Source organism: Rhizobium esperanzae, assembly GCF_014197615.1.
Classification (GTDB): domain Bacteria; phylum Pseudomonadota; class Alphaproteobacteria; order Rhizobiales; family Rhizobiaceae; genus Rhizobium; species Rhizobium esperanzae_A.
In genome coordinates, this window is record NZ_JACIFY010000005.1 from 1 (window position 1) to 56,061 (window position 56,061).

The 56,061-nt window shown below is 62.9% G+C and carries 55 protein-coding genes (1 of these 55 only partly in view); 34 read left to right on the forward strand and 21 right to left on the reverse strand.

Going from position 1 to position 56,061, the window contains the following annotated elements; translation table 11 throughout:
* Nucleotides 1-216: 216 nt before the first annotated feature.
* The 8 genes from miaB (at nt 217) to trmB (ending at nt 8,769) form a co-directional block, all read left to right on the forward strand.
* Entirely contained in the window at nt 217-1,626 is a 1,410-nt protein-coding gene (miaB, locus tag GGD57_RS08230) for a tRNA (N6-isopentenyl adenosine(37)-C2)-methylthiotransferase MiaB (RefSeq protein ID WP_184468614.1), read from the forward strand.
* Nucleotides 1,627-1,644: 18 nt separating this feature from the next.
* Nucleotides 1,645-2,691 (forward strand): PhoH family protein, encoded by a 1,047-nt coding sequence (locus GGD57_RS08235; protein WP_184468616.1) that lies wholly within the window; start codon nt 1,645-1,647, stop codon nt 2,689-2,691.
* Nucleotides 2,691-3,206 (forward strand): rRNA maturation RNase YbeY, encoded by a 516-nt coding sequence (ybeY, locus tag GGD57_RS08240; RefSeq protein WP_085735843.1) that lies wholly within the window; start codon nt 2,691-2,693, stop codon nt 3,204-3,206. Before GGD57_RS08235 ends, ybeY begins: the two co-directional genes overlap by 1 nt.
* The gene (locus tag GGD57_RS08245) at nt 3,203-4,348 is read left to right on the forward strand and encodes a hemolysin family protein (protein ID WP_184468618.1); all 1,146 of its coding nucleotides are present in this window, start codon (nt 3,203-3,205) and stop codon (nt 4,346-4,348) included. The genes ybeY and GGD57_RS08245 overlap by 4 nt, the downstream gene beginning before the upstream one ends.
* A 121-nt stretch (nt 4,349-4,469) precedes the next feature.
* Nucleotides 4,470-6,074, forward strand: coding sequence for an apolipoprotein N-acyltransferase (gene lnt, locus GGD57_RS08250; RefSeq protein WP_184468620.1), 1,605 nt, complete (start codon nt 4,470-4,472; stop codon nt 6,072-6,074).
* A 150-nt stretch (nt 6,075-6,224) separates the two neighbouring features.
* A complete protein-coding gene (locus tag GGD57_RS08255) occupies nt 6,225-6,644 on the forward strand; it encodes a helix-turn-helix domain-containing protein (protein ID WP_097615058.1) in 420 nt (139 codons plus the stop codon).
* A 177-nt stretch (nt 6,645-6,821) separates the two neighbouring features.
* Nucleotides 6,822-8,060 (forward strand): methionine adenosyltransferase, encoded by a 1,239-nt coding sequence (gene metK, locus GGD57_RS08260; RefSeq protein ID WP_184468622.1) that lies wholly within the window; start codon nt 6,822-6,824, stop codon nt 8,058-8,060.
* Nucleotides 8,061-8,067: 7 nt separating this feature from the next.
* Nucleotides 8,068-8,769: a tRNA (guanine(46)-N(7))-methyltransferase TrmB gene (trmB, locus tag GGD57_RS08265; protein ID WP_184468624.1), complete on the forward strand. Its 702-nt coding sequence runs from the start codon at nt 8,068-8,070 to the stop codon at nt 8,767-8,769.
* Between the two features lie 20 nt (nt 8,770-8,789).
* On the opposite strand, the gene GGD57_RS08270 is transcribed toward trmB, so the two are convergent.
* The 4 genes from GGD57_RS08270 to GGD57_RS08285 form a co-directional block, all read right to left on the reverse strand.
* Nucleotides 8,790-10,073: a DUF2254 domain-containing protein gene (locus GGD57_RS08270; protein WP_184468626.1), complete on the reverse strand. Its 1,284-nt coding sequence runs from the start codon at nt 10,071-10,073 to the stop codon at nt 8,790-8,792.
* A gap of 163 nt (nt 10,074-10,236) precedes the next feature.
* Complete coding sequence (locus GGD57_RS08275; protein ID WP_184468628.1) at nt 10,237-10,494, reverse strand: hypothetical protein; 258 nt, start codon at nt 10,492-10,494, stop codon at nt 10,237-10,239.
* Between the two features lie 583 nt (nt 10,495-11,077).
* The gene (locus GGD57_RS08280) at nt 11,078-11,335 is read right to left on the reverse strand and encodes a DUF1150 family protein (RefSeq protein WP_003570822.1); all 258 of its coding nucleotides are present in this window, start codon (nt 11,333-11,335) and stop codon (nt 11,078-11,080) included.
* Between the two features lie 47 nt (nt 11,336-11,382).
* Nucleotides 11,383-11,808: an Hsp20 family protein gene (locus GGD57_RS08285; protein WP_003583826.1), complete on the reverse strand. Its 426-nt coding sequence runs from the start codon at nt 11,806-11,808 to the stop codon at nt 11,383-11,385.
* A gap of 310 nt (nt 11,809-12,118) precedes the next feature.
* On the opposite strand from GGD57_RS08285, the gene GGD57_RS08290 reads away from it, so the two are divergent.
* Nucleotides 12,119-13,063 (forward strand): nucleoside hydrolase, encoded by a 945-nt coding sequence (locus GGD57_RS08290; RefSeq protein ID WP_184468630.1) that lies wholly within the window; start codon nt 12,119-12,121, stop codon nt 13,061-13,063.
* Nucleotides 13,064-13,103: 40 nt separating this feature from the next.
* Here GGD57_RS08290 and grpE read toward each other — a convergent pair whose 3' ends face one another.
* On the reverse strand, nt 13,104-13,736 hold the full coding sequence (gene grpE, locus GGD57_RS08295) for a nucleotide exchange factor GrpE (protein ID WP_184468632.1): 633 nt from the start codon (nt 13,734-13,736) through the stop codon (nt 13,104-13,106).
* Between the two features lie 142 nt (nt 13,737-13,878).
* Entirely contained in the window at nt 13,879-14,967 is a 1,089-nt protein-coding gene (gene hrcA, locus GGD57_RS08300; RefSeq protein WP_097615053.1) for a heat-inducible transcriptional repressor HrcA, read from the reverse strand.
* A gap of 126 nt (nt 14,968-15,093) precedes the next feature.
* Between hrcA and rph the strand changes: the two genes are divergently transcribed.
* Genes rph through hemW form a run of 4 tightly spaced genes read left to right on the forward strand, consistent with a single transcriptional unit; the run spans nt 15,094 to nt 18,092 of the window.
* Nucleotides 15,094-15,813, forward strand: a complete 720-nt coding sequence (rph, locus tag GGD57_RS08305) for a ribonuclease PH (protein WP_085735827.1) — start codon at nt 15,094-15,096, stop codon at nt 15,811-15,813.
* Nucleotides 15,810-16,235: a VOC family protein gene (locus GGD57_RS08310; RefSeq protein WP_184468634.1), complete on the forward strand. Its 426-nt coding sequence runs from the start codon at nt 15,810-15,812 to the stop codon at nt 16,233-16,235. Before rph ends, GGD57_RS08310 begins: the two co-directional genes overlap by 4 nt.
* Complete coding sequence (gene rdgB, locus GGD57_RS08315; RefSeq protein WP_184468636.1) at nt 16,236-16,880, forward strand: RdgB/HAM1 family non-canonical purine NTP pyrophosphatase; 645 nt, start codon at nt 16,236-16,238, stop codon at nt 16,878-16,880.
* A 9-nt stretch (nt 16,881-16,889) separates the two neighbouring features.
* Complete coding sequence (gene hemW / locus GGD57_RS08320) at nt 16,890-18,092, forward strand: radical SAM family heme chaperone HemW (protein ID WP_184468638.1); 1,203 nt, start codon at nt 16,890-16,892, stop codon at nt 18,090-18,092.
* 67 nt (nt 18,093-18,159) lie between these two features.
* On the opposite strand, the gene GGD57_RS08325 is transcribed toward hemW, so the two are convergent.
* The 5 genes from GGD57_RS08325 to mutM form a co-directional block, all read right to left on the reverse strand.
* Nucleotides 18,160-19,242, reverse strand: a complete 1,083-nt coding sequence (locus tag GGD57_RS08325; RefSeq protein ID WP_184468640.1) for a saccharopine dehydrogenase family protein — start codon at nt 19,240-19,242, stop codon at nt 18,160-18,162.
* Between the two features lie 171 nt (nt 19,243-19,413).
* Complete coding sequence (gene dnaA, locus GGD57_RS08330; RefSeq protein WP_184469150.1) at nt 19,414-20,964, reverse strand: chromosomal replication initiator protein DnaA; 1,551 nt, start codon at nt 20,962-20,964, stop codon at nt 19,414-19,416.
* Nucleotides 20,965-21,819: 855 nt separating this feature from the next.
* Nucleotides 21,820-22,098 carry a 30S ribosomal protein S20 gene (rpsT, locus tag GGD57_RS08335; RefSeq protein ID WP_184468642.1) on the reverse strand — a complete coding sequence of 93 codons (279 nt, stop codon included), beginning with the start codon at nt 22,096-22,098 and terminating at the stop codon, nt 21,820-21,822.
* A 191-nt stretch (nt 22,099-22,289) separates the two neighbouring features.
* Nucleotides 22,290-23,063: an enoyl-CoA hydratase gene (locus GGD57_RS08340; protein WP_184468644.1), complete on the reverse strand. Its 774-nt coding sequence runs from the start codon at nt 23,061-23,063 to the stop codon at nt 22,290-22,292.
* Between the two features lie 22 nt (nt 23,064-23,085).
* A complete protein-coding gene (gene mutM / locus GGD57_RS08345; protein WP_184468646.1) occupies nt 23,086-23,976 on the reverse strand; it encodes a bifunctional DNA-formamidopyrimidine glycosylase/DNA-(apurinic or apyrimidinic site) lyase in 891 nt (296 codons plus the stop codon).
* 148 nt (nt 23,977-24,124) lie between these two features.
* On the opposite strand from mutM, the gene ubiE reads away from it, so the two are divergent.
* From ubiE to GGD57_RS08395, 10 genes are all read left to right on the forward strand, one after another.
* On the forward strand, nt 24,125-24,901 hold the full coding sequence (gene ubiE / locus GGD57_RS08350; protein WP_184468648.1) for a bifunctional demethylmenaquinone methyltransferase/2-methoxy-6-polyprenyl-1,4-benzoquinol methylase UbiE: 777 nt from the start codon (nt 24,125-24,127) through the stop codon (nt 24,899-24,901).
* A gap of 48 nt (nt 24,902-24,949) precedes the next feature.
* The gene (gene ubiB, locus GGD57_RS08355) at nt 24,950-26,524 is read left to right on the forward strand and encodes a 2-polyprenylphenol 6-hydroxylase (protein WP_184468650.1); all 1,575 of its coding nucleotides are present in this window, start codon (nt 24,950-24,952) and stop codon (nt 26,522-26,524) included.
* Nucleotides 26,525-26,662: 138 nt separating this feature from the next.
* Nucleotides 26,663-28,252 (forward strand): aromatic amino acid lyase, encoded by a 1,590-nt coding sequence (locus tag GGD57_RS08360; RefSeq protein ID WP_184468652.1) that lies wholly within the window; start codon nt 26,663-26,665, stop codon nt 28,250-28,252.
* 13 nt (nt 28,253-28,265) lie between these two features.
* The gene (locus GGD57_RS08365; RefSeq protein ID WP_184468654.1) at nt 28,266-29,645 is read left to right on the forward strand and encodes a dihydroorotase; all 1,380 of its coding nucleotides are present in this window, start codon (nt 28,266-28,268) and stop codon (nt 29,643-29,645) included.
* Nucleotides 29,642-30,922 (forward strand): Zn-dependent hydrolase, encoded by a 1,281-nt coding sequence (locus GGD57_RS08370; protein WP_184468656.1) that lies wholly within the window; start codon nt 29,642-29,644, stop codon nt 30,920-30,922. Before GGD57_RS08365 ends, GGD57_RS08370 begins: the two co-directional genes overlap by 4 nt.
* Nucleotides 30,903-32,000: a DUF917 domain-containing protein gene (locus tag GGD57_RS08375; RefSeq protein ID WP_184468658.1), complete on the forward strand. Its 1,098-nt coding sequence runs from the start codon at nt 30,903-30,905 to the stop codon at nt 31,998-32,000. Before GGD57_RS08370 ends, GGD57_RS08375 begins: the two co-directional genes overlap by 20 nt.
* A gap of 3 nt (nt 32,001-32,003) precedes the next feature.
* Nucleotides 32,004-32,333, forward strand: a complete 330-nt coding sequence (locus tag GGD57_RS08380; RefSeq protein ID WP_184468660.1) for a TfoX/Sxy family protein — start codon at nt 32,004-32,006, stop codon at nt 32,331-32,333.
* A 65-nt stretch (nt 32,334-32,398) separates the two neighbouring features.
* The gene (locus GGD57_RS08385) at nt 32,399-34,060 is read left to right on the forward strand and encodes a urocanate hydratase (RefSeq protein WP_184468662.1); all 1,662 of its coding nucleotides are present in this window, start codon (nt 32,399-32,401) and stop codon (nt 34,058-34,060) included.
* Between the two features lie 53 nt (nt 34,061-34,113).
* Nucleotides 34,114-34,356, forward strand: coding sequence for an antitoxin (locus GGD57_RS08390; RefSeq protein WP_184468664.1), 243 nt, complete (start codon nt 34,114-34,116; stop codon nt 34,354-34,356).
* Nucleotides 34,353-34,745 (forward strand): type II toxin-antitoxin system VapC family toxin, encoded by a 393-nt coding sequence (locus GGD57_RS08395; RefSeq protein WP_184468666.1) that lies wholly within the window; start codon nt 34,353-34,355, stop codon nt 34,743-34,745. The genes GGD57_RS08390 and GGD57_RS08395 overlap by 4 nt, the downstream gene beginning before the upstream one ends.
* A gap of 15 nt (nt 34,746-34,760) precedes the next feature.
* Here GGD57_RS08395 and GGD57_RS08400 read toward each other — a convergent pair whose 3' ends face one another.
* Both GGD57_RS08400 and GGD57_RS08405 read right to left on the reverse strand, forming a co-directional pair.
* Nucleotides 34,761-36,008 (reverse strand): MFS transporter, encoded by a 1,248-nt coding sequence (locus tag GGD57_RS08400; RefSeq protein ID WP_184469152.1) that lies wholly within the window; start codon nt 36,006-36,008, stop codon nt 34,761-34,763.
* 26 nt (nt 36,009-36,034) lie between these two features.
* A complete protein-coding gene (locus GGD57_RS08405; protein WP_184468668.1) occupies nt 36,035-36,940 on the reverse strand; it encodes a LysR family transcriptional regulator in 906 nt (301 codons plus the stop codon).
* A 126-nt stretch (nt 36,941-37,066) separates the two neighbouring features.
* Here GGD57_RS08405 and GGD57_RS08410 point away from each other — a divergent pair, with 126 nt between their 5' ends.
* Together GGD57_RS08410 and coaBC are read left to right on the forward strand one after the other, a co-directional pair.
* Nucleotides 37,067-37,831: an SDR family oxidoreductase gene (locus GGD57_RS08410; RefSeq protein ID WP_184468670.1), complete on the forward strand. Its 765-nt coding sequence runs from the start codon at nt 37,067-37,069 to the stop codon at nt 37,829-37,831.
* Between the two features lie 213 nt (nt 37,832-38,044).
* Nucleotides 38,045-39,256, forward strand: coding sequence for a bifunctional phosphopantothenoylcysteine decarboxylase/phosphopantothenate--cysteine ligase CoaBC (gene coaBC / locus GGD57_RS08415; protein ID WP_184468671.1), 1,212 nt, complete (start codon nt 38,045-38,047; stop codon nt 39,254-39,256).
* Here coaBC and GGD57_RS08420 read toward each other — a convergent pair.
* Nucleotides 39,243-40,052, reverse strand: coding sequence for a class II glutamine amidotransferase (locus GGD57_RS08420; protein ID WP_184468673.1), 810 nt, complete (start codon nt 40,050-40,052; stop codon nt 39,243-39,245). The genes coaBC and GGD57_RS08420 overlap by 14 nt on opposite strands.
* A 508-nt stretch (nt 40,053-40,560) precedes the next feature.
* Between GGD57_RS08420 and GGD57_RS08425 the strand changes: the two genes are divergently transcribed.
* The 4 genes from GGD57_RS08425 (at nt 40,561) to GGD57_RS08440 (ending at nt 44,569) form a co-directional block, all read left to right on the forward strand.
* Nucleotides 40,561-41,238 (forward strand): FadR/GntR family transcriptional regulator, encoded by a 678-nt coding sequence (locus GGD57_RS08425; protein ID WP_184468676.1) that lies wholly within the window; start codon nt 40,561-40,563, stop codon nt 41,236-41,238.
* Nucleotides 41,235-42,524, forward strand: coding sequence for a CynX/NimT family MFS transporter (locus GGD57_RS08430; protein ID WP_184468678.1), 1,290 nt, complete (start codon nt 41,235-41,237; stop codon nt 42,522-42,524). Before GGD57_RS08425 ends, GGD57_RS08430 begins: the two co-directional genes overlap by 4 nt.
* A gap of 102 nt (nt 42,525-42,626) precedes the next feature.
* Entirely contained in the window at nt 42,627-44,156 is a 1,530-nt protein-coding gene (locus GGD57_RS08435) for a S10 family peptidase (RefSeq protein WP_184468680.1), read from the forward strand.
* 11 nt (nt 44,157-44,167) lie between these two features.
* Complete coding sequence (locus tag GGD57_RS08440; protein ID WP_184468682.1) at nt 44,168-44,569, forward strand: GFA family protein; 402 nt, start codon at nt 44,168-44,170, stop codon at nt 44,567-44,569.
* Nucleotides 44,570-44,784: 215 nt separating this feature from the next.
* Here the strand turns inward: GGD57_RS08440 and GGD57_RS08445 are convergent, their stop codons facing one another.
* Entirely contained in the window at nt 44,785-46,368 is a 1,584-nt protein-coding gene (locus GGD57_RS08445) for a peptide chain release factor 3 (RefSeq protein WP_184468684.1), read from the reverse strand.
* Nucleotides 46,369-46,459: 91 nt separating this feature from the next.
* Between GGD57_RS08445 and dut the strand changes: the two genes are divergently transcribed.
* Nucleotides 46,460-46,930 carry a dUTP diphosphatase gene (gene dut / locus GGD57_RS08450; RefSeq protein ID WP_184468686.1) on the forward strand — a complete coding sequence of 157 codons (471 nt, stop codon included), beginning with the start codon at nt 46,460-46,462 and terminating at the stop codon, nt 46,928-46,930.
* A 90-nt stretch (nt 46,931-47,020) separates the two neighbouring features.
* Entirely contained in the window at nt 47,021-47,758 is a 738-nt protein-coding gene (locus GGD57_RS08455; protein WP_246713587.1) for a hypothetical protein, read from the forward strand.
* Nucleotides 47,759-47,841: 83 nt separating this feature from the next.
* Here the strand turns inward: GGD57_RS08455 and GGD57_RS08460 are convergent, their stop codons facing one another.
* The gene (locus tag GGD57_RS08460) at nt 47,842-48,306 is read right to left on the reverse strand and encodes an Lrp/AsnC family transcriptional regulator (protein ID WP_085735792.1); all 465 of its coding nucleotides are present in this window, start codon (nt 48,304-48,306) and stop codon (nt 47,842-47,844) included.
* A 112-nt stretch (nt 48,307-48,418) separates the two neighbouring features.
* Here GGD57_RS08460 and GGD57_RS08465 point away from each other — a divergent pair, with 112 nt between their 5' ends.
* On the forward strand, nt 48,419-49,321 hold the full coding sequence (locus GGD57_RS08465) for a DMT family transporter (protein ID WP_184468690.1): 903 nt from the start codon (nt 48,419-48,421) through the stop codon (nt 49,319-49,321).
* A gap of 58 nt (nt 49,322-49,379) precedes the next feature.
* Here the strand turns inward: GGD57_RS08465 and GGD57_RS08470 are convergent, their stop codons facing one another.
* The gene (locus tag GGD57_RS08470) at nt 49,380-49,898 is read right to left on the reverse strand and encodes a Dps family protein (protein ID WP_184468692.1); all 519 of its coding nucleotides are present in this window, start codon (nt 49,896-49,898) and stop codon (nt 49,380-49,382) included.
* A 232-nt stretch (nt 49,899-50,130) separates the two neighbouring features.
* Between GGD57_RS08470 and GGD57_RS08475 the strand changes: the two genes are divergently transcribed.
* Nucleotides 50,131-50,748 carry a LysE family translocator gene (locus tag GGD57_RS08475; RefSeq protein ID WP_184468693.1) on the forward strand — a complete coding sequence of 206 codons (618 nt, stop codon included), beginning with the start codon at nt 50,131-50,133 and terminating at the stop codon, nt 50,746-50,748.
* Between the two features lie 143 nt (nt 50,749-50,891).
* Nucleotides 50,892-51,854 (forward strand): cysteine synthase A, encoded by a 963-nt coding sequence (gene cysK / locus GGD57_RS08480; RefSeq protein WP_184468695.1) that lies wholly within the window; start codon nt 50,892-50,894, stop codon nt 51,852-51,854.
* Nucleotides 51,855-52,015: 161 nt separating this feature from the next.
* Here the strand turns inward: cysK and GGD57_RS08485 are convergent, their stop codons facing one another.
* The 4 genes from GGD57_RS08485 to GGD57_RS08500 all read right to left on the reverse strand — a co-directional run.
* The gene (locus GGD57_RS08485) at nt 52,016-53,548 is read right to left on the reverse strand and encodes a YifB family Mg chelatase-like AAA ATPase (protein WP_184468697.1); all 1,533 of its coding nucleotides are present in this window, start codon (nt 53,546-53,548) and stop codon (nt 52,016-52,018) included.
* 175 nt (nt 53,549-53,723) lie between these two features.
* Entirely contained in the window at nt 53,724-54,671 is a 948-nt protein-coding gene (gene gshB, locus GGD57_RS08490; protein ID WP_184468699.1) for a glutathione synthase, read from the reverse strand.
* Between the two features lie 97 nt (nt 54,672-54,768).
* Nucleotides 54,769-55,803 (reverse strand): ABC transporter permease subunit, encoded by a 1,035-nt coding sequence (locus GGD57_RS08495; RefSeq protein ID WP_184468701.1) that lies wholly within the window; start codon nt 55,801-55,803, stop codon nt 54,769-54,771.
* Nucleotides 55,787-56,061, reverse strand: partial view of a sugar ABC transporter ATP-binding protein gene (locus tag GGD57_RS08500; RefSeq protein ID WP_184468704.1) — the final stretch only. It continues 1,261 nt past the right edge of the window; only the last 275 of its 1,536 coding nucleotides appear in the window; its start codon lies beyond the right edge, outside the window; its stop codon occupies nt 55,787-55,789. The genes GGD57_RS08495 and GGD57_RS08500 overlap by 17 nt, the downstream gene beginning before the upstream one ends.

The window sequence follows — 56,061 nt, forward strand, 5'->3', positions numbered from 1 at the left end:
CTCGACGAGCGAGTGAATCACGGCGAAAGCCTCCAGGCCAGCTTCTTTTTCAACAGCCTGCTAGAGCATGTCGCGCAAAAGTGTGCAGCGGTTTTACGAGAACGACATGCGTAAAAACAAAGACCTAAAGCGCGAGGAGCGGATCTGAAAGATCGCGACGCGCTTTAGGCCGAGAGTCCCTTTTCTCGGACGGCAAAAACCACTAAATAGCGCGCCATGACACAGGACAGCGCCCTTCTCCAGCCCCCGGAACAGATGCTCCGCGACGGCTCCAATAGCCGCAAGGTCTTCATCAAGACCTATGGCTGCCAGATGAACGTCTACGATTCCACGCGGATGAGCGATGCGCTCGCCCGTGACGGTTACGAACCGACCGAAGATATGGAAGAGGCCGACCTGGTTCTGCTCAACACCTGCCACATCAGAGAGAAGGCGGCCGAGAAGGTCTATTCGGCGCTCGGGCGGCTGCGCGACATGAAAAAGAGGAAGGCGGCGGACGGTCGGGAGATGATGATCGGCGTTGCCGGCTGCGTCGCCCAGGCCGAAGGCGAGGAGATTCTCCGCCGCGCCCCCGCCGTCGACGTCGTCATCGGCCCGCAGACCTATCACCGGCTGCCGGAGGCGCTGCGCCGGGCCAAAGAGGGCCAGCGCGTCGTCGATACGGAATATGCGATCGAGGACAAGTTCGAGCATCTGCCGATCGCCGAAAGCCGCAAGATCCGCGCCCGCGGCGTCACCGCCTTTCTGACGGTGCAGGAGGGCTGCGACAAGTTCTGCACCTTCTGCGTCGTGCCCTATACACGCGGCTCGGAAGTGTCGCGGCCGGTTTCCCAGATCGTCGAGGAAGCCGAAAAGCTCGTCGAGGGAGGCGTGCGCGAAATCACCCTGCTCGGGCAGAACGTCAATGCCTGGCACGGCGCCGGATCCGGCGGCGAGGCGTGGAGCCTCGGCGACCTGCTCTATCGCCTGGCCGAGATCCCCGGCCTGGCGCGGCTGCGCTATACGACAAGCCATCCGCGCGACATGGACGACCGGCTGATCGAGGCGCATCGCGACCTCAGGGCGCTGATGCCCTATCTGCACCTGCCGGTGCAATCGGGCTCGGACCGCATCCTGAAAGCGATGAACCGGCGTCACACGGCGGCCGAATATCTCAGCCTGATTGCGCGCATCCGTGCGGTGCGGCCCGATATCGCGCTGTCCGGCGATTTCATCACCGGCTTTCCGGGGGAGACAGACGCCGATTTTGAGGATACACTCCGGCTTGTGGAGGAGGTCCGTTATGCACAGGCCTTCTCGTTCAAATATTCGACGCGGCCAGGCACGCCCGGCGCGGAGCTGAAGGACCAGGTGCCGGAAGAGATCAAGGCAGAACGGCTGGAACGCCTGCAAGCGCTTCTCCTGAAGCAGCAGCAGGAATTTGCCGAATCCTGCATCGGCAAGGAGATCGACCTGTTGCTCGAAAAGCCCGGTCGCATGCCGGAACAGCTGATCGGACGTTCTCCCTGGCTTCAATCAGTGAATGTTGATGCAAAAGCATCGCAAATCGGTGACATTATTAAAGTGCGAATCACCGGAACCGGAACGAACAGCCTGTTTGCCGAACGCGCAGAGGCTGCGGTTTAACCCAAGGAGCCCGACCGCTTGAACGGACAAGAATTGGTTTCTTCTTCACCGCGCCACCCCCGCACGCCGAGCGACACCAATCACTTCGTCCTGACGTTCGAGAACAACCGCTTCGCCAGCGAGCTCTTCGGTCAGTTCGACCAGAACCTCAAGCTGCTTGAGGAACGGCTCAACATCGATGCGCGGGCACGGGGCAATTCGGTCGTCATCACAGGCGATGTCGTCACCACCAACCAGGCGCGGCGCACGCTCGACTATCTCTATGAAAAGCTTCAGAAAGGCGGCAGCGTGGAACGATCCGACGTCGAAGGCGCAATCCGCATGGCGGTCGCCGCCGACGATCAGCTCAGCCTTCCCACCATGGAGCGCAAGGCCAAGCTGACGATGGCGCAGGTTTCCACCCGCAAGAAGACGATCATCGCCCGCACGCCGACCCAGGACGCCTATATAAGGGCGCTGGAACGCGCCGAGCTGGTCTTCGGCGTCGGCCCGGCCGGCACCGGCAAGACCTATCTCGCCGTCGCCCATGCCGCCCAGCTGCTGGAGCGCGGCGCCGTCGAAAAAATCATCCTGTCGCGCCCGGCCGTCGAAGCCGGCGAGCGTCTCGGCTTCCTGCCCGGCGACATGAAGGAAAAGGTCGATCCCTATCTGCGCCCGCTCTATGACGCGCTCTACGACATGATCCCGGCCGACAAGGTCGATCGGGCGATTACCGCCGGGGTCATCGAAATCGCGCCGCTCGCCTTCATGCGCGGACGCACGCTTGCCAATGCCGCCATCATCCTCGACGAAGCGCAGAACACGACATCGATGCAGATGAAGATGTTCCTGACGCGTCTCGGCGAAAACGCCCGGATGATCGTCACCGGCGACCCGAGCCAGATCGACCTGCCGCGCGGCGTCAAATCGGGCCTCGTCGAGGCGCTGCAGCTTCTCAACGGCGTCGAGGGCATCTCGATCGTGCGCTTCAAGGATACCGACGTCGTGCGCCATCCGCTGGTCGGGCGCATCGTCAGGGCCTATGATTCCACCTATGCCGAAGCTGAGGACGGCCGGCAGGACTGATGGCCGAACTCGACATCCAGATAAGCGTCGAAGACATCGGCTGGCCGGGCGAGGAAACGCTGCTGTCGTTCTGCGAACGTGTGCTCGGCGCAGCAGTGATCTATCTCCATGACAGCGAGAAGCAGCCCTTCCCGGCGATGCCGCCCGAGGTTTCGCTCGTCTTCACCGACGACGCCTCGATCCAGGACATCAACGCCGAATGGCGCGGCAAGGACAAGGCGACCAACGTGCTCTCCTTTCCGGCCTTTCCGGTTCAGCCCGGCAAGATGCCAGGTCCGATGCTCGGCGACATCATCATCGCCCGGGAGACGGTGGAGCGGGAAGCCCACGAGTTCGAAAAGAGTTTCGACGACCACCTGACCCATCTTCTGGTGCACGGTTTCTTGCATCTTCTCGGTTACGACCATATGAATAATGCCGAAGCCGAAATTATGGAGGGGCTGGAGACTCGCATTTTGGCGCAGCTCGGCCTATCTGATCCCTACGAGGGTCAAGACCTTAAAATGGAACCATGAGCGACTTTACGACGAAGCCGGCGGCAGACGCCAAGGACTCCGAACCATCCTCCTCTTCGGACGAGGCGGGCAGTAGTAGTCGGCCATCCGGCCGATCCCAATCCTTCTGGTCGCGCGCCGCGCGCATCCTTCGCCCGCAGCAAGGCTCGCGGCTGCGCGAGGATCTTGCCGACGCGCTGATGACCGATGCGGCCGGCGACGACGCCTTTTCGCCCGACGAACGGGCAATGCTGCACAATATCCTGCGCTTTCGCGAGGTGCGCGTCGCCGACGTGATGGTGCCGCGCGCCGATATCGAGGCGGTCGACCAGAACATCACCATCGGCGAACTGATGATCCTGTTCGAGGAATCCGGCCGTTCGCGCATGCCCGTCTATGCCGACACGCTCGACGATCCGCGCGGCATGGTGCATATCCGCGACCTGCTCTCCTATGTCGCCAAGCAGGCGCGCAACAAGCGCCGCGGCGCGACGAAACCGACCGTTGCCGTGCCGGCGATCGAGGTTGCGCCCGAGAACATCCAGAAGACCACGCGGTCGGCCAAGCCGAATTTCGATCTTGCCCGCGTCGACCTGCAGAAGACCCTGGCCGAGGCCGGCATCATCCGCAAGATCCTGTTCGTGCCGCCGTCGATGCTGGCCTCCGACCTGCTGCGCCGCATGCAGGTGAACCGCACGCAGATGGCGCTGGTCATCGACGAATATGGCGGCACCGACGGGCTCGCCTCACATGAGGACATCGTCGAAATGGTGGTCGGCGATATCGACGACGAACATGACGACGAAGAGGTGATGTTCAAGCGCGTCGCCGAAGACGTCTTCGTCGCCGATGCCCGCGTCGAACTGGAGGAAATCGCCGAAGCGATCGGGCCGGATTTCGACATCAGCGAGCAGGTCGACGAGGTCGATACGCTGGGCGGCCTGATCTTCTCGGCGCTCGGCCGCATCCCGGTGCGCGGCGAGGTCGTCCAGGCGCTGCCGGGCTTCGAATTCCATATTCTCGACGCCGATCCGCGCCGTATCAAGCGGCTGCGCATCACCCGCAAGCGCCACGCGATCCGCCGCCGCGCCAAGGCGGATGGCGATATCGCTCCCGGCTCCGACGCCGGCGACGACCGGCCGGCGGAATCGACCGCCAACTAAAGTTGTCTGTCGTTATCCTGGAGCCGGTGCACATGCTCCGGGCGATATGCATTAACAGGACAAAGAGCCGCTTTTTTGAAAGACTGCGAACGGGTTGATTCGCGGTTTGATGGGAGTGTGCATGGAGCGGCTTGCGGACAGGGTTATCCTGGTCTGGGGTTTCAAACGGTCGCTGCTGGCCATCGCCGCCGGCGCATTCGCCGTGCTGGCGCTGCCGCCCTTCGGCTTTTTCGCGGCAATGTTCGTCTCCTTCCCCCTGCTCGTCTGGCTGATCGACGGCGCGGCGGCTTCGCCTGAAAGCGGCCTGGCCGGCCGGCTGTGGCCGGCATTTGCCACCGGCTGGCTGTTCGGCTTCGGCTATTTCGTCGCCGGTCTCTGGTGGCTCGGCCATGCGCTGCTGGTCGATCAGGAGGAATTCGCCTGGGCGCTGCCGCTCGCCATTCTCGGGCTGCCGGCCTGTCTTGCGATTTTCTACGGGCTGGCGACCGCCCTGGCCCGGATTTTCTGGTCCGACGGCCTGGGACGGATCGCCGCACTTGCGGCCGGCTTCGGGCTGATGGAATGGCTTCGCAGCGTCATCCTGACCGGCTTTCCCTGGAACGCCATCGGCTACGGCATGATGCCGGTTCCGCTGATGATGCAGTCGGCGCATGTGATCGGGGCGATGGGGGTGACGACGCTTGCCGTCTTCATCTTTTCCGCGCCCGCCCTTATCGGCACGCGCCAGGGCGCGCGGCTGGGCATTACGCTCGCCGTTCTGCTGTTTGCCGCCCATCTCGGTTACGGCGCCTATGTCCTGCATCTCGCGCCGCAGCCGGAGGCCTTGGCCGCGGACAAGCGGCCGGTGTTGCGGCTCGTGCAGCCTGATATCGACCAGGCGGCGAAGATGGACAATGACGCCGACCGCAGCGCGATCTTCGAGACGCATCTGAAGCTGTCGGCCGAAGCACCGAAAAACGGCGGACGCAAGCCCGATATTATCGTCTGGCCGGAAACCGCGATCCCCTTCATCCTGACCGACAACCAGGATGCGCTGACGCGGATCGCCGATACGCTCGACGACAACCAGATCCTGATCGCCGGCGCGGTTCGCGCCGAGGAGATGGGACCCGGCACGCCTGCGCGCTACTATAATTCCATCTACGTCATCGACGGCCGCGGCCAGATCATCGCCGCCTCCGACAAGGTGCATCTGGTGCCTTTCGGCGAATACCTGCCCTTCGAGGACATGCTCACCGAATTCGGCATCCAGAACGTCGTCGAGGTGCCGGGCGGGTTTTCGGCGGCGGCAAGCCGGCACCTGCTGGCGCTGCCCGGCGGGCTCAATCTCTACCCGCTGATCTGCTACGAGATCATTTTCCCGGACGAGATGACCGGCGACATCAAAGACGCCAATGCGATCCTCAATATCACCAATGATGCCTGGTTCGGCGCAACGCCCGGACCCTATCAGCACTTCCAGCAGGCGCGGGTCCGGGCTGTCGAAACCGGGCTGCCGCTGATTCGCGATGCCAATAGCGGCATTTCAGCGCTGGTGAACGCGCATGGGGAAATTGTCGCGGGTCTCGATCTCGAGGAAACCGGCTTCATCGATGCAACCCTCGATAGGTTCGGCGAAGGAGCCGAACCGACAATCCCCCGACAAACATACTTCTGGTTGACCGAGGTGCTGCTCATTTTGATTGCGCTAATTTCTCGTAGGGGTTTTATTTCCGGGTTGAATTGACCAAAAACCCCTAAAATTGCATAGTGATGACAATCGGCGTTCTGAGCGTATCATTGCAGGTGGGTTCTCACCGCTTGCAACGTGGCGTTTGGGATGGATCAGGGGCATGCCGGTTAGAAACAGATTGAAATTCTTAGCTAGGGCACGACCATGATTGAAAACAAAAAGAAGCCTAACCCGATCGACATCCACGTTGGCAGCCGCATTCGCCTTCGCCGCACAATGCTTGGCATGAGCCAGGAAAAACTCGGCGAGAGCCTCGGCATCACCTTCCAGCAGATCCAGAAATACGAAAAAGGCACCAACCGCGTCGGCGCAAGCCGGCTGCAGAATATCTCGAACATCCTCAATGTTCCGGTTTCCTTTTTCTTCGAGGACGCGCCCGGCGAACATTCCGGCGCCGTCGGCGGCATGGCCGAAGCGTCGAGCTCGAATTACGTCGTCGATTTCCTCTCTTCCTCGGAAGGCCTGCAGCTCAACCGCGCCTTCGTCAAGATTTCCGATCCGAAGGTTCGCCGCAAGGTCGTGGAACTGGTGAAGGCGCTGGCTGCTGAAGCCGACGCCGACTGAACCACCCCATCGCAGAATTCGAAAGGCGGTCGAAAGGCCGCCTTTTTTGCGTTTTTAGGGCAAAATTTGTCACTTTGCCGCAGATATAAAGATATATTTATGTCCTTCTGCGCTTGTCATCAGGCCGCGAACTGAGTACCTACTAGCTAGCTTTTATTCTTTGAGGGGAATCCCGGAATGCGCGCGAACTATCTCTTTACCAGCGAATCTGTTGCCGAAGGTCATCCGGACAAGGTCTGTGACCGCATCTCCGACGAGATCGTCGATCTGGTCTACCGCGAAGCGGCCAAGACCGGCGTCAATCCGTGGGGCGTGCGCATTGCCTGCGAAACGCTGGCAACGACCAACCGCGTCGTCATCGCCGGCGAAGTCCGTCTGCCGCCGAGCCTGATGAAGAAGGACAAGGACGGCAACGACGTCATCAATCCGTCGAAGTTCAAGGCCGCAGCGCGCCGCGCCATCAAGGATATCGGCTACGAGCAGGACGGCTTCCACTGGAAGAAGGCCAAGATCGACGTGCTGCTGCATTCGCAGTCGGCCGACATCGCCCAGGGCGTCGACAGCGCCGCCGACCAGCAGGGTGACGAAGGCGCCGGCGACCAGGGCATCATGTTCGGTTACGCCTGCAAGGAAACGCCGGACCTGATGCCGGCGCCGATCTATTATTCCCACAAGATCCTGCAGCTGCTCGCAGCCGCCCGCAAGAAGGGCGACGGCGAAGTCGCCAAGCTCGGCCCCGACGCCAAGAGCCAGGTGACCGTGCGTTACGTCGACGGCAAGCCGTCGGAAGCGACCTCGATCGTGCTGTCGACCCAGCATCTCGACGAGAGCTGGGATTCCAAGAAGGTCCGCGCCGTCGTCGAGCCCTATATCCGTGAAGCGCTCGGCGAACTGAAGATCGCCGACGATTGCAAGTGGTACATCAACCCGACCGGCAAGTTCGTCATCGGCGGACCGGACGGCGATGCGGGCCTGACCGGCCGCAAGATCATCGTCGACACCTACGGCGGTGCGGCTCCGCATGGTGGCGGCGCATTCTCCGGCAAGGACACGACGAAGGTCGACCGTTCGGCCGCCTATGCCGCTCGCTACCTTGCCAAGAACGTCGTTGCCGCCGGCCTTGCCGACCGCTGCACGATCCAGATCTCCTACGCGATCGGCGTCGCCCAGCCGCTGTCGATCTATGTCGACCTGCACGGCACCGGCAAGGTCAGCGAGGATCAGATCGAGGCCGCGATCCGCAAGAACATGGATCTTTCGCCGACCGGCATCCGCCGCCATCTCGACCTCAACAAGCCGATCTACGCCAAGACCTCGGCCTACGGCCATTTCGGCCGCAAGGCCGGCCGCGACGGCTCGTTCTCCTGGGAGCGCACGGACCTCGTGAAGGCGCTCAAGGAAAGCGTGAAGGCCTGAGATCAGCATGACGGATATGGAACGCCGCGGCCGGGCGACCGAAGCCTTTTTCGGTCGCCGCAAGGGCAAAGCCCTGCGCGAACAGCAGGCCGAGACGCTGAACAGTCTGCTGCCGGCATTCCTGATCGATCTCTCGGCGGCTCCCCCGGAGCCGCTGACCTCCCTCTTCCCGGTTCCACCCCAGAGATTGCGGCTGGAAATCGGTTTCGGCGGCGGCGAACACCTGATCCACCGGGCGCTGGAAACAGCGTCGACCGGCTTCATCGGCGTCGAGCCCTTCGTCAATTCCATGCAGAAGCTGCTGTCGCGCATCGGCGAGACCGGCGCCTCCAATATCCGCGTCTATAATGACGACGCGACGCAACTGCTCGACTGGCTGCCGGACGCTTCCCTCGATCAGATCGATCTGCTCTATCCCGATCCCTGGCCGAAGCGGAAGCACTGGAAACGCCGCTTCGTCTCCAAGACCAATCTCGACCGCTTTCATCGCGTGCTGAAGCCCGGCGGCCTGTTCTGCTTCGCCTCCGATATCGACACCTATGTGAACTGGACGCTCATCAAATGCCGCGACCATGGCGGCTTCGACTGGATGGCCGACAATGCGGCCGACTGGCTGACGCCCTATGAGGGCTGGCCGAGCACGCGCTACGAGGCCAAGGCACGGCGCGAGGGCCGGTCTTCGGCCTATCTGACATTCCGGAAGATCTGACCCCCGGTCACGGTTCCGAATTATGCATTGGGAGATTTTGACCCGCCCAGGCCTTGTGTATCAGCCATTTTGGCGAGTTCCAGATCCTCCGGAAAGTCGTAGGTCTCGGCGAGCCGCCGATCCAGCAGCGCCATCTCCATTTCAAGAGCGGGTCGCCGGAACTCGGGCAATACCTGCAGTCCGTATTCCAGCACGGCCCGCAAGCGGCGGGCGATCTGAAAGTTTTCAGTGCCGTAAAGCCTGATTTCGCTGAAGGTCAATTTGACGAAATCGTCCCAGTTCGGCGTTCTGCAGATGACCCGCAATTCTCCGGATGAGTTGAAGATCGCCTCTCCGCGCAGGCTGCGTTTCCCGACGAAACACAACAAACGTTGCAATTGGTCAATCGCAAGCACCGCAGTCGTCGGATCGTTTATCGCCTTGGAAAGCGCCTTGATCGCGATATCCACAATGATCCTGAAGGCAAAGGTTGCGTCTTGTTCGAGGGTACGTTCAGGCCCGAAAGCGATCATCTTTTTCAGGACGTCTTCTTCCGGCAGCAGCGTGCCATACAGCCGAAAAAGCGGCTCACCGGAGGCGACGAAATCGCCGATCCGCGGCACCAGCTCGACGACGGACTGCGTTTTCTCGGCCTGCATCAGCAGGGCGCGTTTATTGACGGCCACGATGATGGCAGGCCGCCCCTGGTAGACGATGACTTTATCCGGCTTTTTGTCTGGTCTAAGCTTGGCGGGGGCGGCATCGGTTTCGTCTGTGGCCATTGCGGGGTAGACGTCCTCGATGGCGGCGCGGCCCTCCTCGCTGACACGCGCGATGATGCTCACAGGCCGCAGCAATCGGGCGGCATAATCGATCAAATAGAGGAAAGCGGCGATGGACAGAAAACCCAGGAAACCCGCGATCCCGACGACGGCGTGGCGAACATCGGTTTCGAGCCTTGCCAAAGCGCCCGTCGCAAATAACAGGGTGAAAATGAAAAGCCCTACCGTGAAACGGATGGCGTTATCGCGCAGCAACGTCGTCGCAATGATACGAGGCGTCAGTTGACCGCCTGCGATCTGGATTGCAACCAGCAGAGAGCCGAAGGTAAAGACGACGAATGTCAGCGTCATCGTAATGATCGTCTCGAGCAGCCTTTGGGAACCGGCCACTCCCCACGGCCAAGGCTCGATCCAGATCAGCCACCGGTCAAATAAGTACACCATGCGAATTGCCAGAATGTAGAGGAGCAAGGCGAGGAACGGTACGAGCCACAGCGACGACTTGACGTAGCTCTTCAGGCTATAGAGCCGGTTCCACCCCATTTCAGTTCCCTCGATATATGATCGGCGCACTCAGCCGTCGTAAGATGCCGCGCCGTCTCGCATCCGGCGGCGAGGCGACGCAGCTTGATCTTGATGAGCGTGAACGGCGCAATCCCAATCCTGAATACCGGCCGTTCTCGTGCCTAACTCAAAGGACTATCGTTCAGTATTTGAGGTCACGCGCGGTCTGGCGACCGCTTTGCTTGGTTTGACGCTTGTCCTGCCGGCATGCGGCATTGCTCTTGTTGTTGGCGGCGCGACAAGCCTGTTTTGTGCTGCGTGCGCCTTGTCGCGTGTCTTGTTTGACGTCACGCCCGGCACGCCGTTGTTGTGCCTGTTCTGTGCTCCACGATAGATCCGGCAGAGTTGCGAGAAACATCGTCGCCAGCAGAGCGGTAAACAGAGGTTTCAATCCGATCATTGCCTGACTCCTCCGAACATCCTCCGAGTCGCTTCTCGGAAGGTTCCTGGTTTCAGGTGGGACAGAAGCAAGACACGATCATAGGCGCGAGCATCGCTGCGGTGCGGACCCCCGTCAAAGATCTCGTTTCACCAATTTGCCCCTCCCTGCATCCCGACCGACCGATCAGGATCGAAGAAGTATGCATCAAACGACAACGGAACGGACGTATATTACTGTATGACACACCGCCCCGCGGCACTTGTGGGACTGGCGCATACTGCGCCTTCCGCGGAGGGCAGGATTGCGTCCCCGTTCGATCGGTTTTGACTTGATATTTGTGCTTGTCCCGATGGCCGCTTCCGGCAAAGAGTTGCCGTAGCTCTCGCGCGGGAGGTCTTGCCAGCCCCGGCGACGCCTTCGATCAAATAGTCCTGCGCCCATTTTGCTCGCGTTCGATGCACGCGTGCTCTTTGGCATGGCGAGGCAAAATGTCGAAATCAGGCTACGCGCATATCTCGCGGATGAGCCCGAGACGGCAAAACCGAAATACAGGGATCACGCACCGCAAGAGCGGTGGAACGCACCAGACGCTATTTGACGGTCAGTGCAGACTGACCGTCTTCAGTTCGTCCTCGGCAGCCTTGAAGAAGGTGCTGGAGCGGTTGTCCGTCAAGAGGATCGGCGTGCCGTCGGCGCCGAAAAGTGCCCAGAGATCGACGTTCGGATCGATATCCGGCGCCTCCGGAAAACACTTGGCGACCTCTTCGGTCCGCATTTTTCTGATATAGGCGACCTCGCCGCTGCCGATGTGGGCAAGCTCGGATTTGGTCAAGTGAGACGTGGCTTCTTTCATCAACATTCCTGTTCCTCCGGAAGAAGGGACCAACGGTTCGACAAACCGTTGTGCTACTGTGAGACCGAAATGTTAATTTTCTTGACCATGCGCGCGGGTTCCGGACGAATTAGATCGACGGAGAGCAGACCGTTCTTCAGACCGGCTCCGAGCACCTGCATGCCATCGGCAAGAACGAAGGTACGCTGGAACTGGCGGGCGGCAATGCCGCGATAGAGATAATCGCGTTCACCCTGCTCCACCTGGCGGCCGCGGATCAGAAGCTGGTTCTCTTCGATCGAGACATCGAGTTCCTCCTCGCTGAAACCGGCGACCGCAAGGGTGATGCGCAGACGTTCGGGCGCGCCGCTATCGGCGCCGATGCGTTCGATATTATAGGGCGGATATCCGTCGCTTGCCTTGGAAATGCGCTCCAGCGTCTTTTCCATAGCATCGAAGCCCAGAAGCAGCGGGCTGGCGAAAGGGGTAATGCGGCTCATCTCTTTCAAGTCCTTGATGCAAGCGACCATCCCGGACCTCAAATGCAGCATCCGGATGCCGCTAATATGGGGAGAGCAGCCCGGTGCTGCAAGGCGCAGGCGACCGGTCGGCGTCGCCTCCCCGATTTTAAGCCCTCGCCATTTTAGGCCCTCTCGATTTTAAGGTAGCCGCCGCCCGCCTGCTTGCTTGACAAAGCGTCTGCTGACTCGCATCAAAACGTGCCCCGCGCGAAATGTGCTGATTTGTGACGGGAAGTGAAGAAGTGGTGCATGCCGCAGCAACAGGCATGGCGAGGACGGGACGATCGCAATGGCAAACGCAAGAAAGATCATCATCGATACGGATCCCGGCCAGGACGACGCGGCCGCCATCATGCTTGCCTTCGGCAGCCCCGACGAGCTCGATGTGCTGGGGATCACCACGGTCGCCGGCAACGTGCCGCTGTCGTTCACCAGCCGCAATGCGCGCATCGTCTGCGAGCTCTGCGGCCGGACGGAGACGAAAGTCTTCGCCGGCGCCGACGCGCCGATCGCCCGCAAGCTGGTGACCGCCGAACATGTGCACGGCAAGACCGGCCTCGACGGCCCTGATCTCGCCGAGCCGACGATGGCGCTCCAGCCCGGCCATTCGGTCGATTTCATCATCGAGACGCTGCGCCGCGAACCTGAGGGTACGGTGACGCTCTGCACGCTCGGGCCGCTCACCAATATCGGCCTGGCCTTGCAGAAGGCGCCCGACATCGCTCCGCGCATCCGAGAACTGGTGATGATGGGCGGCGGCTTCTTCGAGGGCGGCAACATCACGCCGGCGGCCGAATTCAACATCTATGTCGACCCCGAGGCAGCCGATATCGTCTTTCGCTCAGGCGTGCCGATCGTGATGATGCCGCTTGACGTGACGCACAAATTGCTGACCCGCAAGGACCGGGTGAAGCGCATGGCCGAGATCGGCACGGCGCCGGCCAAGGCGATGGTCGAGATGCTGGAATTTTTCGAGCGCTTCGATATCGAAAAATACGGCTCGGACGGCGGGCCGCTGCACGACCCCACCGTGATCGCCTATCTGCTGAAGCCGGAGCTCTTCCAGGGCCGGGACTGCAATGTCGAGATCGAGGTCCGCTCCGAACTCACCGTCGGCATGACCGTCGTCGACTGGTGGCATGTCACCGAGCGCAAGCGCAATGCCAGGGTGATGCGCGATGTCGATGCGGACGGCTTCTTCGATCTTCTGATCGAACGCTTCGCCCGCATCTGATTTTTTCGCTTTCCTTCTTCAAGCAAGAAGGAAAGCGGTCTCAGGCGTCTTTCTCGTCGAAGACGGAATTGGTTTCGGCTTCGGCCGGCTTCGGGCCACCCTTGGCGACACCGACCATGGCCGGGCGCAGCACGCGCTCGCCGATGGTGAAACCGGCCTGCACGACCTGGACGACGGTATTGTTCGGCACGTCGGGATTGGGAACCTCGAACATCGCCTGATGGAAATTCGGGTCGAACTTCTGGCCGACCGGCTCCAGCTTGCGAACGCCATGGCGTTCGAGCGCCGACAGCATGGCGCGCTCGGTCATCTCCACACCCTCGATCAGCGTGGTCAGGCCGGCATCGGCCGCGGCCTTGGTCTCCGGAGAGATGGCATCGAGCGCGCGGCGCAGATTGTCGGAGACGGCAAGCATGTCGCGCGCGAAACCCGCGACGGAATAGGACTTGGCATCCTTCACCTCGCGCTCGGTGCGCCGGCGCAGATTGTCCATCTCGGCAGCAAGGCGCAGATAGCGGTCGCGCAAATCGCCGTTTTCGGCCTTCAGAAGCTCGAGCGGGTCCGGCTGGGCGGCTTCTGGCTGCGCAATATCATTCTCGACGTAGGCGGCAGCGTCGGCTGCGGCATCGGCCGCAGTTGCGTCAGGTCCGTTTTTCGTCGTGTCATCGGTCATGACGGTCTCCGGTTGGTGTCTTCAGATGCGCCCGATATCGAGGTTTGACCGAAAAAAATCAAGTCTGCGTGACAAAGAAGCGAAAATTCCGCGCCTCTACGGCGCCGCCCGTCTTTTCGGACGCGCAAGGGAGGCTGCGGCCTCAAAGCGGATGGCGCGAAAGCCGGGAGACGAGCTGGGCGGTGTAGTCCACCATCGGCACGATGCGGGAATAATTGAGCCGTGTCGGGCCGATGACGCCGACGGCGCCGACGATGCGATCGTCCTCGTCACGATAGGGCGCGACGATCAGCGACGAGCCGGACAGCGAAAACAACTTGTTTTCCGAACCGATGAAGATGCGCACACCCGAACCGGTTTCGGCGAGATTGAGGATCTCGATGAGGCTGTCTTTCTTTTCGAGATCGTCGAACAGCAGGCGCAGCCGGTCGAGATCCTCGGCGCCGGCGAGGCCTTCGAGCAGGTTGGCGCGGCCGCGAATGATGAGCTGCGTGGGCTTGCCCTCGTCCGGGCTGCCGGCCCAGACGGCGATGCCGCGCTCAACGAGATCACGCGACAGGGCATCGAGCTCGTGACGGACATTGTCCTTCAGCTGGCTCAATTGTTTGCGCAGCTCCGGCAGGGTCTGGCCGGACATATGGGCATTGAGAAAATTCGCTGCCTCCGCCAGCTGCGAGGAGGTGACGCCCGCCGGCAGCTCGATGATGCGGTTTTCCACCTGGTCGTGATCGCCGACGAGCACCGCCAGCGCCTTGGTCGGTTCGAGCCGGATGAACTCGACATGTTTGAGCACCGGATCGCTTTTCGAGGTGATGACCAGGCCGGCGCCGCGCGAGATGCCCGACAGCATGCGGCTTGCCTCGTTCATCATCGATTCCACCGGATTGCCGCCGCTTTCGCCTCGCACCTGCCGATCGATATTGGCGCGGTCCTCGGGGGAGAGGTCGCCGACCTGCATGAAGGCATCGACGAAGAAGCGCAGGCCGATCTGGGTCGGCAGCCGGCCGGCGCTGGTATGCGGCGAATAGATCAGGCCGAGATCTTCGAGATCGCTCATGACGTTGCGCACGGAGGCCGGCGACAACGACATCGGCAGCAGGCGGGACAGATTGCGCGAACCGAGCGGCTCGCCGCTCTCCAGATATCCTTCGACGATGCGACGAAAAATTTCCCGGGAGCGCTCGTCGAGCGCAGCAACGGCATCCGAAACCGACGTCGACCTGATGCCCATGAAACTTGTAAACTCGCGCTGATGATCCTTCCCAAAGTTAAGTCAAACTGACACCCGTGGCAAAAGGGAATTTGCAAATGGGCGCCGCCAATCGTAGAAGCGGTCAACAAACCCCAGGAGATGAGAATGCGGCCTTCAGGCAGAAAAATCGACCAGATGCGTAAGGTCTCGTTCGAGCGCAATTTTTCCAAGCATGCGGAAGGCTCCTGCCTGGTGAAATTCGGCGATACGCATGTGCTCTGCACCGCCAGCCTCGAAGAAAAGACGCCGCCATGGCTGCGCAATACCGGCAAGGGCTGGGTCACGGCCGAATACGGCATGCTGCCGCGGGCGACCGGCGAGCGCATGAAGCGCGAGGCCGCCGCCGGCAAGCAGGGCGGCCGCACCCAGGAAATCCAGCGGCTGATCGGCCGGTCGCTGCGCGCCGTCGTCGACCTGCAGGCGCTCGGCGAACGCCAGATCACCCTTGATTGCGATGTCATCCAGGCCGATGGCGGCACGCGCACAGCCTCGATCACCGGCGGCTGGATCGCGCTTTACGACTGCCTGAAATGGATGGAAAGCCGCAACATGATCAAGGTCGACCGGGTCCTGAAGGATCATGTCGCCGCCATCTCCTGCGGCGTTTTCGCCAGCCAGCCGGTGATCGATCTCGATTATCTCGAGGATTCCTCGGCCGAGACCGACGCCAACTTCGTGATGACCGGCGCCGGCGGTATCGTCGAAATCCAGGGCACGGCCGAAGGCACGCCCTTTACCGAAGAGGAATTCAGCTCGCTGATGGGTCTTGCCAAGAACGGCATCGGCGAACTCGTCGCCCTGCAGAAGCAGGCGATCGCGGGATGAACCCCATGCTGGAAGGCATGCTGGAGACGGCGCTCTATGCGAGCGATCTCGACCGGGCCGAGCTCTTCTACGAAGAGGTTCTCGGGCTTGAAAAGATCGCCCGCGCCGGCAGCCGGCATGTCTTCTTTCGCTGCGGGCCCGGCGTGCTGCTGATCTTCAATCCCGAGGAAACGATCAAGCCGCCGGCGCACGACGCGCTGCAGGTGCCGCCGCACGGCACGACCGGGGCGGGCCATGCCTGCTTCCGGGTATCAGGCGGCAATATCGATGCGATGGCCGAACGGCTGAAAGCGGCCGGCGTGGCGATCGAATCCGAGGTGCATTGGCCAAATGGCGGCCGCTCGATCTATTTCCGCGATCCCGCCGGCAACAGCCTGGAATGCGCGGAGGCTAAAATCTGGGGCATCGAACAGGATATCTGAATGCGCAAGCTTGAAACGAAGACCATCGTCGTCGCCAGCCATAATGCCGGCAAGATCCGCGAGATCCAGGAATTGATCGGGCCGCTCGGCTTCACCGCCAAATCGGCGGCCGAGCTGAATTTCGTCGAGCCCGACGAAACCGGCACGAGCTTCGAGGAGAATGCGACGATCAAGGCGGTGGCTTCCGCCAATGCCGCCGGCATGCCGGCGCTTTCGGACGATTCCGGGCTGGTGGTCGACGCGCTCGGCGGCGATCCCGGCGTCTACACCGCCAATTGGGCGGAAACCTCAGACGGCACGCGCGATTTCGACATGGCAATGGCGAAGGTGGAAAAGGCGCTGCAGGACGCTGGTGCGACCAGGCCGGAAGAGCGCAGGGCGCGTTTCGTCAGCGTGCTCTGCCTTGCCTGGCCGGACGGGCACACCGAGCTCTTCCGCGGCGAGGTGGAAGGCAATGTCGTCTGGCCGCCGCGCGGCACGCAGGGCTTCGGTTACGATCCGGTCTTCCAGCCCGAGGGGTACGGCGTCACTTTCGGCGAGATGAGCGGCGAGGAAAAACACGGCTGGAACGTCGGCAAGCCGCAAGCGCTGTCGCACCGGGCCCGCGCCTTCAAACTCTTTGTCGAAACCTGCCTGGAGGCATAAGGTCACCACGTGGACAATTTCGACACGCCAGGCTCCTTGCGCGATGCGGCGCTGCTGCCCGATACCGGCGAGCCCGGTTTCGGCGTCTATGTGCATTGGCCCTTCTGCGCGGCGAAGTGTCCCTATTGCGACTTCAACAGCCATGTCCGCCATCAGCCGGTGGATCAGGAGCGCTTCACAGCAGCCTTCCTGAGAGAGATGGCTGCTGTCCGGGCCATCAGCGGGCCGAAGACGGTCACCAGCATCTTCCTCGGCGGCGGCACGCCCTCGCTGATGAAGCCGGAAACGGTCTCGGCCATTCTCGACGGCATTGCCCGGAACTGGCATGTGCCCGCCGGTATCGAGATCACCATGGAAGCCAACCCTTCAAGCGTCGAGGCAGACCGCTTCCGCGGCTACCGGACGGCCGGCGTCAACCGCGTCTCGCTCGGCGTGCAGGCGTTGAACGACCGGGATCTGAAATTCCTCGGCCGGCTGCATGATGTCGCCGATGCGCTGAAGGCGATCCGGCTGGCGCGCGACATTTTTCCGCGCATGTCCTTCGACCTGATCTACGCCCGGCCGGAACAGACGGTCGAACAGTGGGAAAAGGAACTCAAGGAAGCGATCTCCTATGCGGTCGACCACCTCTCCCTCTATCAGCTGACCATCGAGGAAGGCACGCCCTTTTACGGCCTGCACAAGGCCGGTAAACTGATCGTGCCGGATGGCGAGCAATCGGCGGTGCTCTATGAGGCGACGCAGGAGATCACCGCGCGCGAAGGCATGCCCGCCTATGAGGTCTCCAACCACGCCCGGCCGGGTGCGGAAAGCCGGCATAACCTGACCTATTGGCGTTACGGCGATTATGCCGGCATCGGCCCCGGCGCGCATGGACGTCTGACGCGCGGCCCCGAAAAGATCGCAACGGCGACCGAGCGCAAGCCGGAAGCCTGGCTCGAGATGGTCGAGCGCGACGGCCACGGCATTCTCGACGAGGAACGGCTCGGCTACGAGGAACAGTCCGACGAATTGCTGCTGATGGGATTGCGGCTCCGCGAAGGTGTCGACCTTGCCCGCTGGCAGCAGCTTTCCGGCCGCGATCTCGACCCAAAACGCGAGGAATTCCTGCTCGAACACAAATTCATCGAGCGGATCGGCAATTCACGCCTGCGCTGCACGCCCTCCGGCATGCTGATCCTCGATTCCGTCGTCGCCGATCTCGCCTGCTGACCTCAGGACAACGGGTCGATCATCCCGGCGCGGCAGCGATGTCGCTGTCCGCGCCGGAAAGCATTTCTCAGCCGTGGCTGGTGGCGCCCGCCTTGAACAGGCTGCCGGTCGGCGTCTTCAGGAACATGTCCAGCGGAATATGCTCCTGGTGCAGGAACCCGGTCGCCGGCAGCAGGCCGTCGCGGACCATTTCGATGACGGCGACGACGGAGGCCGAGGTCGTCCAGGCGATCGCCGTGCGGCGCGCCCCGGCAATCTCGATCGGATAATAGGCGCGCACGAACTCCTTGCGGCGCAGGCTGCCGTTCTCCGTGCCCTCGGCGGCGACATGGACATAGACGACATCGTCTTCGACGAGGGGCTTGGCATTGGTGAGGATCTCGCCGGCGAGCTTGCGCTTGTCGCGCATCAACAGCTCATGGAAGAAGAAATTCATCAGCTCCATATGGCCGGGATAACGCATGGTCTTGTAGTCGAGATTGTCGATCTTGCCGAGCATGGTGTCGCACATGGTGCCGAGACCGCCCGAGGTCGTGAAGGCCTCGAGCTTGACGCCGCCGACGTAAACGGTCTCGTGCCACTCCATCGGCGAGACGAGCTTGCGCACGCCGCCCTCGATGACCTCGCAATCGTTCAGATATTCGTTGACGACACCCTCGGGCGACCAGTTGAAGGCATAGCCGAGCAGTCCGGTCGGATGCTGCGGCAGGGCGCCGACGCGCATGCGGATCGAACGGCAGCGATCGAAGCCGTCGGCAAGGCTCGCGCCGACGATGCCAACGAAACCTGGCGCCAGGCCGCATTGCGGCGCCATCAGGCCGCGGGCCGTCTTCGACAGCTCGATGATGAAATTGGTCGTGGGAACATCTTCGGTCAGATCGAAATAATGAATGCCGGCGAGATGGGCGGCGCGCGCCAATTCGATATTCAGATGATAAGGCAGGCAGGACAGCACCGCCTCGACGCTCGACAGCAATTCTCCGATCACTTCGGGATCCGAGATGTCGCCGGTGCGGCACTTGAAGGGGACGTCGCTCAGCGGTAATTGCGCATCGACGCCGATCACCTCGAAACCGCCTTCATGCAACAGCGTCGCCGCCAGCCGTCCGACCTTGCCCAGGCCGAGAACGGCGATCTTTTCGAAACTCATTCATTACCTCCCATGCGCCCTTTTCGGCGCTTCTTCGTCTTATGTCGCCCAGAACCCGCCGCACGGTTTGGGCAGCAGGCATGGGATGGCCGGAGGTATAGAATAAAAAGCTTATAAAGCAAAACGGCCGGAATCGCTTCCGGCCGCCGAATTCACACCGAAAACCGCCGGTTATTCGTTGATCAGGCGCTTCAGAAGCTCGACTTCGTGCGAAAGCTTGGTGTCACCCGAAATCAGTTCCTCGATCTTGCGCACGGCATGCAGTACGGTCGTGTGATCCCTTCCGCCGAAACGGCGGCCGATCTCCGGGAAGGAGCGCGGCGTCAGTGTCTTCGACAGATACATGGCGATCTGGCGCGGCTTGACGATGACACGGGTGCGGCGGTTCGAGACCAGTTCCTGGCGCGAGACGTTGTAGTGCCTGGCGACGATGCGCTGGATGTCCTCGATGCGCACCCGGCGCGGTTCGCCGGAGCCGACGAGATGGGCGAGCAGTTCGTCGACGCGCTCGATCGACAGGTTCGGTTCGAAAGAGCGGCGGAAGATCAGCTGGTTGAAGGCGCCTTCGAGTTCGCGGCCGCTGGCCGTGATGTTGCGGGCGACGTGCTGAAGCAGGTCGGCCGGAATTTCGAGCGACGGATCTTCAAGCCGGGCCGCTGCAAGGCGCCGCTTGAGGATTTCCAGGCGCATTTCATAATCCGGCGCGTCGAGTTCGATCGCAACGCCGCCCTGCAGGCGCGAGCGGACGCGGGGATCGAGCGATTCCAGCTCCCACGGCGCGCGGTCGGCGGCGACGACCACCTGCTTGGCGCTGTCGAGCAGCATGTTGAGCAGATGGCAGAATTCATGCTGGATCATCTTGCCCTGCAGGAACTGCATGTCGTCGATGATCAGCAGATCGATGTTGCGCAGCGAATCCTTCAGCGTCAGCGCGTCATTGTCGCGGATGGCGGTGGCGAAGCGCCACATGAAATATTCGGCCGTCAGATAGACGACGCGCAGAGCCCGCGGGTTCTGCACCGCCGCATTGGCGATTGCCTGCAGCAGGTGGGTCTTGCCGAGACCGACCGTCGAATGGATGAAGAGCGGGTTGAAGCGCACGGCGCCGGAACCGGCTTCGGCGATCGTCTTGGCCGCGGCCAGCGCGACGCGGTTCGAGCTGCCTTCGACGAAGGTGTCGAAGGTGAAGCGGCTATCGAGCGGCGAACCGAAGAGCGGCGAACCGAAGCTTGCGGGCCTTGCCGCAGCAACGGCCGACACGGCCTGCTGGACGGCCTGACCGGCCGGCTGGGCGCTTGCGGGACGGCGCGCCTGGGGGGCAGCGACCGGCTCGGGCTGAACCACCTCGTCGAGCGCCTTCGAGCCGCTGCGCGTTGCCGTGCGCACCAGGACTTCGATCTTCAGAATTTCCGGATCCTCGGCCTGGAACAGACCGGTGATGAGATCGAGATAACGATTGTTGATCCACGACTTCAGGAAGGTCGTGGGAACCGAAAGGCGAACCACGCTCTTCGATACCGAATGCAGCTTCAGCCTGGCAAACCAGCTGGCATAGACGTCAGGACCGACCTGGGCCTTCAAGCGCGCGCTGACGCGCTCAAACAAGATGCCGTGCTTCATTTCCGCCTTTTCTTCTCCCACTTCGAGGCGAATGGAGCCAAACGCCTGCGGTGCCACATCCCCGTTGTCGAGCCCGCCCGTCGTCATCGTATTCATCTGCATAATGCCGCCTTTCAATTCCACCGGGCGACCTCCGCTAAAACAGCCGCCCGATTATTCCCCGCTTTGGCGGGCTGGCGGATCCTCATGAGCCGCTCACCTGCCGGTTCACTCAAACACTGCCCCCTAGGGGACCGGCACAAAATTCCGTTGCAGGGACCGCAATCATGCGGCGCCTTCATCGGCGTTCCGTGCCAGGCTGGCGGTCAATCCTCGTTTTCGGCCGACCAGCCCGAACGCAATATCACTTTAACCTTCTCCGGCGGCCTCGCCTTAAACGTGTGGCCGCTGAAGGCACAAAACATCCCTGCCCGTAACAGCCACGTTACGGCCCAAATCCGTCGAGTGCTTGAAAAAACGGAAGCGCAAGGCTCCGTAACAAATGGCACAAACTTATCGCCCTGCCGACGTGGCAGTTTAAGACCGAGCCTCTGCAGGTGATGTCCGCGCCCTTTGTTGGAAGCCATTTAGGCAGGATCAAAAGGCAAGATCAACGATGAATTTTACGCAAAATTAAGAAGCGGCCATTGACTCCGCCCAGCCTTTTCGGGCGTCACACCAGCGTCAAAAAAGAATCGCTTTTGAATCAAGGAGATTCCCCGTTCGGGCTATTTTGACACGCATGGAAAGAAAAAAAATAAAAATCTTCTTGACTCCCCCTAGGTCCCGGAAGGTCGGGGTAGAGTCGCGCAGTGCAGAAGCATCCTTGCGCAAGCCTTTGTTTTTAAAGGCTTTTTCCTGTCATGGCACTGACACGAAACAGTCGTGAGATTAACCATACAGGCGCCGATCGGCGGAATCGAAAAAGCCCGGTAAAATTACCGGGCTAATCATAACGAGGAGGTCGTTAACGGAAGATTACGCGGTCGCGGAGACCGAAAGAGCCTTCACACGAGCAGCCAGGCGCGAGACCTTGCGCGATGCCGTGTTGGAGTGAAGGACGCCCTTGCTGGCGGCGCGGGCAAGCTCGGGCTGAGCAGCCAGGAAAGCTTCCTTCGCCTTGGCGGCGTCACCGGATGCGATGGCCTCTTCGACCTGGCGAACGAAAGTACGAACGCGCGAGCGACGAGCCTTATTGACGTCGGTACGGCGGGCGATCTTGCGGGTCGCTTTTTTCGCCGAAGTTGTATTGGCCATGGATGCCTCTCTCAAGAATTCGAACAAACTCCGCCATTACCGCGGGCCCTGCGGCCACAAAATCCAGCAATGCGGGAGCAATCGCGGAAAACCAGACCGGCTTTCCGAACCGTGGGCGGGCATATAACTCTAAAGCCGGCCCACGTCAACGCGGATTTTCAAGCTTTGCCGCGGGAAGCGGCGAAAAGCGTTCAACGGTGCGTAAAAGCCGGTTTGCGCTTCTCGACGAAGGCCGCCATGCCTTCTTTCTGGTCGTCGGTGGCAAAGAGGCTGTGAAACAGCCGGCGCTCGAAACGCAAGCCCTCCTCCAGCGTCGTCTCGAAGGCGCGGTTGACCGCCTCCTTGGCCATCAGGACCGAGGGCTGAGACAGCGAGGCGATCTTTTCGGCCGCGGCAAGAGCCTCGTCGAGCAGACGCTCGGGCGCCACCACACGCGAAACGAGTCCCGATCGTTCGGCTTCCGCGGCATCCATCATCCGGCCCGTCAGGATCAGATCCATGGCCTTCGCCTTGCCGACGGCGCGCGTCAGCCGCTGCGAGCCGCCCATGCCGGGAATGACGCCGAGCGTGATTTCCGGCTGGCCGAATTTCGCCGTCTCCGAAGCGATGATGAAATCGCACATCATGGCAAGCTCGCAGCCGCCGCCGAGCGCAAAGCCGCTGACGGCAGCGATGACAGGCTTGCGGGCCTTGGCGACCTCGTCCCAGCCGCTGATGAAATCGCTCTTATAGATATCGGCGAAGTGCAGCGGCTGCATCTCCTTGATATCGGCGCCGGCGGCAAAGGCGCGCTCGGAGCCGGTGAGCACGATCGCGCCGACCGCCTCGTCGGCATGGAAGGCGGCATAGGCCTGCTTCAACTCCTTCAGGACGGTGGAGTTCAGCGCGTTCAGCGCCTGCGGGCGGTTCAGCGTGATAAGGCCGACATTGCCTCGGGTTTCGACGATCAGGGTCTCATAGGCCATGCTGTTCTCCCGGTTTTGGCTCTCATTTCTGGCAGGCGGCGCAATAGAAGGTGGAGCGGCCCGCCTGGACGATACGGGCGACCGTACCGCCGCAGCCGGGCGTGCGGCAAGCCTGACCTTCGCGATCATAGACGGAGAAGGAATGCTGGAAGTAGCCGAGCGAGCCGTCGGTCTGGATATGGTCGCGCAGCGACGATCCGCCGGCGGCGATCGCATCGGCGATAACGTCGCGGATCGCAGCGACGAGCAGGTTAAGCTGCTCCTTCGGCCGCCCGCCCGCCGTCACCAGCGTGCCGGCGGCGCGGACCGGCGAAAGATGCGAGCGCCACAGCGCCTCGCAGACATAGATATTGCCGAGACCGGCAATATTCTTCTGGTCCAGGAGCGCGCTCTTCAGCGGCTGCGCCTTGTCGCGGAAGCGTTCGGCAAGATAGGCGGCGCCGAGCTCGTTTCCCGTCGGCTCCGGGCCGAGATCGCGGAAGAAGGGATGGGCGGCGAGATCGGCACGCCCCACCATATCCATGAAACCGAAACGGCGCGGGTCGTTATAGATGACGCGACGCGGGCCGCCTGAACCTTCCAGATGAAAGACGACGTGATCGTGCTTCTCGTCCTTCGAGCGGGCATGGTGGAATTCTCCCGGCGTGGCCGAGCCCGCACCTTCCTCGATGCGAAAAGAACCGGACATGCCGAGATGGGAGATCAGCGTGTTGCCGTCGTCGAGATCGACCAGCAGATATTTGGCGCGGCGGCCGAGGCTGACGATGGTGCGGCCGGATACCCTTTCGGCCAAAGCATCGGGAAAGGGGAAGCGCAGATCGGCGCGGCGCAGTTCCAGCCTTGCGACGCGAGCCCCCTCCATGGTCGGCGCCAGCCCGCGTTTGACCGTTTCGACTTCTGGCAATTCCGGCATCTTAACCCATCTATATCTAACGTGTTTCAACGGAGGACGATGTGCGCTATAGCGCCAGTGGCCCGCGGACAGCGTGGCCCAGTGATAACGTCGCGCGCGGTCTTTCGCTATGGCCGCCGCGCCGATCTTCAAGAAACGGAGCAGCCTGATGTCAGAAAGCCGCACTTCCGCCGATGGCGGCATGGAGACCTCCTACGGCTTCCGCGAGGTGCCGGGCGGCGAGAAGCAGGGCCTCGTCAACGAGGTGTTCCACAAGGTCGCCAAGCGCTACGACATCATGAACGACGTCATGTCGATGGGCATGCATCGCGCCTGGAAGGATGCGATGATTTCGGCGCTCAACCCGCGCAAGGAGCCGGGTTACAAGGTGCTCGACGTCGCCGGCGGCACGGGCGACATCGCCTTCCGCATCGTCGAGGCTTCGGGTCGGCAGGCGCATGCGACCGTGCTCGACATCAACGGCTCGATGCTCGGCGTCGGCGCCGAGCGGGCGGAAAAGAAGAAACTGTCCGGCAATCTCACCTTCGTCGAGGCGAATGCCGAGGAACTGCCTTTCGAAGCCGCCAGCTTCGACGCCTATACGATCGCCTTCGGCATCCGCAACGTGCCGCGGATCGATGCGGCGCTGTCGGAAGCCTATCGCGTGCTGAAGCGCGGCGGACGGCTGCTGGTGCTCGAATTTTCCGAAGTCGGGATGCCGCTTCTCGACAAGATCTACGACGCCTGGTCGTTCAACGCCATTCCGCAATTCGGCAAGGCGATCACCGGCGATGCCGAACCCTACCAATATCTGGTGGAATCGATCCGCAAGTTCCCCAACCAGGAGAATTTCGCGGCAATGATCCGCCAGGCGGGCTTTTCGCGCGTCTCCTACACCAATTATACCGGCGGCATTGCCGCCCTGCATTCCGGCTGGAAGCTCTGAGGGAATGAAGGAAAAAAAGACGAACCTCCCTCGGCGGGGCATTTCAGCATGAGCACTTTCGGAGCCTATTTCCGCCTCTGGCGCGTCGGCTGGGTGCTCGTGCGCGAGGGCGTCGTGTCGGCGCTTCCGTCCGAAGGCCTGCCGCCGCCGATCGCGCTTGCCAAATCCTTCGTCACGATTTTCGAGCGGAGCAAGGCAAGGCATCAGAAGCGCAGCGACCGATTGGCGCAGGCCGTCGAGCGGCTTGGCCCCTCCTATGTGAAGATCGGGCAGTTCCTGGCGACGCGGCCTGACGTCGTCGGCGTCGAATTCGCCAACGATCTGTCGCAGCTGCAGGACCGGATGGCCTTCTTTCCGTCTGCCGCCGCCAAGGCCAATATCGAGGGATCGCTCGGGCGGCCTGTCGGCGAGCTCTATGCGAGCTTCGGCGATCCGATCGCCGCCGCCTCGATCGCCCAGGTGCATCCGGCTGAAGTCGAGACATCGCAAGGCCGCAAGAAGGTCGCCGTCAAGATCGTGCGGCCCGGCGTGCGCCAGCGTTTTGTCCACGACATCGAGGCGATGTATCTCGTCGCCCACATGCAGGAGCGTTTCCTGCCCTCCAGCCGGCGGCTGCGGCCGGTCGAGGTGACGAAGACGCTGGAGCAGACGACGAAGGTGGAGATGGATCTTCGCCTGGAGGCGGCCGCACTTTCCGAGATTGCCGAAAATACCGAGAGAGACCCCGGTTTCCGCGTGCCGAAGGTCGACTGGGAGCGCACCGGGCGCGACGTCATCACCATGGAGTGGATCGACGGCACGAGAATGTCCGATGTCGAGGGCCTGCGGGCTGCCGGCCACGATCTCAACCTGCTTGCCGATACGCTGATCCAGTCGTTCCTGCGCCACACGCTGCGCGACGGCTTCTTCCATGCCGACATGCATCCGGGCAACCTCTTCGTCGATGCGGACGGCATGATCGTCGCCGTCGACATGGGCATCGTCGGGCGGCTCGGCAAGAAGGAGCGGCGGTTCCTCGCCGAGATCCTCTACGGCTTCATCACCCGCGATTATATCCGTGTCGCCGAGGTGCATTTCGAGGCCGGCTATGTGCCCGGCCACCACAATGTCGAGAGCTTCGCCCAGGCGATCCGGGCGATCGGCGAGCCGATCCACGGGCAGCCGGCCGAGACGATCTCGATGGGCAAGCTGCTGACGCTGTTGTTCGAGGTGACCGAACTCTTCGACATGGCGACGCGGCCGGAACTGGTAATGCTGCAGAAGACCATGGTCGTGGTCGAAGGCGTGTCGCGCATGCTCAACCCGCGCTTCAACATGTGGAAGGCCTCCGAGCCTGTCGTCGGCGACTGGATCCGCACCAATCTCGGGCCGAAGCGGATCGCCACCGATCTCAAGGACGGACTGAAGGCGGCGGTCAAGCTCGCCGAAGCTGTGCCGGAAATTGCCGCAAAGACCGAAAAATTCCACCACCAGCTCCTGCATATGAGCGAACACGGGCTGCGCTTCGACGCTGAGACGGCGGATGCGATCGGCAAGACCGAAGCACGGCACAACCGCTCGGCCAGGATTGCGCTGTGGCTCATCGCATTGACGCTTGTCTACATCGCCTGGATGCTGAGCTGACCGCCCGCCAAACACATGCTGTGTTCGGCATTTTGGATATCCCATGTGACGAAGGGCTCGCTTAGTCTCGCATTCAGAACAGGGATTCAGATTTTGGCCGATCCGGTCTAGAATCATCCTGTTCCAGGAGATAGGCACATGCAGCAGGAACGCCCCGGCATCGAACTTTCCGGACAACCGCTCGGTTTTGCCGAAATGGCGGCGATCGGGGCAGGCAAGGTGACGATTTCGGCTTCGGCGACCGGCATGGCCCGCATCGCCATCGCCCGCGAAATCGTCGAGGATGCGATTGCCTCCGGCATGCCGGTCTACGGCGCGACGACGGGCGTCGGCGCCATGAAGGATGTGGAGTGGTCGGCCGACGAACTCGACACTTTCAATCTCGGCCTGGTGCGCGCCCATCACTTCGGCACCGGCACGCCGTTTTCCTGCAACGTCGTGCGCAATGCCATGGCGATCCGCGTCAATACGGCGCTGACCGGCCAGGTCGGCTGCACGCCGGAACTGATCCAGGCCTATATCACCATGCTGGAAGCCGATCTCATCCCGGTCGTGCGCCGCACCGGCTCGATCGGCTGCGCCGATATAGGCTTGATGGGGCAGATCGGCGCGGTGCTGACCGGCGTCGGCGAAGCGGTCTATCGCGGCAACCGGATGCAGGCAGCCGACGCCTTCCGGGCGGCGGGTCTGCAGCCGGTACGGATGGCGCCGCGCGACAGCCTCGCTTCGCTCAGCATCAATGCGGTGAGTTTTGCGGCGGCGGCGGAGACGACGCGCAATGCCGCGGCCTCGATCCGCATCCTGCTGGCGACGGCAATGATGGCATCAGGCGCGCTCGGCGCATCGCGTGATCCCTGGAAGGCGGTGCGCCATGTCGGCACGGCGCGCGAGGCGCTGATCGGCGCCTGGCTCTGCAACGCCTCCGACGACTGGAACTGGCCCGTTGCGACGCATGTGCAGGATCCGCTCAGCCTGCGGATGATCGCCCAGGTGTTCGGCGCGGTGATCGAAAACCTGCTTTCAACCGGCCACAAGATCCTGGCCGCCACCGGGCGTTCGGACGACAATCCGGTCGTCGTCGAAGGCCGGGTGATGACATCGGGCGGTTCGCTGCCGCTCGATGTGACGATCCTGCTCGAATCCGCCGCACTCTGCATGGCGCATGCGGCGCGCAACGCCTTCAACCGCTGCGTCATTCTCGGCAACGGCCAGCGGCGCGACCTGCCGGTCAATCTGGTGCCGCCGGGGCGGATCGCCACCGGTTTCGGGCCCATCATCAAGCTTGCCGGCGAAATCTTTTCGCGCGTTTTGTCGATGTCCAATCCGGTCTCGGCGCAGTCGCTTGTCGTCGCAGCCGGGCTGGAGGACGAGGCGGCTTTCCTGCCGCTTGTTATCGAGCGCTTCGAGCGGCAGATGCAGGCGCTGAAGCGCCTGGCAGCACTCGAGGCGCTGCTGTCGGCCCAGGCGATCGACATTCTCGGCGATGAACCGAAGGGGGTCGCCGCCATGCTCTACGAGGTCGTGCGCAAACATGCGGATTTCTATACGGTCGATCGGCCGCTTTCGGCCGAGGTGGAGGCGATCGAGGAAGAACTGGGTTCGGACGACTTCCTTTCGAAGCTGACCGAGCAGGTTCCGATCGCGTCCTTCGACGATTTCTTCGCGCTGGGCGCGCTGGATCGCATCGGCGAGCGGCTGACCCGCCACGAGCCCCTGATTTCAGCTTAGAAAGGCAAGCGGCATGGATTTCGATCTCGTTCTGCAGGGCACTGTGGTGCTGCCGGACCGCATTCTCGAACAGGGTTATGTCGCGGTGCGCGACGGCAGGATTGCCGAGGTCGGCCTCGGCGTGCCGCCGGCGGCGCGTGAACGTCATCTGCTCGGAAGAGCGCTGATCCTGCCCGGCGCGATCGACGCGCAGGTGCATTCGCTGTCCCAGAAGGATCAGGAGGATTTCATCTGGTCGACACGCTCGGCGGCCGCGGGCGGCGTTACCACGATCGTCGACATGCCCTATGACGAAGGCGATCTCGTCTGCTCGGCAGCGGCGGTCAAACGCAAGATCGACCATGCAAGCCCGCAGGCGCGGGTCGATTTCGCGCTTTACGGCACCGTCGATCCGGAAGAAGGCCCGGCGCGAATTGCCGAGATGGCGGAAGCGGGTGTCGCAGCCTTCAAGTTTTCGACCTTCGGCACCGACCCGAAGCGTTTTCCCCGCATTCCCCCTGCCCTGCTCGACGCCTGTTTTGCGGCTATCGCCCCGACGGGACTGACGGCCGGCGTGCACAATGAAGACGACGAGGCGGTGCGCAGCTATATGGAGCAGGTGAAGGCGAGCGGCGTCACCGACTGGCGGGCGCACGGCCTGTCGCGGCCGCCGATTACCGAGCTCCTGGCGATGCATACGATCTTCGAGACGGGTACCATAACCCACTGCCCGGCGCATGTGGTGCACTGCTCGCTCGGGCGCGGCTACGATATCGCCCGCGCCTATCGCCGCGACGGCTTTGCGGCGACCGTCGAGTGCTGCATTCATTACCTGACGCTCGACGAGGATAACGACGTGAAGCGCCTCGGCGGCAAGGCGAAGATCAATCCGCCGCTGCGGCCGCGCGCCGAGGTGGAGAGGCTCTGGCGCAAGGTGGCGGAGGGCGATGTCTGGCTGGTCTCGACCGATCACGTCAGCTGGTCTGAGAACCGTAAGACCAATCCCGACATGCTCGCCAACGCCTCCGGCGTTCCCGGCCTCGAGGTGATGGTGCCGCTTTTCGTCAAAGGCGCTCTCGAGCGCGGCATTCCGCTGACCTGGGCCGCCCGGCTGATGGCGGAGAACCCGGCAAAACATTTCCGGCTCGACCATATCAAGGGGGCGCTGACCCCGGGTAGGGATGCCGATATCACCGTGCTCGAACCACGCGACAGCGTCTATGATGCCGCCGCGAGCGGCAACAATGTCGTCGGCTGGAGCCCGTACAACGGCATTCGCCTGCCCTGGAGCGTTACCGCCACCTACCTGCGCGGCAAAAAGATCGCCGAGGGCGGGAAGGTGCTGGCCGCGCCCGGCACCGGGCGGTTCGTGCGGCCGCTGCCGCGCCAGGTCATTGCGGGAGCCGGGACATGAGCCGCAATCTGCCCGTCAATGCCGGCCGAATCGCCGGGGATATCGAGGCGCTCGCCGCAATCACCGAGCCGGGGCATCCCTGGACACGGCGGGCCTTCTCGCCGCTCTTTCTCGACGGCCGGGCCTATCTCGAAGCGCGGATGAAGGCAGCGGGGCTGGAAACCCGGATCGATGCCGCCGGCAATCTGATCGGCCGGCGCACCGGCCGCAAACCCTGGCTCGGCACGATCATGCTCGGTTCGCATTCCGACACGGTGCCGGACGGCGGCCGCTTCGACGGCATTGCCGGCGTCATCTCGGCGCTGGAGGTGGCGCGTGCGCTTGGCGATCAGGCTATCGAGCTCGACCACGATCTCGAGATCGTCGATTTTCTCGCCGAGGAGGTGAGCATCTTCGGCGTCTCCTGCATCGGCAGCCGCGGCATGACCGGGCAATTGCCGGAAGCCTGGCTTTCGCGCGTCAGCGGCGGCCTCGACCTTGCCGAGGGTATTGCCCAGGTGGGCGGCGAGCCCGATGTGCTGATGCAGCAGAAGAGGTCCGATATAGCGGGCTTTCTCGAGCTTCATATCGAGCAGGGACCGGTGCTCGAAGCCGAGAGGGAGGATATCGGCATCGTCACCGCGATCTCGGGCATCACCCGCATCGAGATCACCGTCGCAGGCCGCGCCGACCACGCCGGCACGACGCCGATGGAGCGACGGGCGGATGCCCTGGTGGCAGCATCACAGCTGGTGCTCGACATCCGCAATGCCGCCGCCGAGCTTGCCAAGACGCCGGGCCACTTCGCCGCGACGGTCGGCGAATTCAGGATCGAACCGAACGCGGCCAATGTCGTGCCGTCGAAAGTGGTGCTGCTGATCGATGGCCGCGCCGAGATCCGCGCCGACATGGACGCCTTCTGCCGCTGGCTCGACGGCCATGTCGAGAAGCTCGCCACCGCCTACGGCGTCACGATCAAGGCGCCGCACCGGGTTTCCGACAATCAGCCGACACCTGGCGATGCCGGCCTGCTCTCGACGCTGGAGATCGCCTGCGAACACGTCGGCGCAAAATACCGGCGCATGGCCTCCGGCGCAGGGCACGATACGGCGTGGATCGCCAAGGTGGCGCCGGCGGCAATGATCTTCGTGCCCTGCCGGGCCGGCCGCAGCCATTGCCCCGACGAATGGGCTGACAATGACGATATCGCGCTCGGCGCCGCCGTGCTGTTCGAGGCGGTGCGCGAGATAGACAAAAATTCGAGCGAGGAGAAGGCCGATGGGGCGCATACTGGTTGAGAAGGACGTGGAAGCCGCCGTCAAGGGCGGCTCCGTCTATGCCGCCGGCGGTGGCGGCTGGGCCGATCACGGCCGCATGCTGGGTTATGCCGCTGTCAATGTCGGCAAGCCGGAGCTGGTCTCGATCGACGAGCTGAAGGACGAGGACTGGATCGCGACGGCAGCCGCGATCGGCGCGCCGGCCTCGACTACCCCCTGGGAAATGCAGGGCATCGATTATGTGAAGGCGGTGCAGCTCTTACAGGAGGCGCTGGGCGAAAAACTCTCCGGGCTGATCATCGGCCAGAACGGCAAATCCTCGACGCTGAACGGCTGGCTGCCATCGGCGATCCTCGGCACTAAGGTGGTCGACGCGGTCGGCGATATCCGCGCCCATCCGACAGGCGACATGGGCTCGATCGGCATGGCCGGATCGCCCGAGCCGATGATCCAGACCGCCGTCGGCGGCAATCGCGCAGAGAACCGCTATATCGAGCTGGTGGTGAAGGGCGCGACGGCGAAGATCTCGCCGGTGCTGCGCGCCGCCGCCGATCAATCCGGCGGTTTCATCGCCAGCTGCCGCAATCCGCTGAGGGCGTCCTATGTCCGCAGCCATGCTGCACTCGGCGGCATCTCGATGGCGCTTGCGCTCGGCGAAGCAATTATCGCGGCGGAGAAACGCGGCGCATCTCAAGTCATCGACGCGATCTGCAAGACGACCGGCGGCCATATCCTTGCCGAAGGCATCATCACCCGCAAGGAGGTCATCTACACCAGGGAAGCCTTCGACATCGGCACGATCAGCGTCGGCGCGGGTGAAAAATCGGTGACGCTGCATGTGATGAACGAATATATGGCGGTCGATAATGCCGATGGCGGGCGGCTTGCCACTTTTCCCGCTGTCATCACCACGCTGTCGCCGGAGGGCGAGCCGCTGAGCGTCGGCCAGCTGCGCGAGGACATGCCTGTCTTCATCCTGCATGTGCCGATGGAGATCATTCCACTGTCGGCAAGCGTGCTCGATCCGGCCGTCTATCCCGTCGTCGAGAAGGCGATGGGGATCGAGATCGCGCATTATGCGCTGGCGGCGAGGGCCTGAGCCATGGCGCGCGATCGGGGATTGGAAGAACTGCTGCGTGAGACGCTCGGCGATCGGCCTGGCCTTACCGAAAAATCCATGTTCGGCGGCTGGGCCTTCCTGCTGAACGGCAACCTTCTCTGCGGCGCCCGCAGCGACGGCATGCTGGTCCGTCTCGGCAAGGGCAATGACGGCTGGGCGCTGGCGCTGCCGGGCGTGATCCAGATGTCGATGGGCGAGCGGATCATGCATGGCTGGGTGCGCGCCAAAGCCGAGGCTTACGGCGACGATGCGCTGAGACGGCGTCTGCTCGATGCGGCGCTCGCCTATGTGGAATCGCTGCCGGGCAAGTGAGGCCGTTTCTTCTTCTCCCTGGGCGACGAGAAGGGGAAAACAGAAAACCAAGCGAGGAACCCAAGATGCCGAAGGCCAATCCACGCCATCCGAAATTTCCGATCCCCGGCGGACCGGAGCTGCGCGCCAAGGGCTGGCGACAGGAAGCGCTGCTGCGGCTTCTGGAAAACGTGCTCTCGGTCGGCGAAGACCCCGACAATCTCGTGGTCTATGCCGCGCTCGGCAAGGCAGCGCGCAACTGGGCGGCGCATCGCGGTATCGTCAAGGCGCTGGCCGAGATGGATGAGGACCAGACGTTGCTCATCCAGTCCGGCAAGCCGATCGGCCTCGTGAAGACCCATGCCAAGGCGCCCCTCGTCATCATGGCGAATTGCAACATTGTCGGCCAATGGGCCAAGGCCGAGGTCTTCTACGAGCTGCAGCGCAAGGGCCTGATCTGCTGGGGCGGACTGACGGCCGGCGCCTGGCAATATATCGGCAGCCAGGGCGTCATCCAGGGCACCTACGAGATCTTCATGCGTATTGCCGAGCGCCGGTTCGGCGGCGATCTTCATGGCCGTTTCGTGCTGACGGCCGGGCTTGGCGGCATGGGCGGCGCGCAGCCGCTTGCCGGCCGCATGGCGGGTGCTGCCATCCTCTGCATCGATATCGATCCGGAACGCGCCCGCAAGCGCCAGCAGATCGGTTACCTGCAGGAGATCGCGCCTGATCTCGACAGCGCGCTGTCGATGATCGATGCGGCGGTGAAGGAAAAGCGGGCGCTTTCCATCGGTCTCGTCGGCAATGCGGCGGAAATTTATCCGGAGATCGCCCGGCGCGGCATCGTGCCCGATGTCGTTACCGACCAGACCTCGGCGCATGACCTCGTCTACGGCTATGTGCCGAAGGGCATGAGCATCGATCAGGTGAAGGGACTGCGCGATGACGGCCAGGGCCAACTGATGGCTGCCAGCCGCGCCTCTATCGTAGAGCACGTGACCGCGATGCTGGAATTCCAGAAGCGCGGTTCGGAAGTCTTCGACAATGGCAATCTCATCCGCACGCAGGCCCGCGAAGGCGGCGTTGCCAATGCTTTCGACATTCCGATCTTTACCGAAGCCTATCTGCGGCCACTCTTTGCCCGCGCCATCGGCCCCTTCCGGTGGATGGCGCTCTCGGGTGAGGAGAGCGATATCGCCCGCATCGACGATCTGCTGCTCGAGATGTTCCCCGACAACAAGATCATCACCAACTGGATCAGGCTGGCGCGCGAGCATATTCCCTTCGAAGGGTTGCCGGCGCGTATTGCCTGGCTCGGCCACGGCGAGCGCACGGCGCTGGCGCGCCGCGTCAACGAACTGGTCGCCAGTGGCGAGCTCAAAGGTCCGATCGCCTTTTCACGCGACCATCTCGATGCCGGCGCCATGGCGCATCCGAACATCATGACGGAGCGCATGAAGGACGGTTCCGACGCCATTGCCGACTGGCCGCTCATCGATGCGATGATGCTCTGCTCCTCGATGGCCGATCTCGTCGTCGTCCATTCGGGCGGCGGCGGTTATGCCGGTTACATGACGAGCTGCGGCGTGACCGTCGTTGCCGACGGCACCGATGCCGCCGACGAACGGCTCGACCATGCGCTGACCAACGATACGGCGCTCGGCGTCATGCGATATGCCGATGCCGGCTACGAGGAGGCGCTGGATGAGGTGGCGAAGAAGGACGTGCCCTATATAAGGCTCGGTTGAAACGGATCGGAGATTGCTATATATCATTGTCATATCTCATCGAGAGCTATGACATGGAAACAGCAAAAATCTTCTGGTCGGGACGTTCTCAAGCCGTACGGCTTCCCAAGGAATTTCGCTTCGAAGGCGATATCGTCGCAATTCGGCGGCAGGGGCGTGCGATCATTCTTGAGCCGATTTCCGATGATTGGGAATGGCTTGCCGGTGTGATCGGCCCGGTTGATCCGGACTTTGCGATGGCGGCGGAGGAGCAGCCTGCGCCGCAGGAGCGGGCCGAACTCGACTTCTTCAAATGAAATACCTGCTCGACACCAATGCCGTTATTGCCCTCATGAAAGGCAATGAGGGGCTGATCGCCGAACTGAGCAGACACCGGCCGCATGATTTCGCCGTGCCTGCAATCGTCGCGCATGAACTGTTTTACGGCGCCTATAAAAGCCTTCGTATCCACGAAAACCTGGCGCGGATCGACGCGCTGCAATTTTCCATCTTGGAGTTCGATCGGAACGACGCACGCAAGGCGGGGGAAATCCGCGCGGCGCTGCATGCATCGGGAACGCCGATCGGACCCTACGACGTGTTGATTGCCGGCCAGGCCGTCGCACGTGACCTAACCGTGATTACCCGCAATCTCAGAGAATTCGAACGCGTGGCGGAGTTGCGGGTGGAGAATTGGGAGCGTTAGTTCCATCGCTCCAGATTATCGGACATTCCTCGCGAAGTGCTGCGCGACACAGGCTGAGATAAAGGCCAGCGCCAGCATGGCAAGGGTGAAGGCGACGACGGCGGCCCAGCCTTCGACGGCGAAGAACCAGCCGCCGGCCGAGCCCATGAGGCTGGAGCCGACATAATAGGCCAGCATGTAGATGGATGAAGCATGGCCTTTATTGCCAAGCGCAAGCTTGCCGACAAGGCCGCTGGCGATGGAATGGCTCATGAAGAAGCCGGTCGTCAGCACGACGATGCCGAGAATGATGACCGGGAGGGACGCAAAGAGCGTCAGCGCGCTGCCGCAAGCCGTCAGTGCGAGACCGAAGAGAAGAACGCGGAAGTGCCCGATCCGGTCTCCGATCAGGCCGCCGATCGAGGCGGCGCCGATGCCGAAGAGATAGACGGTGAAGATCAGGCCGAGTTCCGTCTGGTTGAGGCCGTAAGGCGGCGCCACCAGGCGGAAACCGGCGTAATTGTAGATGGTCACGAAGGAGCCCATCGCCAGGAAGGCGATGGAAAAGAGCAAGGGCAGCGCCGGATTTGCCAGATGCCCGAGCCAGGCTTTCACATGGAAGCGCGGATCGAAGCCCGGCCGGCGGAGGAAATTCCGTGACGGCGGCAGCAGGGCGATGAAGCCGATCGCGGCGGCAAGGCCGATGGCGCCGATGAGGAAGAGCGCCGGGCGCCAGCCGAGATATTCGGCGAAGATGCCTGTGAGCACGCGGCCGGACATGCCGCCGAAGGCCGTGCCGCCGACATAGAGGCCCATCGTGGCGCCGAGGCCGCGCGGATCGATTTCCTCGGCGAGATAGGCCATGGCAACGGCCGGCACGCCGCCGAGAACGAGGCCCTGCAGGGCGCGGATGACGAGCAGCGTGTGCCAGCTCGGGGCGAATGCCGTGGCAAGCGTCAGCAACGCCGCGCCGACAAGCGACAGCGACATCAGGCCGCGGCGGCCAAGGCCTTCCGAGACGGCGGCGGCACAGATAATGGCAAGCGCCAGAAAGCCGGTGGAGAGCGATAACGACAGCGAGCTTTCAGCCGGGCTGACGGCGAATTCCTGCGCGAAGACCGGCAGCAGCGGCTGGACGCAATAGAGCAGCGAGAAGGTGGAGAAACCGGAGAGGAAGAGCGCCAGGCTGGCGCGGCGATAGGCGCCGGTGCCGCGCGTGAGATAGTATTTTTGTCCCGGCAGCGCGGCCTTGCCGGAGGTCTTCACGGCCTGTGCTGCCGGCATCTCTTCATCCCTGTCTTCTGTGGTCATCAGCCCGTCGGATCCCAATAGGGCGGATCGCCAAAACTCTTCTTCAGGTGATCGGCGATGGCGCGCAGCTTGGCGGAGGGATTTCGCCCCTCGGGATGAGCCATATAGATGAATTCGGCTTCCGGCCGGTGACCGACGTCGATTTCGGCAAGTAGTCCCTCGCGGATGGCCGGGCCGGCGATGAAGGCAGGCAGCAGTGCGATGCCGAGACCGGCAACCGCGGCGTCGCGGAGCATGTCGCCATTGTTCATACCGAGCGCCAGTTTCGCACGGACGAGGATCGCGCCTTGCGGGGTCTGGAAGCGCCAGTCGGCAACGCCGCGATTGGTGTAGAAAATGCCGCGATGGCTGTTGAGGCTCGCCAGCGACGACGGCGTGCCCTCACGGGCGAGATAATCCGGCGATGCGCAGAGAAGCCGACGGCTGCGGGTGAGTTTCCAGGCGACCAGCCGGCTGTCGGCGATCGGGCCGTTGCGGATGACGGCATCATAGCCGTCCGAGGCGGCATCGACCCGCCGGTCGTCGATATCGAGCGTCAGTTCGATATCGGGATGTTCGGCAAGAAAGGGATAAAGCGCCGGTCCGAGATGCATGCGGCCGAAGGTGACGGGGGCGGCGATACGGATCGGTCCGGAGAGCGTTCCGCGCCGCTCCGCCATATCGGCGGCGGCCTCGTCGATCTCGCGCACGATGCGCGTCGCCCGTTCCAGGAAGGCCGCACCGTCCTCCGTCAGAGTGAGCTTGCGCGTCGTTCGGTGCAGCAGGATGCCGCCGAGCGACTTCTCCAGATCCGCCAGCCTTTCGCTAATGACGGACTTGGACAGCCTGAGCCGCCGGGCCGCCTCGCTGATCGAGCCTGCCTCCACCACGGCGACGAAAGCGGCAATGCCTTCGACCTTGATCATCGTTCGGTTTTTCCGAATTCGAGTTTCATCATCTGGAGACTAATCCGAACGAAAGGAAAATGCCATCTTCCATTCAACGAAAGGGACGGCAAGGGCCGCCTCACCGCCAACACAGGAGATGGAAGCATGAACCGCCTCAACAACAAGGTCGCGATCGTCACCGGCGCAAGCTCCGGCATCGGCCGCGTCACCGCAAAGCTCTTTGCCGCCGAAGGTGCCAAGGTCGTCGTCGGCGCCCGCCGCCAGCGCGAACTCGACAGCCTCGTTGCGGAGATCAAGGCCGAAGGCGGCGATGCCATCGCCGTTGCCGGCGATGTCCGCTCGGAAGACTATCATAAGGCGCTGGTGGCGGCAGCCGTGAGCAACTATGGCAAGCTCGACATCGCTTTCAACAATGCCGGTATCATCGGCGAAGCCGGTCCGAGCACCGGTGTCTCGGAAGCAGGCTTCAGCGAGGCGCTGGCCGTCAATCTGACGGCCTCCTTTCTCGCTGCCAAACATCAGATCGGCGCGATGGCGGACAATGGCGGCGGTTCGGTGATCTTCACCTCGACCTTCGTCGGCTACAGTTTCGCCTTTCCCGGTATTGCCGCCTATGCCGCCAGCAAATCCGGCCTGATCGGCCTGACGCAGGCGCTCGCCGCCGAATTCGGGCCTCGGAGCGTGCGCGTCAATGCCATCCTGCCGGGCGCCGTCGATACCGACATGTACCGCGACGTGAACGATACGACGGAGAAGCAGGCCGCCGTCACCGCCATGCATGCGCTGAAGCGCGTCGCGACCCCGGAAGAAATCGCCCGCGCGGTTCTCTACCTCGCCTCCGACGATGCAAGCTTCGTCACCGGCACGGCTTCTCTGGTCGACGGCGGCATTTCGATCACCCGCAGTTGAGGCGGCGAGGGCCGCCATCGACCTGGAGAAGACCCCTCCCCAACCCGGCGCGTTAGCCCCTCCCCTTGTGGGGAGGGGTTGGGGAGGGGTCTTTCTTTCGACGCAATCATTCGCCGCTCTCGAGCAGATCCGATGCCTTTCTGCCCGCGATTGCATGTTCTCCGCCAAAGGCTTAGGGTCGGGCTAGTCAGAAAAGGCGACGGGTAGAAAGCCATGGCTCTCAGCGGAAAACGCATCCTCCTCATCATTTCGGGCGGCATTGCCGCCTATAAGAGCCTGGATCTGATCCGCCGGCTGCGCGAGCGCGGCGCCAGTGTCCGCCCCGTCATGACCAAGGGGGCACAGGAATTCGTCACGCCGCTTGCCGTCGGCGCATTGGCGGCGGATCATGTCTTCCTCGATCTGTTTTCACGCCAGGACGAACAGGATGTCGGCCATATCAGGCTGGCGCGCGACTGCGACCTCGTGATCATCGCCCCTGCCACGGCCGATCTGATGGCGAAGATGGCGAACGGGCTTGCCGACGATCTTGCCTCGACCGTGCTGCTGGCGACCGACCGGCCGGTGCTGGCGGCGCCGGCGATGAATCCCAGAATGTGGGCGCATCCGGCGACGCGGCGCAATGCGGCGACGCTGAGAGCCGACGGCGTGCGCTTCGTCGGGCCGATGGCCGGCGAGATGGCCGAGAGCCGCGAGGCCGGGCTCGGCCGGATGGCGGAACCGCTGGAAATCGTCGCGGCCGCCGAAACCCTGCTCGACGACGGAGAAAAGCCGCTGACGGGACGCAAGGCGATCGTCACGTCGGGACCGACCCATGAGCCGATCGATCCGGTGCGCTACATCGCCAACCGCTCCTCCGGCCGGCAGGGCCATGCGATCGCCGCGGCCCTTGCCAAGCTCGGCGCCGAGGTGACGCTGGTATCCGGGCCGGTGACGATCGCCGATCCGGTCGGCGTCAACGTCATCCACGTCGAGCGGGCCGAGGAAATGCGCGATGCCGTGCTGGCGGCGCTGCCGGCCGACATCGCCGTGATGGTCGCCGCAGTTGCCGACTGGCGCGTCGCCTCGGCCGCCGACCAGAAGCTGAAGAAACATCCGGGCGAATCCATTCCGACGCTGGCGCTGACCGAGAATCCGGACATCCTGAAGACCCTGGGACATCACACGATGCGGCCGAAGCTGGTGATCGGCTTTGCCGCCGAGACGCAGGACGTCGAAAACAATGCGAAGGCAAAGCTCGAGAGAAAAGGCGCCGACATGATCGTCGCCAACGACGTCTCGCCTGCGACCGGCATCATGGGCGGCAGCCGCAACAGCGTCAAACTCATTCGCCGCGACGGCGTCGAGCAATGGCCTGACCTCGCGAAGGAGGAGGTTGCCGAAAGGCTGGCAGCGCTGATCGCCGAGCGCTTCAGGCAGAAATAGCGATGCGCTGAGGCTTGGCGGCGCGCTTTTGCGGGCGGAAGTCGGCGACATCGATGCCGTTTTTGCCGACGGTGACGGCGCTGCCGTCCGGGATCTCCGCCCAGGCATCGACATCATCGTTCAACGGCTCGGATACCAGGCAATAGCCCGCACCAACCGGCGAGGCATAGAGCGTCGGCGCCTTGCGATCGGTGGCATAGCGGATCGCATAGAGCGTGTTGCCGTCGGAAAAGGCTGCGGTGAAACGCAGCAGGATCGATCCGATGAGGCTTTCGGCCAGGTCTTCGACGACACCGATCATATCGGCCATGGCGGCAACCGGCGCCTCGCGCAGGCCGAACTGTAGCGCCAGCAGGAACATCAGCTCGGAATCGGTGGTGCCGCCGCGGGCATTGAACAGTTCGTCGTCGAGCATCGCCTCCATCGGCCGGCGCAGGCGCTCGAAGCCGGAGATCTGGCCGTTATGCATGAAGGACCATATGCCGTGGGTGAAGGGATGGCAGTTGTCGCGGCGCGTGCCGCCGCCGGTGGCGGCCCTGACATGGGCGAGGAAGAGCGGCGAGCGGATCTGCCGCGCCAGGCTCTTCAGATTGCAATCCGACCAGGCCGGCAGGATATCGCGGTAGCGGCCGGGCTCGGGCCTGTCGCCATACCAGGCGATGCCGAAGCCATCGCCGTTCGTCGCCGTCTTGGCGCGGGTGGCGCAATGGGACTGCTCGATCAGCGAATGGGCGGGCGAGGATACCAGCTCCTCGAGATAGAGAGGGTCTCCGCGATAGGCTGCCCAGCGACACATGGTTTTCTTGCTCCGGACCCGCCGCCGCACCGGCGGGCATGCTCTAAATTGTCGAACGACGCAGCTAACAACAGCTTAACGCGCCGCCGATTTGCAATCGCAAGATGACGGATTCGTGACGCTTGGATGTTCAAATTCGGCGAAAGCTTGTCTTCTCTTGTGAACAGTCGAGCGGGCAGAGGCGAAGCATTTCACGGATTTCTTCTTGCATCTGGAACGAATCGGCCTACTTTTCCTCCATCGGCAACAGAACGAAAGGAAGGTGATCCAATGTCTAATGAGATTTCGGACCTCGTAACGGGCATGGGAGAGGTGATGAAAGCGAGGCAGCCCTCGCACTAATCCCCGCCTTCCCTGGGGCTGCATCGACAGTCCAGGCCAGTTCGAGGCCAAACTCATGGAAAGGGTCGCTGAGGCGGCCCTTTTTTATTGTGGGAGATGAGCGCGTTGACGAAACAATCAAATTCCATTACTCATAAAGTCATCGGATGACTTTATGAGTAATGGAATGCGCGCACTCAGCAAGACCAATCTCGCCGATGAGGCGATCGAAGCGATCCGCGGCGATATTCTCGGCAAACGCTGGGCGGTCGGCGAGAAATTGCCGAACGAAGCCTCGCTGTCGGCCATGCTCTCCGTCAGCCGCGGCACGGTGCGCGAGGCGGTGCGGGTTCTGGTCTCCCAGGGCTATCTCGAGACACGGCAGGGATCTGGAACCTATGTGCGCTCGACCAGCGATGCCGGCCGGCCGCTGACCATGGCGCGGCGCGCCAGCCTGCGCGACCAGTTCGAAGCGCGACTGGCGCTCGATGTCGAGGCCGCCCGGCTGACGGCAGTCCGCAAGACGCCGCAGACCATCGCCGGGCTTCGCCGGCTGCTTGCCGAACGCGGCAGTTACGACGGCGGCGATCAGGCCGCTTTCATCGAGCGCGACCTTGCCTTCCACAAGGCCATTATCGCCGCATCCGGCAACCGGGCGATGATCGAGATCTACGATTTCTTCTCGGCCTCGATCGCCGATACCATCGCGGCGACGCTCGGCAAGGATATTCCCGAACCGGACATGCAGGCGCATGCGGATATCGTCGACGCCATCGAAACCGGCGATCCCGACAAGGCGGATGCGGCGGTGCGCGGCTTCATGGCGCCGGTTCTTGCCGCCCTCGAGCGGATGATCCTGTCATGACCATGCCCTCCGCCGATATCGATGCACTCGACGCCGCCGACGACCTGCTTGTCGACGCCGAGGCCGGCAGCCTTCCACCGCCGCAGGCAACACCGGTGCGCGGTGCTGCGGATCGTTTTCTGCTGGGCGCAAGTCTGGTGCTGATCGCTTTCAACCTGCGCCCGGTCTTTTCAAGCGCCTCGGCGCTCCTGCCTGAGATCCGTGCCGAACTCGGGCTCACTGCGCTCGGCGCCAGCCTGCTGACCACCCTTCCGGTCGTCTGCCTCGGCGCCTTTTCGCCGCTTGCGCCTCGCCTGGCCCAGCGCCTTGGGACAGAGCGCACGCTGCTCGGCGTTGTCCTGCTCCTGGCGCTCGGCACCGGTTTGCGCGGGTTTTCCTCCGTGCCGCTGCTCTTCATCGGCACGGCGCTGGCCGGCGCCTGCATCGCCGTCGGCAACGTGCTGCTGCCGGGGCTGGTAAAGCGGGATTTCGCCGGGCGCGCCGCGCTGATGACCGGCTTCTACACGATGGCGCTCTGCGCCGGTGCGGCAAGTGCGGCCGGGCTGACGCTGCCGATCGAGCACGCGCTCGGTGGCTCTCTCGAAGGCGCGCTCGCCGTCTGGGCGCTGCCGGCGCTTGCCGTCGGCCTGATCTGGCTGCCGCAGGTTCTGCGCAGCGGCGGCCAGGCACGGCGCAACGGGTTTCACGTCAAAGGCCTGTGGCGGGACCGGCTCGCCTGGCAGGTAACGCTGTTCATGGGGCTGCAGTCGGCGCTTGCCTATTGCGTCTTCGGCTGGCTGGTTCCGATCCTGCGCGAACGCGGCCTCGACGGCGTTACATCAGGGGCGATCGTTTCGCTCTCGGTGATGGTGCAGGCCGCTTCCTGCCTCATCGTGCCGCATATTGCCGTGCGCGGGAAGGACCAGCAGCTGATCAATGCCAGCCTCTGCGGCGTCGCCGTGACCGCGCTGCTCGGCCTGCTGTTTGCGCCGCTGTCGACAGTCTGGCTGTGGGCGGTGCTGCAGGGCATCGGCCAGGGCGGGCTGATCGCCGCGGCCATGACGACGATCGTGCTGCGCTCGCGCGATCCCGATGTCGCCGCCCATCTGTCCGGCATGGCGCAATGCGTCGGTTACCTGCTTGCCGCGATCGGCCCGCTGATCGTCGGCCTCATCCGCGGCTGGACGGGAAGCTTTTCCTGGTGCGCGGTCCTCTTCGTCGCGCTCGGGCTCGGAGCGGCAATCAACGGCTGGAAGGCCGGCCGGGCAGTCGAGATCAATGTGCACGCTGTCGAGAGGGCTGGCTGAGCCCTCTCACTGGCGCGCCCATCACCATCTCTTGATGCCCGTCGCCGATCCCGGATGCTGCGCTATCTCAAGCTCACATCACGCAGCGCCGGAGGAGACATCTTGCGTTTACATCTGCTGTTTCTGCTTGCAGCCCTTGCCGGGTCGCTCGCCCCTGCCCTTTCCCCGGCACAGGAAAGCGCTCACCAGAAGGCCAATGTCGAAAGCGATGCGCGCGAGGGCGTGCTGAAGCTGCTGCCGGCCGATTCCGTCACCAAACACGAGCTGACGATCGGCGGCCGGAAGCTCGCCTATACCGCCACCGCCGGCACGCTCGATCTCTTCGGCCAGGACGGAGCCCGGACCGGCGCGATCTTCTACACCGCCTATGTCGCGAGGGATGCGGGGCCGGACCGGCCGCTGACCTTTGCCTTCAATGGCGGCCCGGGTGCAGCTTCCGCCTTCCTGCATCTCGGGCTGGTCGGGCCCGAGGTGCTCGACTTCGGGCCTGAGGGGCGCGACGGCTCCAATGCGAAACTCGTCGACAACCCGCAAAGCTGGCTCGATTTCACCGATCTCGTGCTGATCGATCCGATCGGCACCGGCTGGAGCCGGACGGTGAAGGCCGACGATGCGTCCAACTATTACAACGTCAACTCGGACGCCCAAAGCATCGCCAAGGCGATCGCCCTCTATGTCGCGCACAACAACCGCTCGAATTCGCCGAAATATCTTCTCGGCGAGAGTTATGGCGGCTTCCGCGCCGCCAAGGTCGCCTCAGCGCTGCAGGAAAGCCAGGGCATCATCATTGCCGGCGCCGTGATGCTCTCACCGCTGCTCGAGGGCCAGTTGATGTTCGACGCCGATCGGTTCGCGCTCGGCGCCGCCCTGGAGCTGCCGTCGCTGGCGGCGGCCGAACTCGACCGGCGCAACGCCTTTGACGAGCAGACGCAGAAGCAGACGGAAGCCTTCGCGCTCGGCGACTATCTGACGACCCTGGCCGGGCCGCCGCCGACCGGCGCCGAAGCCGCGGCCTTCTATGGCAGGATCGCCGGGCTGACAGGCATTCCTCAGGATATCGTCACCCGCAATCGCGGCTTTCTCGGCAATTCCTTCATCAAACATTCCGACGCCGGCAGCGGCGTGGTGACGAGCCCCTACGACGCCGCCTTTGTCACCGCCGACCCCTATCCGGAATCGGATTACGACCGCGGCGACGATGCCATCCTCGACGGTTTCACCCGCGCCTATGGCGGCGCCTTCGCCGACTATGCCCGCAACCAGCTCGGCTTCAAAACCGAAATGACCTATTCGCTGCTCGACAGCGATATCAGCCGGCGCTGGGAATGGGGCGGGCGCGGCGGCGGTTCGCGCTCCCAGGCGAGCGCCACCGACGACGTCAGGCAGCTGCTCGCATCGAACCCGGCCTTCCATCTGCTGATCGCCCATGGCTACAGCGACCTGGTGACGCCTTACGGGGTGAGCCGCTATGTGGTCGACCACCTGCCGCCGTCGCTTGCCGCCGGCCGTGTCGGTCTGAAACTTTATCGCGGCGGCCATATGTTCTATACGAATGCCGATCAGCGGGCCGCCTTCACGGCGGATGCGAAGGCTTTCTACGCCACGAGGCCGGCTGTGCAGCCGGCGGACTGAGGACCTTGCCGATGCATATTACCGGGGGATGCCACTGCGGCGCGATCCGCTACCAGGCGGAGATCGATCCGGAACGGGTCTCGATCTGCCACTGCACCGATTGCCAGCGGCTGACGGGCTCGGCCTATCGCGTCACCGCGCCGGCGCGGCCGGACAGTTTCGCGCTCGTTTCGGGCACACCGCGCGGCTATACGAAATATGGCGACAGCGGCCGTCTCAGCCGGCAATTCTTCTGCCCCAATTGCGGATCGCCGCTCTACCGCACCGACGGCGACGGCGCCGCAATCGGCATCCGCCTCGGCGGAATCGACCAGCGGCGGGACCTGCCGCCCAGGAAACAGATATGGTGCCGCTCGGCTTTGCCCGGCGTGGAGAACATCGAGCTGCTGCCGCGATTTGATCGCGAGGGTTAGCAGGCCGGCAGGCTTACTTCAGGTGGCACGCACAACGACCAGCCCTCGTCCTGAGGTGCCCCGTACTCGAAGGACGGGGGCGGATGGCTGAATACCGCTCAACATCTGCATTTGCCGAGACCGGTGGCCAACCCCGTCCTTCGAGGCTTCGGCCTTTGACCTACACACCTGAAGGATGAGGCTGGAGAGAGGGCGCGGGAATAATTGCCCTGGGATCACGCCGCCTTGGCGGCGTGATATTCCTTGATGGCGACCATCTTGATTGCCGGGTGACGCTCGGACTCGTACCGCAGCGAGAAACCGTCCTGGGCGAGGAAGACCGGATCGCCGTCGAGATCGCGGGCGATATCGCCGCGTTTGACGGTGAGGAATTTTTCCAGGTCGGCCGGCTGATCGGCCGAGATCCAGCGGCAGACGGAGAAACGCGACATTTCGAAGGAGACCGGCAGGCCGTATTCGGCCATCAGCCGCTCCTTCAGGACGTCGAGCTGCAGGGCGCCGACGACGCCGACGATTGCCGGTGAGCCGTCTTCCGGCGAAAACAGCTGCACGACGCCTTCTTCGGCCATCTGCTGCAGGGCTTCCTTGAGTTTCTTCGCCTTCATCGCATCTTCCAGGCGCACGCGGCGCAGAATTTCAGGCGAAAAGTTCGGCACGCCCTGGAAGACCAGGGCTTCCCCTTCGGTCAGCGTATCGCCGATACGGAGCGTGCCGTGATTGGGAATGCCGACGACATCGCCGGCATAGGCGGTGTCGGCGAGCTGGCGCTGCGAGGCGAAGAAGAATTGCGGCGCCGTCAGACCGAGCTGCTTGCCGGTGCGGGCAAGCCTTGCCTTCATGCCGCGCTCGAGCTTGCCGGAGCAGATGCGGGCAAAGGCGATACGGTCGCGGTGGTTGGGGTCCATGTTGGCCTGGATCTTGAAGACGAAGGCCGTCATCTTGTCGTCGGTCGCATGCACGGTCCTGGTGTCGGCGACCTGATCACGCGGCGGCGGCGCGAACTCGCCGAGCGCGTTGATGAGGTCGCGCACGCCGAAATTGCGCAACGCCGAGCCGAAAAAGACCGGCGTCATGTGGCCTTCCAGGAAGGCTTGGCGGTCGAAGGGGCGGCAGGCTTCGATCGCCAGCTCGGTCTCGTCGACGAAGGCCTGGCGCTCGTTTTCCGGCAGCCTGCCGGCAACGCTCTGCGGGCCGTTGACCGGCGTTCCCTCGACTTCGGTATCCGATCCGCGCACCGTGTTGGCGGCGATATTGTAGGAACCGCAGAAGGTCTTCGAGCGGCCGATCGGCCAGGTGATCGGCGCCGTATCCAGCGCCAGTTTCTCTTCCACCTCATCGAGGATCTCGAAGGGATCGCGGCTTTCCCTATCCATCTTGTTGATGAAGGTGATGATCGGGATATCGCGCATGCGGCAGACTTCGAAGAGCTTCAGCGTGCGCGGTTCGATACCCTTGGCGGCATCGATGACCATGACGGCGGCATCGACTGCCGTCAGCGTGCGATAGGTGTCGTCGGCGAAATCCTCGTGGCCAGGGGTATCGAGGATGTTGAAGACATTGTCGTTATATTCGAAGGTCATCACCGAGGTGACGACAGAGATGCCGCGCTCGCGCTCGATCTTCATCCAGTCGGAGCGCGTCTGCATGCGGTCCTTCTTCGCCTTGACTTCGCCGGCAAGCTGAATGGCGCCGCCGAACAGCAGCAGCTTCTCGGTGAGCGTCGTCTTGCCCGCGTCCGGGTGGGCGATAATAGCGAATGTGCGGCGGCGGGAGACCGCCTCGGCGAGGCTTTCGGCCATGATTATGAATCCTGTGGAATTGCGGCGTATCTAGCGATTAAAGCCCGGCAATGCAATTGACCTTGCCCGCACACGGGCAAAGTAATGGGCCATGACCATTCATCACGATATCAGACCGACGCTGAACCTCATCCGCCTGGCGAACGGCGAAGGCATCGACCTGCCCGCCTATGAGAGCAAAGGCGCGGCCGGCATGGACCTGCGCGCCGCCGTCGACGCGGCAGCACCCTTGACGCTGCTGCCCGGCAAACGGGCGCTGGTGCCGACCGGCTTCATCTTCGAAATCCCCGAAGGCTTCGAAGGACAGGTGCGGCCGCGCTCCGGCCTTGCCTTCAAACACGGCATTACCTGCCTGAATTCGCCAGGCACCATCGACAGCGACTATCGCGGCGAAGTGAAGGTGCTGCTCGCCAATCTCGGCGAAGAAGCCTTCATCATCGAACGCGGCATGCGCATTGCCCAGATGGTAATCGCGCCGGTAACCCAGGCGCGGGTGGCGGAGATCACCGAGGTCAGCGAAACGACACGCGGCGCAGGCGGCTTCGGTTCCACCGGCGTTTGATTGATCGGTTCGAATGAAGCAACCGAACGGTTGATATGCAGCGTTTGTGGGGGCGCTATGCTATTCAAGAGAGCGCCATGCGGCGCGGTTATGGGTTTAGCGGCAGCGCTGATTGCGACGCCGGTGCTTGCGACCGATTCAACAAAGCTTCAGTCAATTCGCTCATCTTTGTCTGTGGAAGAGATCGTGGCTTTTGCCATGGCGAAATCGACAGCGCCAATTCTCGATATCGACAAAACAATCGAAATGAACGTCGTCCTCGATGTGAAGGGTATGGAGAGGAGCGATATTCAATTATTTCAGATTGAGCTTTTGCGCGTCTTTTCTGCGATCAGCGCTTACGCGGAGATCAGTATCAATTTCGATGCCAGTCGATCCATAGATTACTCGCCTGCGGTGCCATATGTGCCTTTCAATGGTCAAAACCAGCGGTCAAATACTCAGACACTCGACGTATTCATCGCTCATGATGCACTGAAATTGGCAAAATTGGGCCAAATAGCAGTTCACGATATAGACACGCTCCGAAGCAAGCCGGACACGTCGACATGCTATCACGAGAGCCGAACAGGAAACCCGGTTATCAATGTGCTCGTAGACCGCGACATCAATCCGGTGGGCTGCCTTTATGGAGTTCTGCTACAATCGGTCGGCGTTACGGATGCTTTTGGCCGAGAGGCTGCAACCTTCAGTCCCGGGAGAATCCCAGGCTTCAGGATCAACGCCGAAATGGCGGCAGCATATGCCATTCATGAGTGCCGATCTCTCGCCGATAAAAAAGATTCGTTCGAAGAGTGCCTGCGGGATGTTCTGGACGGCGGCAAATAGGGAGCGCTTAGGCGACTCCACCATGAAACCTTCTCTCTTTCAGTTTTCATTGATGGCAACTTAAGGGCCGCCCGGCCGGCCGTCTATTTCCGGCGGGACAGCGGCGGCAGGCGGCGCTTGACCGGCGAGGCCTTGATCATCGCGGTGTTGGTCTCCGCCCGTTCGGCGACCTTGTCGAGGAGGCCGTCGAGCTCCGCCATCGAACGCACCACCAGACGGGCGATGAAACAATCCTCGCCGGTCACCTTGTCGCATTCGACGATTTCGGGGATGTCCTGGATGATGCGCTCGACCATGTGCAGTTGGCCCGGCAACGGCCGCACGCGCACGATCGCCTGGAGGGGATAACCGACGGCGGCGGGGTCGAGATCGATGGTGAAGGCCTTGACGACGCCTCGCTCCTCCAGCCGGCGCAGACGCTCGGCGGCACTCGGCGAGGAAAGGCCGACCTGCTGCGCCAATTCCTTCAGCGAAATCCGCGCATTGCCGGCCAGCGCCTCCAGAATGGCCTGGTCGATTTCATCGAGCGATTGCACTTCATTAGCCACGACGCCAGATTTCCCTCATATTATTAGGCGATATCGATTATCGCCCATTCTATTATTATATAAATTCGTCTTCCGCCGCAATATCCTTACGGTCATCATAAAGGAGGCTATCATGGGTGGTGATATCAAAAGAGGTACGGCGGAAATGACGGCAGCGATGCTGATCTCGGGGACGATCGGCTGGTTCGTGGTCATGTCGGGCCAGCCGGTCAGCGGCGTCGTCTTCTGGCGCTGCCTGTTCGGCGCGCTGACTTTGCTGGTTATCTGCGGCGCCCTCGGGCTGCTGCGGCCCGGCATCATCACGCTGCGCGCCTTCGGCATCGCCGTTTTCGGCGGCGTCGCCATCGTGTTGAACTGGCTGCTGCTGTTTGCCTCCTATTCGCATGCGACGATCTCGATCGCCACGACTGTCTACAACACCCAGCCGTTCATGCTGTTGTTTCTCGGCGCGCTGTTTCTCGGCGAGAAGATCACCGCCACCAAGCTGTTCTGGCTGGCGCTCGCCTTCGCGGGCATGATGGCGATCGTCCAGGCGAAACCCGGCGGGAGCGGCGCTACATCCGACGGTTACGGTCTCGGCATCCTGATGGCGCTGGGGGCGGCCTTCTTCTACGCGCTCGCAGCCCTTGCCGCGAAATGGCTGAAGGGCACGCCGCCGCACCTGATCGCCCTCATTCAGGTTGCGACCGGCATGCTGATGCTGGCGCCGATGACCGATTTCTCCCATCCGCCTCAGGATGCGGGGACATGGGCGATCCTCGTCAGCATCGGCGTCGTCCATACCGGGCTGATGTATGTGCTGCTTTACGGGGCGATCCAAAGGCTGCCGACGCATCTCACCGGCGCCCTCTCCTTCCTCTATCCGATCGCGGCGATCCTGGTCGACCGGCTGGCCTTTGGCCATGCGCTGCAGCCGATGCAGATATCAGGTGCGGCCATCATCCTCGTTGCCGCCGCCGGCATGAACCTCGGCTGGACGCCGCGGTGGCTGCGTCCGAGGGCGCTGGAGAGCTGAGGGGGCATGCCGCAGGCGCCAGCCCGGCATGCCGCAGGCGGCATGCCCGGCTAGCGCCCTATTTCTGCCGGCGCGTCGTTTCGAACAGGAACCAGGTGCGTCGCTCGGCTTCGTCGATCCAGTTCTCGATCAGGCTGGCGGTCGCGACATCATTGTGCTCGTCGCAGAGATCGTGCACCTCGCGCAGCAGCGAAACCAGCTGGGCGTTGTCCTCGCGCAGTTCCGAGAGCATGTCCTCGGGCGTGACGAAATCGGCATCATTGTCGGCAATGCGCTGCTGGCGGGCGATCTGGCCGATCGAGCGCAAGGTCACGCCGCCGATCTTGCGGGCGCGCTCGGCAACGTCGTCGGTCATGGCGAAGATCTGCTCCGCCTGTTCGTCGAGCAGCAGATGGTAGTCGCGGAAATGCGGGCCGGACATATGCCAGTGGAAGTTCTTCGTCTTCAGATAAAGGGTAAAGACATCGGCAAGCAGCGCGGTCAGCGCCGCCGAAATATCGGTGACGGCATTGGTCGACAGGCTGGACGGCGTCTTGAGGGGCGAAAGCCTGCGGGTTTCGGCTGAGCTAGGGGACATGCATTTTCTCCTTGGCGATGAAAATCTCGACAGCGCCGCGCGTCTTCAAGAGGCGTAGAGGACGCCGAGGGCGCGTGTGCAGAGAGAAAACTAGCAAGGCCGGATCGCTTTCCAAGTGGATGATAGGTCAGCCGACCTATTCCTTAAGCTGATGGACAGATCAGCGCCGATGCATTGATGAGACCGCAACGCGCGCCTATAGAGAGATCACTCAATCCAGTGGATATGACAGATGAGCCTGACCGCCCTGATCGCCTATGCCGGAGCGCTGTTCATCGCAGCCGCCATTCCCGGACCCGGGATCACCGCGATCGTCGCCCGTGCGCTCGGCTCGAATTTCCGCGAGACCTTCTTCATGGGTCTCGGCCTGGTGCTCGGCGACATGACCTATCTCACCGCGGTCATTCTCGGCCTTGCCTTCGTGGCGCAGACCTTCACCGAGGTGTTCTTCGTCATCAAGATCGCCGGCGCGCTCTACCTCGGCTATATCGCCTGGAAACTCTGGACGGCGGGATTGCTGCCGCAGGATATCGCGGCGAAAAAATCAAGCAATATCGGCCTGTCCTTCCTCTCCGGCCTGCTTGTGACGCTCGGCAATCCGAAGACGATGCTGTTCTATGTCGCCTTGGCGCCGACGCTGCTCGATATCGGCAATATCGGGCTGCGCGATTACGCGCTGCTGCTTGCTGTCACCTTCGTCGTGCTGATCGTCGTGCTCGTGCCCTATATGCTGCTTGCCTCGCGGGCCCGCACGATGCTGAAAAAGCCGCGCGCCCTGCAGGTGCTGAACCGGGTTGCCTCCGGCATCCTTGCCGGCACCGCAGCCTTCATCGCCACGCGGGCCGCCTGAAATAAATATTCGGCAAGAGCCGGTTTCCAAAGGTTTTTTTCTCCGCGGCCCGCTCCCTCGGGATGAGGCGGGCTGGCCTCTTCAAGCCTTTGATCCTATTCTCCCCTCGATTTCAGGAGCAGGATTTCAAAGGGAGAGCACCCATGTCGCACAAGCCCGGCCGCGGCCGCATCTATTCCTCGATCACCGAAACCATCGGCAACACGCCGCTCGTGCGCTTCGACAAGCTGGCGCGGGAAAAGGGCGTGGTGGCAAACCTGATCGGCAAGCTCGAATTCTTCAACCCGATCGCCTCGGTCAAGGACCGTATCGGCGTGGCGATGATCGAAAGCCTCGAAGCCGAGGGCAAGATCACCGCAGGCAAGACGGTGCTGATCGAGCCGACTTCGGGCAATACAGGCATCGCGCTCGCCTTTGCCGCCGCCGCCAAGGGCTACCGGCTGATCCTCACCATGCCGGAAACCATGTCGGTGGAGCGCCGCAAGATGCTGGCGCTGCTCGGCGCCGAACTGGTGCTGACCGAGGGACCGAAGGGCATGAAGGGCGCCATCGCCAAGGCGGAGGAGCTGGCAGCCTCGCTTCCCGACGCCGTCATTCCGCAGCAGTTCGAAAACCCGGCCAATCCCGAAATCCACCGCAAGACGACGGCCGAAGAGATCTGGAACGATACCGACGGCACCGTCGATATCGTCGTCTCCGGCATCGGCACCGGCGGCACGATCACCGGCGTCGGCCAGGTGCTGAAGAGCCGCAAGCCCGAAATCCAGATCATCGCCGTCGAACCGGCCGACTCGCCGATCCTGTCGGGCGGCAACCCCGGCCCGCACAAGATCCAGGGCATCGGCGCCGGCTTCGCGCCCAAAATCCTCGATACCGGCATCTACGACGAGGTCGTCACCGTCACCAACGACGAGGCCTTCGAACAGGCACGCCTCATCGCCCGGCTCGAAGGTGTGCCGGTCGGCATCTCCTCCGGTGCGGCGCTGACGGCGGCCATCAAAGTCGGCAGCCGGCCGGAGAATGCGGGCAAGAACATCGTCATTATCATTCCGTCCTTTGCGGAGCGGTATTTGTCGACGGTGCTGTTTGAGGGGCTGGGGGGCTGAATAGTGAATAGCGAATAGCGAATAGCGAATAGCGAATAGCGAATAGCGAATAGCGAATAGCGAATAGCGAATAGCGAATAGCGAATAGGATGGAGGCCTGCTTGGTAACGGGCAAGGCACTTAACTATTCGCTATTCGCTACTTCCTATTCGCTGCTATCCTCACGCCGCCGCCGTCAACCTCTCCCCAGCGATCCTATAGGAAATCGCCTCAGCCAGATGCATCCGCCCAACCGTCGGCTTGCCGTCGAGATCGGCGAGCGTGCGGGCGACCTTGAGGACGCGGTGGTAGCCGCGGGCGGAGAATTTCATTTTTTCGGCGGCGTCGCGCAAGAGTTGGAGGCCGCCGGCGTCGGGTTCGGCGAGTTTTTCGATCATCGATGTGGAGCAGCGGGCGTTGGTGCCGATGCCCTTGGCGCCGGCGGCCTCGAAGCGTTGCTGCTGGATCTCGCGGGCGCGGGCGACGCGGCGGGCGACGTCGGCGCTGGTCTCAGCCGCCATCGGCCGGATGAGATCGGCGGCGGAGACGGCGGGAACGTCGATGCGGATATCGATGCGATCCATCAGCGGGCCGGAGATGCGGGCCTGGTAATCGCTCATGCAGCGCGGGCCGCGGGCGCAGGTGTGGCCGGGTTCACCCGCCATGCCGCAGCGGCAGGGGTTCATCGCCGCGATCAGCTGGAATTTCGCCGGATAGGAGACGCGGTGATTGGCGCGCGCAATGACGCATTCACCGCCTTCAAGCGGCTGGCGCAGCGCATCGAGCGCCTGCGGCGTGAACTCGGGAAACTCGTCGAGGAAGAGCACGCCGTGATGGGCGAGCGAGGCCTCGCCCGGACGGGCGCGAATGCCGCCGCCGACAAGGGCGGCCATGGTGGCGGAATGGTGCGGGGTGCGGAAGGGACGGCGGTCGGAGAGCTTGCCGCCGGTCAACTGGCCGGCGATCGAATGGACCATCGAAACCTCAAGGAGTTCGGCGGCCGAGAGCGGCGGCAGGATCGACGGCAGCCGCGACGCCAGCATCGACTTGCCGGAGCCGGGCGGGCCGACCATCAACAGATTGTGGCCGCCGGCGGCCGCCACTTCGAGCGCCCGCTTGGCGCTTTCCTGGCCCTTGATTTCGGCAAGATCCGGCAGGTTGGCGGCATTGGCGCGGATCGATGCTTCCGGCCGGGACAGGACCTGTGTGCCGCGGAAATGATTGGCAAGGGCAATCAGGCTGCGGGGTGCGAGAATATCGACGTCGGCGCCGGCCCAGGCAGCTTCGGCGCCGCTTTCGGCCGGACAGATCAGCCCCTTGCCGAGCGCATTGGCGCCGATCGCGGCCGGCAGCGCGCCTGAAATGGCGGCGATCGTGCCGTCGAGATTGAGCTCGCCGACGACGACGAAATCCGACAGCGCATCGGCGGGAATGGCGCCGAGGGCGGCCATCAGCGCGAGCGCGATGGGTAGATCAAAATGCGAGCCCTCTTTCGGCAGGTCGGCCGGCGCCAGATTGACGGTCACACGCTTGGCCGGCAGCGTCAGGCCGGAAGCGTGAAGGGCGGCCTGCACACGCTCGCGGCTTTCGGCCACCGCCTTATCGGGCAGGCCGACGATCTGCATGCCGATCTTGCCGGGAGCGACCATGACCTGGACCTCGACCGGCACGCCTTCGATGCCCTGGAATGCCACCGTACTGACACGCGCGACCATAAACCCATCCCCCTGCCCGCAAACTCTTATAGCCCCTGCAACCCGTCAGGGCCAGCGGTTGCAATCTGGCATGAAAGCGGGAATAAAACAAGAACAATCAAGGAACACAGTCAGGTATGGGCTGTGACCGGGGTTGTACCCGGCCGCAGCAGGCGCGTGGGGTCACGCGGCAGGATCAGCCGCGCTTGCGCTCGATCGCATCCCAGAGCAGGCTTGCGATATCGGCGCCGCCGAACTTCTTCACTTCGCGGATGCCCGTCGGCGAGGTGACGTTGATCTCGGTCATGTAATCGCCGATCACATCGATGCCGACGAGCAGGAAGCCGCGTTCCCTCAATGCCGGGCCGATGCGGGCGCAGATTTCCTGCTCGCGCGCCGTCAGCTCGGTCGCCTCTGCGCGGCCGCCGACATGCATGTTGGAGCGGCTGTCGTGCTCGGCCGGCACGCGGTTGATGGCACCGGCAAATTCGCCGTCGACCAGGATGATGCGTTTGTCGCCCTTGCGCACGTCAGGCAGATATTGCTGGGCAATGAAGGGCTCGCGGAAGAGCTGGCCGAACATTTCGAGCAGCGAGGAAAGGTTGCGGTCGTCGCGGGTCGAATGGAAGACGCCGGCGCCGCCATTGCCGTAGAGCGGTTTCAGGATGATATCGCCCATCTCGTCGCGGAAGCGGCGGATTTCGGCCGGGTCCTTGGTGATCAGCGTCTTCGGCATCAGGTCGGCAAATTCGGTGACGAAGATTTTTTCCGGCGAATTGCGCACCCAGGCCGGGTCGTTGACGACGAGCGTCTTCGGATGGATGCGCTCGAGCAGATGCGTCGAGGTGATATAGGCCATATCGAAGGGCGGATCCTGGCGCAGCAGCACCACATCCATGGTCGAGAGATCGACGCGCTCGGGCGCGCCGAGCTCGAAGTGATCGCCCTTGACGTCGCGCAGCAGCATCGGCTCGACGCTGGCAAAGAGCTTGCCGTCGCGGAAGCTCAGGCGCTCGGGCGTATAGTGGAACAGCCTGTAGCCGCGCGTCTGGGCTTCCAGGCTCATGGCGAAGGTGGAATCGCCTGCGATATTGATGCCGGCGACATGGTCCATCTGGACCGCTACATTGGTGATCTTGGCCATTTCCGTCCCTCGCTGAATGCCGGACAGATGTAGGTCGGCCCGGCATCAAACGCAATGCCGATCAAGGGCTTCGGTCAAGGCCTTTTGGTGCTGGCGATCACCGGGTTTCGAGGATCCGCATCAGCCGGCCGCGATAGCTGTCGAGAATGACGGCGAGCACGATGACGGCGCCAATGACGATCGGCTTGATATTGTCGTCGGCGCCTAAGAGCTGCAATCCGGTCGACAGGACCTGCAGAATGCAGGCACCAACCAGCGTGCCGATGATCGAGCCCTTGCCGCCCGAAAGGCTGGTGCCGCCGATGATGACCGCGGCGATGGCATTCAGCTCGTAGCCAATGCCGGCAACCGGGCTGCCGACATTGAGACGGAGCAGATAGACCATGGCGGCGATGCCGGCAGTCAGCCCGGAGATGGTGAAGACCGCGATCTTGTATCGTTTCGGCTGATGCCCGGACAGGCGCACCGCCTCTTCATTGGTGCCGATCGCGAAGACGAAGCGGCCGAAGACGGTGTAGCGCAGCACGAACCAGCCGATCAGCACGACGACGATCGCAATCAGGAAGATCGACGGAAAGATGCCCCAGAAGATCAGGTTGCCGAAATCGACGAAAGGCTGAGGCAGGCCTGTAATCGTCGAATTGTCGCTGACGACGCGGGCGAGGCCGCTCGCGACATTCAGCATGCCGAGGGTGACGATGAAGGACGGCAGCTTCCACTTCTCGCAGATCCAGCCGTTGACGGCGCCGAGCACGGCACCGGTGCCCATCGAGGCCAGGCAGGCAAGAATGATCGCCTGCCATGGCGAAAACGCCGGATTGATCATGATCGTCGCACCGATCACCGTGCAAAGGGCCAGCAGCGAGCCGACGGAAAGGTCGATGCCGCCGATGAGGATGACGAAGGTCATACCAGCGGCCAGCACGGTGTTGATGGCGATCTGCACGAAGATCTTCAGGAAGTTCTCCGGCGTGGCGAAATAGGGCGCCGTCGCCGAGAAAAATGCCAGGATCAGGACGAGGGCGATGGCAACGCCGGCCTCCTTCATCGAGATCCGGAGAAGCTTGTCCCAGACGCTTACCTCTTTCGCCCCAGTTTGCGCCTCAGTCTGTTTTTCAATGTTGGCGGACACGGCTGTACTCCTTGTAGGCGAGCGAAAGGATCCTGCTTTCGTCAAATTGTTCCCGGGCGATTTCACCTGATATCTTGCCGTCGGAGAAGACGATGATGCGATGGCAGATGCCCATCAGCTCCGGCAGATCCGAAGAGACGACGAGAACACCTTTGCCTTCGGCGGCGAACTTCCACAGAAGCTCATAGATCTCGGCCTTGGCGCCGACATCGATCCCGCGGGTCGGCTCGTCGAAAATCAGCACTTTGGGGCCGCGGA

Excerpts from the sequence above, each read along its gene's own strand:
- GGD57_RS08245 (WP_184468618.1), top strand. The coding sequence starts at position 3,203 with ATGAGCGACTTTACGACGAAGCCGGCGGCAGACGCCAAGGACTCCGAA.
- GGD57_RS08475 (WP_184468693.1), top strand. The coding sequence starts at position 50,131 with ATGAGCCTGACCGCCCTGATCGCCTATGCCGGAGCGCTGTTCATCGCA.
- mutM (WP_184468646.1), bottom strand. The coding sequence starts at position 23,976 with ATGCCGGAATTGCCAGAAGTCGAAACGGTCAAACGCGGGCTGGCGCCG.
- GGD57_RS08395 (WP_184468666.1), top strand. The coding sequence starts at position 34,353 with ATGAAATACCTGCTCGACACCAATGCCGTTATTGCCCTCATGAAAGGC.
- lnt (WP_184468620.1), top strand. The coding sequence starts at position 4,470 with ATGGAGCGGCTTGCGGACAGGGTTATCCTGGTCTGGGGTTTCAAACGG.
- miaB (WP_184468614.1), top strand. The coding sequence starts at position 217 with ATGACACAGGACAGCGCCCTTCTCCAGCCCCCGGAACAGATGCTCCGC.
- GGD57_RS08360 (WP_184468652.1), top strand. The coding sequence starts at position 26,663 with ATGCAGCAGGAACGCCCCGGCATCGAACTTTCCGGACAACCGCTCGGT.
- GGD57_RS08405 (WP_184468668.1), bottom strand. The coding sequence starts at position 36,940 with ATGATCAAGGTCGAAGGCATTGCCGCTTTCGTCGCCGTGGTGGAGGCA.
- GGD57_RS08280 (WP_003570822.1), bottom strand. The coding sequence starts at position 11,335 with ATGTTGATGAAAGAAGCCACGTCTCACTTGACCAAATCCGAGCTTGCC.
- GGD57_RS08275 (WP_184468628.1), bottom strand. The coding sequence starts at position 10,494 with ATGATCGGATTGAAACCTCTGTTTACCGCTCTGCTGGCGACGATGTTT.
- trmB (WP_184468624.1), top strand. The coding sequence starts at position 8,068 with ATGACGGATATGGAACGCCGCGGCCGGGCGACCGAAGCCTTTTTCGGT.
- GGD57_RS08465 (WP_184468690.1), top strand. The coding sequence starts at position 48,419 with ATGGGTGGTGATATCAAAAGAGGTACGGCGGAAATGACGGCAGCGATG.
- GGD57_RS08420 (WP_184468673.1), bottom strand. The coding sequence starts at position 40,052 with ATGTGTCGCTGGGCAGCCTATCGCGGAGACCCTCTCTATCTCGAGGAG.
- cysK (WP_184468695.1), top strand. The coding sequence starts at position 50,892 with ATGTCGCACAAGCCCGGCCGCGGCCGCATCTATTCCTCGATCACCGAA.
- GGD57_RS08340 (WP_184468644.1), bottom strand. The coding sequence starts at position 23,063 with ATGGCCTATGAGACCCTGATCGTCGAAACCCGAGGCAATGTCGGCCTT.
- GGD57_RS08325 (WP_184468640.1), bottom strand. The coding sequence starts at position 19,242 with ATGAGTTTCGAAAAGATCGCCGTTCTCGGCCTGGGCAAGGTCGGACGG.
- GGD57_RS08430 (WP_184468678.1), top strand. The coding sequence starts at position 41,235 with ATGACCATGCCCTCCGCCGATATCGATGCACTCGACGCCGCCGACGAC.
- dnaA (WP_184469150.1), bottom strand. The coding sequence starts at position 20,964 with ATGCAGATGAATACGATGACGACGGGCGGGCTCGACAACGGGGATGTG.
- GGD57_RS08425 (WP_184468676.1), top strand. The coding sequence starts at position 40,561 with ATGCGCGCACTCAGCAAGACCAATCTCGCCGATGAGGCGATCGAAGCG.
- GGD57_RS08485 (WP_184468697.1), bottom strand. The coding sequence starts at position 53,548 with ATGGTCGCGCGTGTCAGTACGGTGGCATTCCAGGGCATCGAAGGCGTG.
- GGD57_RS08410 (WP_184468670.1), top strand. The coding sequence starts at position 37,067 with ATGAACCGCCTCAACAACAAGGTCGCGATCGTCACCGGCGCAAGCTCC.
- GGD57_RS08285 (WP_003583826.1), bottom strand. The coding sequence starts at position 11,808 with ATGAGCCGCATTACCCCTTTCGCCAGCCCGCTGCTTCTGGGCTTCGAT.
- ybeY (WP_085735843.1), top strand. The coding sequence starts at position 2,691 with ATGGCCGAACTCGACATCCAGATAAGCGTCGAAGACATCGGCTGGCCG.
- GGD57_RS08470 (WP_184468692.1), bottom strand. The coding sequence starts at position 49,898 with ATGTCCCCTAGCTCAGCCGAAACCCGCAGGCTTTCGCCCCTCAAGACG.
- GGD57_RS08375 (WP_184468658.1), top strand. The coding sequence starts at position 30,903 with ATGGGGCGCATACTGGTTGAGAAGGACGTGGAAGCCGCCGTCAAGGGC.
- gshB (WP_184468699.1), bottom strand. The coding sequence starts at position 54,671 with ATGGCCAAGATCACCAATGTAGCGGTCCAGATGGACCATGTCGCCGGC.
- GGD57_RS08445 (WP_184468684.1), bottom strand. The coding sequence starts at position 46,368 with ATGGCCGAAAGCCTCGCCGAGGCGGTCTCCCGCCGCCGCACATTCGCT.
- hrcA (WP_097615053.1), bottom strand. The coding sequence starts at position 14,967 with ATGGGCATCAGGTCGACGTCGGTTTCGGATGCCGTTGCTGCGCTCGAC.
- GGD57_RS08440 (WP_184468682.1), top strand. The coding sequence starts at position 44,168 with ATGCATATTACCGGGGGATGCCACTGCGGCGCGATCCGCTACCAGGCG.
- GGD57_RS08455 (WP_246713587.1), top strand. The coding sequence starts at position 47,021 with ATGGGTTTAGCGGCAGCGCTGATTGCGACGCCGGTGCTTGCGACCGAT.
- GGD57_RS08390 (WP_184468664.1), top strand. The coding sequence starts at position 34,114 with ATGGAAACAGCAAAAATCTTCTGGTCGGGACGTTCTCAAGCCGTACGG.
- rdgB (WP_184468636.1), top strand. The coding sequence starts at position 16,236 with ATGCGCAAGCTTGAAACGAAGACCATCGTCGTCGCCAGCCATAATGCC.
- GGD57_RS08385 (WP_184468662.1), top strand. The coding sequence starts at position 32,399 with ATGCCGAAGGCCAATCCACGCCATCCGAAATTTCCGATCCCCGGCGGA.
- GGD57_RS08365 (WP_184468654.1), top strand. The coding sequence starts at position 28,266 with ATGGATTTCGATCTCGTTCTGCAGGGCACTGTGGTGCTGCCGGACCGC.
- GGD57_RS08270 (WP_184468626.1), bottom strand. The coding sequence starts at position 10,073 with ATGGGGTGGAACCGGCTCTATAGCCTGAAGAGCTACGTCAAGTCGTCG.
- rpsT (WP_184468642.1), bottom strand. The coding sequence starts at position 22,098 with ATGGCCAATACAACTTCGGCGAAAAAAGCGACCCGCAAGATCGCCCGC.
- GGD57_RS08310 (WP_184468634.1), top strand. The coding sequence starts at position 15,810 with ATGAACCCCATGCTGGAAGGCATGCTGGAGACGGCGCTCTATGCGAGC.
- metK (WP_184468622.1), top strand. The coding sequence starts at position 6,822 with ATGCGCGCGAACTATCTCTTTACCAGCGAATCTGTTGCCGAAGGTCAT.
- grpE (WP_184468632.1), bottom strand. The coding sequence starts at position 13,736 with ATGACCGATGACACGACGAAAAACGGACCTGACGCAACTGCGGCCGAT.
- GGD57_RS08290 (WP_184468630.1), top strand. The coding sequence starts at position 12,119 with ATGGCAAACGCAAGAAAGATCATCATCGATACGGATCCCGGCCAGGAC.
- GGD57_RS08400 (WP_184469152.1), bottom strand. The coding sequence starts at position 36,008 with ATGCCGGCAGCACAGGCCGTGAAGACCTCCGGCAAGGCCGCGCTGCCG.
- GGD57_RS08255 (WP_097615058.1), top strand. The coding sequence starts at position 6,225 with ATGATTGAAAACAAAAAGAAGCCTAACCCGATCGACATCCACGTTGGC.
- ubiB (WP_184468650.1), top strand. The coding sequence starts at position 24,950 with ATGAGCACTTTCGGAGCCTATTTCCGCCTCTGGCGCGTCGGCTGGGTG.
- coaBC (WP_184468671.1), top strand. The coding sequence starts at position 38,045 with ATGGCTCTCAGCGGAAAACGCATCCTCCTCATCATTTCGGGCGGCATT.
- dut (WP_184468686.1), top strand. The coding sequence starts at position 46,460 with ATGACCATTCATCACGATATCAGACCGACGCTGAACCTCATCCGCCTG.
- rph (WP_085735827.1), top strand. The coding sequence starts at position 15,094 with ATGCGGCCTTCAGGCAGAAAAATCGACCAGATGCGTAAGGTCTCGTTC.
- GGD57_RS08370 (WP_184468656.1), top strand. The coding sequence starts at position 29,642 with ATGAGCCGCAATCTGCCCGTCAATGCCGGCCGAATCGCCGGGGATATC.
- ubiE (WP_184468648.1), top strand. The coding sequence starts at position 24,125 with ATGTCAGAAAGCCGCACTTCCGCCGATGGCGGCATGGAGACCTCCTAC.
- GGD57_RS08380 (WP_184468660.1), top strand. The coding sequence starts at position 32,004 with ATGGCGCGCGATCGGGGATTGGAAGAACTGCTGCGTGAGACGCTCGGC.